General features: G+C 73.9%; 51 protein-coding genes (2 of these 51 running past the window's edge). 22 read left to right on the forward strand and 29 right to left on the reverse strand.

What is annotated here, in order from left to right:
* The 3 genes from ACIRST_RS11910 to ACIRST_RS11920 all read right to left on the reverse strand — a co-directional run.
* Positions 1-588 carry the 5' portion of an urea transporter gene (locus ACIRST_RS11910; protein ID WP_402801967.1) on the reverse strand. Its footprint begins 384 nt before the window's first position, so only the first 588 of its 972 coding nucleotides appear in the window; its start codon is at positions 586-588; its stop codon lies beyond the left edge, outside the window.
* Between the two features lie 210 nt (positions 589-798).
* The gene (locus ACIRST_RS11915) at positions 799-1,578 is read right to left on the reverse strand and encodes an alpha/beta hydrolase (RefSeq protein ID WP_402801970.1); all 780 of its coding nucleotides are present in this window, start codon (positions 1,576-1,578) and stop codon (positions 799-801) included.
* A gap of 203 nt (positions 1,579-1,781) precedes the next feature.
* On the reverse strand, positions 1,782-2,540 hold the full coding sequence (locus tag ACIRST_RS11920; protein ID WP_402801973.1) for an alpha/beta fold hydrolase: 759 nt from the start codon (positions 2,538-2,540) through the stop codon (positions 1,782-1,784).
* 380 nt (positions 2,541-2,920) lie between these two features.
* Here ACIRST_RS11920 and ACIRST_RS11925 point away from each other — a divergent pair, with 380 nt between their 5' ends.
* On the forward strand, positions 2,921-3,454 hold the full coding sequence (locus ACIRST_RS11925) for a SigE family RNA polymerase sigma factor (RefSeq protein ID WP_350519135.1): 534 nt from the start codon (positions 2,921-2,923) through the stop codon (positions 3,452-3,454).
* On the forward strand, positions 3,451-4,353 hold the full coding sequence (locus ACIRST_RS11930) for a hypothetical protein (protein ID WP_402801975.1): 903 nt from the start codon (positions 3,451-3,453) through the stop codon (positions 4,351-4,353). Before ACIRST_RS11925 ends, ACIRST_RS11930 begins: the two co-directional genes overlap by 4 nt.
* A 123-nt stretch (positions 4,354-4,476) precedes the next feature.
* Here ACIRST_RS11930 and ACIRST_RS11935 read toward each other — a convergent pair whose 3' ends face one another.
* Entirely contained in the window at positions 4,477-5,694 is a 1,218-nt protein-coding gene (locus ACIRST_RS11935) for a glycosyltransferase (RefSeq protein WP_402801977.1), read from the reverse strand.
* A gap of 210 nt (positions 5,695-5,904) precedes the next feature.
* Between ACIRST_RS11935 and ACIRST_RS11940 the strand changes: the two genes are divergently transcribed.
* A complete protein-coding gene (locus ACIRST_RS11940; RefSeq protein ID WP_402801980.1) occupies positions 5,905-6,717 on the forward strand; it encodes a nucleotidyltransferase domain-containing protein in 813 nt (270 codons plus the stop codon).
* Between the two features lie 151 nt (positions 6,718-6,868).
* Here ACIRST_RS11940 and ACIRST_RS11945 read toward each other — a convergent pair whose 3' ends face one another.
* Positions 6,869-7,354 (reverse strand): YbaK/EbsC family protein, encoded by a 486-nt coding sequence (locus ACIRST_RS11945; protein WP_402801983.1) that lies wholly within the window; start codon positions 7,352-7,354, stop codon positions 6,869-6,871.
* Between the two features lie 156 nt (positions 7,355-7,510).
* Positions 7,511-9,307, reverse strand: coding sequence for a 2-isopropylmalate synthase (locus tag ACIRST_RS11950; protein ID WP_402801986.1), 1,797 nt, complete (start codon positions 9,305-9,307; stop codon positions 7,511-7,513).
* A 180-nt stretch (positions 9,308-9,487) separates the two neighbouring features.
* Here ACIRST_RS11950 and ACIRST_RS11955 point away from each other — a divergent pair, with 180 nt between their 5' ends.
* The 6 genes from ACIRST_RS11955 (at position 9,488) to ACIRST_RS11980 (ending at position 16,307) form a co-directional block, all read left to right on the forward strand.
* A complete protein-coding gene (locus ACIRST_RS11955) occupies positions 9,488-10,171 on the forward strand; it encodes a FadR/GntR family transcriptional regulator (protein WP_402801988.1) in 684 nt (227 codons plus the stop codon).
* Positions 10,172-10,429: 258 nt separating this feature from the next.
* Positions 10,430-13,471, forward strand: a complete 3,042-nt coding sequence (locus tag ACIRST_RS11960) for a nitrate- and nitrite sensing domain-containing protein (RefSeq protein WP_402801990.1) — start codon at positions 10,430-10,432, stop codon at positions 13,469-13,471.
* Positions 13,471-13,935 (forward strand): roadblock/LC7 domain-containing protein, encoded by a 465-nt coding sequence (locus ACIRST_RS11965; RefSeq protein ID WP_402801992.1) that lies wholly within the window; start codon positions 13,471-13,473, stop codon positions 13,933-13,935. The genes ACIRST_RS11960 and ACIRST_RS11965 overlap by 1 nt, the downstream gene beginning before the upstream one ends.
* A 122-nt stretch (positions 13,936-14,057) precedes the next feature.
* The gene (locus tag ACIRST_RS11970; protein WP_350519283.1) at positions 14,058-14,423 is read left to right on the forward strand and encodes a DUF742 domain-containing protein; all 366 of its coding nucleotides are present in this window, start codon (positions 14,058-14,060) and stop codon (positions 14,421-14,423) included.
* A gap of 2 nt (positions 14,424-14,425) precedes the next feature.
* A complete protein-coding gene (locus ACIRST_RS11975; RefSeq protein WP_402801995.1) occupies positions 14,426-15,031 on the forward strand; it encodes a GTP-binding protein in 606 nt (201 codons plus the stop codon).
* A gap of 142 nt (positions 15,032-15,173) precedes the next feature.
* A complete protein-coding gene (locus tag ACIRST_RS11980; protein WP_402801998.1) occupies positions 15,174-16,307 on the forward strand; it encodes an FAD-dependent monooxygenase in 1,134 nt (377 codons plus the stop codon).
* Position 16,308: 1 nt separating this feature from the next.
* Here ACIRST_RS11980 and ACIRST_RS11985 read toward each other — a convergent pair whose 3' ends face one another.
* The 3 genes from ACIRST_RS11985 to ACIRST_RS11995 all read right to left on the reverse strand — a co-directional run bounded on the left by ACIRST_RS11985 (position 16,309) and on the right by ACIRST_RS11995 (position 18,148).
* Complete coding sequence (locus tag ACIRST_RS11985; protein WP_402802000.1) at positions 16,309-17,106, reverse strand: hypothetical protein; 798 nt, start codon at positions 17,104-17,106, stop codon at positions 16,309-16,311.
* Positions 17,103-17,501, reverse strand: coding sequence for a hypothetical protein (locus ACIRST_RS11990; protein WP_402802002.1), 399 nt, complete (start codon positions 17,499-17,501; stop codon positions 17,103-17,105). Before ACIRST_RS11990 ends, ACIRST_RS11985 begins: the two co-directional genes overlap by 4 nt.
* Before the next feature lie 239 nt (positions 17,502-17,740).
* The gene (locus tag ACIRST_RS11995) at positions 17,741-18,148 is read right to left on the reverse strand and encodes a VOC family protein (RefSeq protein WP_402802005.1); all 408 of its coding nucleotides are present in this window, start codon (positions 18,146-18,148) and stop codon (positions 17,741-17,743) included.
* A gap of 208 nt (positions 18,149-18,356) precedes the next feature.
* Between ACIRST_RS11995 and ACIRST_RS12000 the strand changes: the two genes are divergently transcribed.
* The gene (locus ACIRST_RS12000; protein ID WP_402802007.1) at positions 18,357-18,824 is read left to right on the forward strand and encodes a nuclear transport factor 2 family protein; all 468 of its coding nucleotides are present in this window, start codon (positions 18,357-18,359) and stop codon (positions 18,822-18,824) included.
* A gap of 7 nt (positions 18,825-18,831) precedes the next feature.
* On the opposite strand, the gene ACIRST_RS12005 is transcribed toward ACIRST_RS12000, so the two are convergent.
* The 8 genes from ACIRST_RS12005 to ACIRST_RS12040 all read right to left on the reverse strand — a co-directional run bounded on the left by ACIRST_RS12005 (position 18,832) and on the right by ACIRST_RS12040 (position 30,042).
* Positions 18,832-19,605 (reverse strand): serine hydrolase, encoded by a 774-nt coding sequence (locus ACIRST_RS12005; protein ID WP_350519150.1) that lies wholly within the window; start codon positions 19,603-19,605, stop codon positions 18,832-18,834.
* A gap of 342 nt (positions 19,606-19,947) precedes the next feature.
* Positions 19,948-20,718, reverse strand: coding sequence for an HAD family hydrolase (locus ACIRST_RS12010; protein WP_402802010.1), 771 nt, complete (start codon positions 20,716-20,718; stop codon positions 19,948-19,950).
* Between the two features lie 71 nt (positions 20,719-20,789).
* Positions 20,790-21,488, reverse strand: coding sequence for a DUF1707 domain-containing protein (locus ACIRST_RS12015; RefSeq protein ID WP_402802013.1), 699 nt, complete (start codon positions 21,486-21,488; stop codon positions 20,790-20,792).
* 136 nt (positions 21,489-21,624) lie between these two features.
* A complete protein-coding gene (locus tag ACIRST_RS12020) occupies positions 21,625-22,047 on the reverse strand; it encodes a hypothetical protein (protein WP_350519153.1) in 423 nt (140 codons plus the stop codon).
* 124 nt (positions 22,048-22,171) lie between these two features.
* The gene (locus tag ACIRST_RS12025) at positions 22,172-23,602 is read right to left on the reverse strand and encodes a hypothetical protein (protein WP_402802015.1); all 1,431 of its coding nucleotides are present in this window, start codon (positions 23,600-23,602) and stop codon (positions 22,172-22,174) included.
* A 258-nt stretch (positions 23,603-23,860) separates the two neighbouring features.
* Entirely contained in the window at positions 23,861-25,426 is a 1,566-nt protein-coding gene (locus ACIRST_RS12030) for a hypothetical protein (RefSeq protein ID WP_402802017.1), read from the reverse strand.
* Between the two features lie 78 nt (positions 25,427-25,504).
* Positions 25,505-26,512, reverse strand: a complete 1,008-nt coding sequence (locus ACIRST_RS12035) for a leucyl/phenylalanyl-tRNA--protein transferase (protein WP_402802020.1) — start codon at positions 26,510-26,512, stop codon at positions 25,505-25,507.
* Entirely contained in the window at positions 26,509-30,042 is a 3,534-nt protein-coding gene (locus ACIRST_RS12040; protein WP_402802022.1) for an amino acid adenylation domain-containing protein, read from the reverse strand. The genes ACIRST_RS12035 and ACIRST_RS12040 overlap by 4 nt, the downstream gene beginning before the upstream one ends.
* 326 nt (positions 30,043-30,368) lie before the next feature.
* Between ACIRST_RS12040 and ACIRST_RS12045 the strand changes: the two genes are divergently transcribed.
* Together ACIRST_RS12045 and ACIRST_RS12050 are read left to right on the forward strand one after the other, a co-directional pair.
* Positions 30,369-33,536, forward strand: a complete 3,168-nt coding sequence (locus ACIRST_RS12045; RefSeq protein WP_402802025.1) for a putative bifunctional diguanylate cyclase/phosphodiesterase — start codon at positions 30,369-30,371, stop codon at positions 33,534-33,536.
* 352 nt (positions 33,537-33,888) lie between these two features.
* Complete coding sequence (locus ACIRST_RS12050) at positions 33,889-34,125, forward strand: helix-turn-helix transcriptional regulator (protein WP_350519159.1); 237 nt, start codon at positions 33,889-33,891, stop codon at positions 34,123-34,125.
* A gap of 139 nt (positions 34,126-34,264) precedes the next feature.
* Here ACIRST_RS12050 and ACIRST_RS12055 read toward each other — a convergent pair whose 3' ends face one another.
* Together ACIRST_RS12055 and ACIRST_RS12060 are read right to left on the reverse strand one after the other, a co-directional pair.
* Complete coding sequence (locus tag ACIRST_RS12055) at positions 34,265-35,263, reverse strand: ScbA/BarX family gamma-butyrolactone biosynthesis protein (protein WP_350519160.1); 999 nt, start codon at positions 35,261-35,263, stop codon at positions 34,265-34,267.
* Positions 35,264-35,505: 242 nt separating this feature from the next.
* Positions 35,506-37,317 carry a CocE/NonD family hydrolase C-terminal non-catalytic domain-containing protein gene (locus ACIRST_RS12060; protein ID WP_350519161.1) on the reverse strand — a complete coding sequence of 604 codons (1,812 nt, stop codon included), beginning with the start codon at positions 37,315-37,317 and terminating at the stop codon, positions 35,506-35,508.
* A 345-nt stretch (positions 37,318-37,662) separates the two neighbouring features.
* Between ACIRST_RS12060 and ACIRST_RS12065 the strand changes: the two genes are divergently transcribed.
* The gene (locus ACIRST_RS12065) at positions 37,663-38,190 is read left to right on the forward strand and encodes a peptidylprolyl isomerase (protein WP_402802029.1); all 528 of its coding nucleotides are present in this window, start codon (positions 37,663-37,665) and stop codon (positions 38,188-38,190) included.
* Between the two features lie 66 nt (positions 38,191-38,256).
* On the opposite strand, the gene ACIRST_RS12070 is transcribed toward ACIRST_RS12065, so the two are convergent.
* On the reverse strand, positions 38,257-38,985 hold the full coding sequence (locus ACIRST_RS12070) for a hypothetical protein (protein ID WP_402802031.1): 729 nt from the start codon (positions 38,983-38,985) through the stop codon (positions 38,257-38,259).
* Between the two features lie 490 nt (positions 38,986-39,475).
* Between ACIRST_RS12070 and ACIRST_RS12075 the strand changes: the two genes are divergently transcribed.
* Both ACIRST_RS12075 and ACIRST_RS12080 read left to right on the forward strand, forming a co-directional pair.
* Positions 39,476-40,435, forward strand: a complete 960-nt coding sequence (locus tag ACIRST_RS12075) for a phosphatidylinositol-specific phospholipase C (protein ID WP_402802032.1) — start codon at positions 39,476-39,478, stop codon at positions 40,433-40,435.
* 154 nt (positions 40,436-40,589) lie between these two features.
* The gene (locus ACIRST_RS12080; RefSeq protein ID WP_402802033.1) at positions 40,590-41,882 is read left to right on the forward strand and encodes an alpha/beta hydrolase family protein; all 1,293 of its coding nucleotides are present in this window, start codon (positions 40,590-40,592) and stop codon (positions 41,880-41,882) included.
* A 109-nt stretch (positions 41,883-41,991) separates the two neighbouring features.
* Here the strand turns inward: ACIRST_RS12080 and ACIRST_RS12085 are convergent, their stop codons facing one another.
* On the reverse strand, positions 41,992-42,285 hold the full coding sequence (locus tag ACIRST_RS12085) for a winged helix-turn-helix transcriptional regulator (protein ID WP_402802035.1): 294 nt from the start codon (positions 42,283-42,285) through the stop codon (positions 41,992-41,994).
* 138 nt (positions 42,286-42,423) lie between these two features.
* Here ACIRST_RS12085 and ACIRST_RS12090 point away from each other — a divergent pair, with 138 nt between their 5' ends.
* Positions 42,424-42,822, forward strand: a complete 399-nt coding sequence (locus ACIRST_RS12090) for a DUF4440 domain-containing protein (protein WP_350519167.1) — start codon at positions 42,424-42,426, stop codon at positions 42,820-42,822.
* A 131-nt stretch (positions 42,823-42,953) separates the two neighbouring features.
* On the opposite strand, the gene ACIRST_RS12095 is transcribed toward ACIRST_RS12090, so the two are convergent.
* From ACIRST_RS12095 to ACIRST_RS12110, 4 genes are all read right to left on the reverse strand, one after another.
* Entirely contained in the window at positions 42,954-43,217 is a 264-nt protein-coding gene (locus tag ACIRST_RS12095; protein ID WP_402802036.1) for a hypothetical protein, read from the reverse strand.
* Positions 43,218-43,387: 170 nt separating this feature from the next.
* A complete protein-coding gene (locus ACIRST_RS12100; RefSeq protein WP_402802037.1) occupies positions 43,388-44,134 on the reverse strand; it encodes a hypothetical protein in 747 nt (248 codons plus the stop codon).
* Positions 44,135-44,358: 224 nt separating this feature from the next.
* On the reverse strand, positions 44,359-44,898 hold the full coding sequence (locus ACIRST_RS12105) for a PadR family transcriptional regulator (RefSeq protein WP_402802038.1): 540 nt from the start codon (positions 44,896-44,898) through the stop codon (positions 44,359-44,361).
* 213 nt (positions 44,899-45,111) lie between these two features.
* Positions 45,112-47,154 carry an FAD-dependent oxidoreductase gene (locus ACIRST_RS12110; protein ID WP_402802040.1) on the reverse strand — a complete coding sequence of 681 codons (2,043 nt, stop codon included), beginning with the start codon at positions 47,152-47,154 and terminating at the stop codon, positions 45,112-45,114.
* Positions 47,155-47,371: 217 nt separating this feature from the next.
* Between ACIRST_RS12110 and ACIRST_RS12115 the strand changes: the two genes are divergently transcribed.
* Positions 47,372-48,622, forward strand: coding sequence for an FAD-dependent monooxygenase (locus tag ACIRST_RS12115; RefSeq protein ID WP_402802043.1), 1,251 nt, complete (start codon positions 47,372-47,374; stop codon positions 48,620-48,622).
* 75 nt (positions 48,623-48,697) lie between these two features.
* Here ACIRST_RS12115 and ACIRST_RS12120 read toward each other — a convergent pair whose 3' ends face one another.
* Positions 48,698-49,273: a TerD family protein gene (locus ACIRST_RS12120; RefSeq protein ID WP_350519172.1), complete on the reverse strand. Its 576-nt coding sequence runs from the start codon at positions 49,271-49,273 to the stop codon at positions 48,698-48,700.
* 500 nt (positions 49,274-49,773) lie between these two features.
* On the opposite strand from ACIRST_RS12120, the gene ACIRST_RS12125 reads away from it, so the two are divergent.
* From ACIRST_RS12125 to ACIRST_RS12135, 3 genes are read left to right on the forward strand one after another with little or no spacing between them, the layout of a single operon-like run.
* A complete protein-coding gene (locus ACIRST_RS12125; RefSeq protein WP_350519173.1) occupies positions 49,774-50,067 on the forward strand; it encodes a hypothetical protein in 294 nt (97 codons plus the stop codon).
* A 58-nt stretch (positions 50,068-50,125) separates the two neighbouring features.
* Positions 50,126-50,563, forward strand: a complete 438-nt coding sequence (locus ACIRST_RS12130; protein ID WP_402802046.1) for a MarR family winged helix-turn-helix transcriptional regulator — start codon at positions 50,126-50,128, stop codon at positions 50,561-50,563.
* Positions 50,560-51,081, forward strand: coding sequence for a hypothetical protein (locus tag ACIRST_RS12135; protein ID WP_402802049.1), 522 nt, complete (start codon positions 50,560-50,562; stop codon positions 51,079-51,081). The genes ACIRST_RS12130 and ACIRST_RS12135 overlap by 4 nt, the downstream gene beginning before the upstream one ends.
* On the opposite strand, the gene ACIRST_RS12140 is transcribed toward ACIRST_RS12135, so the two are convergent.
* The gene (locus tag ACIRST_RS12140) at positions 51,069-52,625 is read right to left on the reverse strand and encodes a glycerol-3-phosphate dehydrogenase/oxidase (RefSeq protein ID WP_402802051.1); all 1,557 of its coding nucleotides are present in this window, start codon (positions 52,623-52,625) and stop codon (positions 51,069-51,071) included. The genes ACIRST_RS12135 and ACIRST_RS12140 overlap by 13 nt on opposite strands.
* Positions 52,622-53,344, reverse strand: coding sequence for a TetR/AcrR family transcriptional regulator (locus ACIRST_RS12145; protein ID WP_402802053.1), 723 nt, complete (start codon positions 53,342-53,344; stop codon positions 52,622-52,624). The genes ACIRST_RS12140 and ACIRST_RS12145 overlap by 4 nt, the downstream gene beginning before the upstream one ends.
* A 74-nt stretch (positions 53,345-53,418) precedes the next feature.
* On the opposite strand from ACIRST_RS12145, the gene ACIRST_RS12150 reads away from it, so the two are divergent.
* Both ACIRST_RS12150 and ACIRST_RS12155 read left to right on the forward strand, forming a co-directional pair.
* On the forward strand, positions 53,419-54,987 hold the full coding sequence (locus ACIRST_RS12150) for an FAD-binding oxidoreductase (RefSeq protein WP_402802055.1): 1,569 nt from the start codon (positions 53,419-53,421) through the stop codon (positions 54,985-54,987).
* A gap of 14 nt (positions 54,988-55,001) precedes the next feature.
* The gene (locus tag ACIRST_RS12155; protein ID WP_350519179.1) at positions 55,002-55,928 is read left to right on the forward strand and encodes a diacylglycerol kinase; all 927 of its coding nucleotides are present in this window, start codon (positions 55,002-55,004) and stop codon (positions 55,926-55,928) included.
* Between the two features lie 66 nt (positions 55,929-55,994).
* Here ACIRST_RS12155 and ACIRST_RS12160 read toward each other — a convergent pair whose 3' ends face one another.
* Positions 55,995-56,782, reverse strand: the 3' portion of a protein-coding gene (locus tag ACIRST_RS12160) for a DUF6891 domain-containing protein (protein WP_402802058.1). It continues 133 nt past the right edge of the window; only the last 788 of its 921 coding nucleotides appear in the window; the start codon falls outside the window, past its right edge; its stop codon occupies positions 55,995-55,997.

Consider the following 56,782-nt stretch of genomic DNA (forward strand, 5'->3'; position numbering starts at 1 on the left):
GAAGAAGATCTGACCGATGTTCGCGAAGAAGCCGCGCCAGAGCTCGTCCCAACCCAGCCCGGTCTCCCCGACGGCGGCCGCGGGCAGGGCGGCGGGCGCCTCGGCGCCGCGCCACAGCCGCCGGAACCCGGGGGCAGCGACCGTGAGGCCCGTCGCGACCAGGCAGAACGGCGCGGTCAGCGCCGGGAGCCGCCACGCCTCCAGGACCGTCCCGAGCCCCGCCGTGACCACCACGGCGACGGCCGAGCCGAGCACCGCCACCGCGACCGTCGCCGGGTGCCCGGCCCCGAGGAGGACGGCGCAACCCAGCGCCACCAGGCACCCGTTGTACCCGTGCAGCCCGGCCCGGACGGCGCGCCGGTCGAGCCCCAGCCCGTACGCGACGGCGGTCGAGACGGCGGTGCCGAGCAGACCGTAGAGCCCGAACTGCGGGCCGGCCGCGAACAGTGCGGCCACGAAGAGGAGTCCGCACACGGCGGACGGCATGAAATCGACCTGAGCGACGCCGCGCAGGACTTCGGCGACCAACCTGACGGATATCGGACGAGCCGGCGCGACCGCGCTCTCCCCACCCTCGTACTGACCCATGCTTCGCACCAATTCCCGGTACGGCCGGTGGGTTTGGAGACAGCCCCCGGCGATTCCTCCGGAACCGTACTCCTACGGATTGCGAAGTCGGTCACATACGGGCCGTTACGTCAAATCGACGAAGCGTGACCACAGGGCCGTTGAACTGCAACATTTTGTTGAAGAAGGCGGGGGTCGGCGTCCCCGGAGGGGGGAATTCTTTGCGAAGTTTTACTCAGGGATGCCCAAATGCCGGACCAGGAACCCCTCCGAGGCCTCCACCTCGAAGTCCGGCACCTCCAGATGGCCGCCGGGATTGGCGTGCAGCGTCTTCTCGCGCGAGCCGAACGCGCCGAACAGCGCCAGCGCCCCCTCCCGCGGGACCAGCTCGTCGTCCCACTGCAGGACGAACTCCAGCGGCACACCCACCCGCTCCGCCGCCTCGGTCTGCGCCGTGTGCCCCGTCAGCCCGAACACCGCGGCGGTGATGCGGGGTTCGGCCGCCGCGAGCGGGATCCCGACCACGCTCCCCAGCGACAGCCCCCAGAACCCGACCGGCCCGTACGGGGCGTCCGGGGCGTCGGGCCTGCCCGGCGTGTCCGGGCCGTGCAGGGCGTCCGGCCCCTGTAGGGCGTCCAGCACGGCCACCCACTCCGGCACCGCCCGCTCCGCGAGGGCCGCCGTGTGCCGCGCCACCCACGCGCTGATCGGCCGCCGGGCCGCCAGCAACTCCCCGATCTCCGTGACGAACCGCTCGTCCTGCGCGCTACGCGGCCGCTCCCCGTGCCCCGGCGCGTCCAGCGCCACCGCGGCGTAGCCGTACCGCACGACGCACCGCCGGGCCCGCTCCTCGACCGTCCGGCTGCTCCCGCCGCCACCGTGCCCCAGCAGCACCAGCGGCCGCCCGCCGAGCGGCGGTCCGGCCGGCTGCCAGAGCACACCGGGCACGCCGTCGAGGGTGAAGCCGCGTTCCGAGACGCCGTCCGTGTCGATCTCCGAGGTGAAGTCCACCCCGCCATCATGGCCCCCGACACGCGTTCGAGTCCGGTCAATGCCCCAGTCCGCCACCGCACGGACCCCACCGCCGGACGGCGAACGGCGGGTACGGCAGCGGACAGCGGCGGACGGCAGCGAACAGCGGGGAGGGGGACGTCGGATCCGCCGACGTCCCCCTCCCCCGCGTCCCCGTGCTCGCGCTCGGTGCGGACCGGCCGCTACCGGACCGCCGCGTGCTCCTTCAGGAAGTCCAGCAGCAGCGCGGTGGTCTCCTCCGGGCGCTCCAGGCTCGGCAGGTGACCGGCCCACGGCAGCTCCAGGTGCCGGGCGTTCGGCAGGACGGCCGCGAGGGTCTCGGCGATCTCCCGGAAGTCCGGCAGGTCGTGCGCGCCACCGACGGCCAGGGCCGGGACGGTGACCGACGAAAGGTCGACCTCCTCCTTGTCCGGGCCGACCGTCGCCTCCATCTGCACGTCGAACGCGTGCCGCTGCATCAGCCGGACGCCCTCACGCACCTCCGCGGTCGCCTCCGGGCCCAGCCAGGTGTCGACGTTCAGCGCGACGGCGCCGTCGATGTCACCGGCCTCGATCAGCTCCTCCTCGCGGTCGCCGAACGCCCGCAGGGTCTCGCTGGGCTCGTGCCCGGGCATACCCGCCGCCAGCAGCGCCAGCGCGGTGACGGCCTGCGGCCGCAGCGCGGCCACCGTCAGGGCGATCCGCCCGCCGTGCGAGGCGCCGACCAGCGCGGCGGACTCGATGCCCAGGTGGTCCAGGAGCGCCAGGACGTCCCGGGAGTCGCTGTACGGGACCTCCGAGAGCGGCGACTCGCCGAACCCGTGGAAGTCCGCCCGCACCACCCGGTACCCGGCGTCGAGCAGCGGCTGCCACTGCGCGTCCCACATCCGTCGGTCGCACACCGAGGAGTGCAGCAGCACCACGGCGGGCCCACTGCCTGCTACGTCATGAGAAATGATCATCGGGCGGATGCTAACCGCCCAACCGCCGGTTCCCCAAGCGACTTCCGCAGCTCACGACGAACCCGGCCGCACGAATCCGCCGGATCCCCCCAGATCCCCCGGGCCCAGGTGCGGGCCACCGCTCCGCCCACCCTCCCGCCCCACCGATCCCCACCGCACCCACCGCCCGTGCCCCTGGATGAGGGGCCCGCGCCGGAGTAAGCGTTTCCGGCCGCGCCCGCATCCACCGCCTCCCCCGGCCCCCACTCCGCCGCCCTCCCGCCCCACCGATCCCCACCGATCCCCACCGCACCCACCGCCCGTGACACCGGACGAGGGGGCCCGCGTCGGAGTAAGCGTTTCCGGCCGCCCGTGGGCTCCGGGTGGGTGAGGAGGTGCTCATGGGAGAAACGAAGAGCGGGCGGGACGACGAGTTCCAGACGTTCATCGTCGCGGTCTGGCCGCGGCTGGTCCGCACCGCGTACCTGCTGGCCGGCGAGCAGTACGCGGCGGAGGACCTGGTGCAGTCCGCCGCGGAGAAGGCCTGCGCGGCCTGGTCGAAGGTGCGGCGGGCGGACGATCCGTACGCCTACGTGCGGCGGATCCTGGTCAACCAGCACGCCCGCCGCTGGCGGCGCCGCCCGCCGGAGCTGCTGGTGGACGCCGTGCCGGACACGGCCGGTCCGGAGGACGGGTTCGCCCGGTCCGACCAGCGCGGGCCGCTGCTGACGGCGCTGGCGGCCCTGCCGCCGCGCCAGCGGGAGGCGGTGGTGCTGCGGCACTGGGAGGACCTCAGCGACAGCCAGACCGCGGCCGCCATGGGGTGCTCGGTGGGCGCGGTGCGCAGCCACGCGGCGAAGGGCATCGCGCGGCTGCGGCAGGCCACCGAGCTGGTGGCGTTGAAGGACACGACACACATCGGAGGAACGGTATGAGCAGGGACGTGACCGCCGACAAGGACCCGTGGATCGGGCTCGGCATGGCCGAGGCGGCGGCGGGCGCGAAGGTCGGCCCGGTACCGGTGGCGGACATCCTGGCGGGCGGCCGCCGCCTGCGGCACCGCCGCCGCGCGGTGGTCGGGGCGGTGGCGCTGGCCTCGGTGCTGGCGCTGACGGGCGGGGCGCTGGCGGAGCTGCGCCCGGATCCGGCGGCCGGCCGGCTCGCCCCGGCCGGGTCCGGCGCGGCATCCGCCGCGCCGACGCCCGCCCCGACGGCCGCCACGGCCGGACCCGCGGTGCGCGACCCGTTCACGCCGGTCCGGGTCCGGATCGGGCAGGGCGTCTCCAACGGCAGGACCTGGGAGCTCTGGCAGGCCCTCTGGCCGGTGGCGCCGAAGGAGCGGGCGTACGAGCAGGCGCTCGCGGTGTGGCAGGAGCGCGCCCCCTTCGACCCGGCCGTCTCCAAGCCGACGGAGGACTTCGTCGCCCACTACTGGGACCCGGACGCCGACGTCGTCAACACCTACCTGGTCGTGGACGGGGTGCGCCTGCAGCACGACTCGGAGGGCACCACGCCGTCCCCGGGCAAGCTCGATTCGCGCGCCGCGACCGACGTCGGCGGCGGCCTGGTCGGCCGCAGCACCAAGGACGGCATCGTGCCCCCCGTGGACGTGGTGCTGATCTCCGTCGGCCCCGACGTCGGCCGGGTGGTGGTGACCTGGACGGACGGCACGACCACCGAGCCCCAGCCGGTCACCGTCGGCGACTCCCCCACCCGACGCCTGGCGGTCGCCCGTCCGGGCACGATGCGGGCGAAGTCGTGGCAGTTCTTCGACAGGAACGGCAAGCAGCTCCCGAACAACGACGCCAAGTACCTCACCGAGGCGTCGTTCTGACCGTCCGGAGGACCACGGGAGCCGGTCTCCCGGCGGAGTGACGCTCGGGGGGCCGGTGCGGACGGGGGCGGCCCGGTGGGGGCGGGGCGTGCACGGGCTCGGCCTGCCCCGGACCGGCCGCCGTCAGCCCGCCGCGGCTTCCAGCAGCAGCTTCGCCGCCGACGCCGCCCCGTCCGTGCGGATGTCGCCCGCGAGGGCCGCGGCCCGGCGGGCGGTCTCCGGGGTGAGGGCCTGCCGGAGGGCGGCGGACAGGGTGTCGGTCGTCGGGGTCGGCCCGTCGTGGGCGACGCCGATGCCCAACTCGGCGACCCGCGCGGCCCAGTAGGGCTGGTCGACGATCTGCGGAACGAGGACCTGGGGCACACCGGCCCGGGCGGCCGTGGTGGTGGTGCCCGCGCCGCCGTGGTGGACGACGGCGGCGACCCGGCGGAACAGCACCTGCTGGTTGACCTCGCCGACGGCGAAGCAGTCGTCCGCGCCGTCGGCCTCGGCCAGTCGGGCCCAGCCGCGCCCGAGCAGGACCCGGCGGCCCTGGGCGCGGACGGCGTCGACGGCCACCCGGGCGGCGCCCGCCGCGTCGCGCAGCGGCATGCTGCCGAAGCCGACGTACACCGGCGCCTCACCGGCCGTCAGGAAGGCCTCCAGGTCCGCGGACAGCGGGCGGTCGTCCGGCAGGATCCACGCGCCGGTCTGCACCACGTCGCGGTCGGCCGGGAGCCGCCACGGGTCGAGCGTCGGGTCGGTGGCCAGCCAGGGGCGGTCGGTGAGGACGTGGTCGCGGACGTTGTCGACGACCGGCAGCCCGACGGCCGCCCGGTGGGTGTTGACCGGTTCGCCGAACAGCGCGTTCATCGCGCCGATGTTGAGCTCCCACAGCTCCCGGTTGTCGGTCACCCCCGCCGGGTACGGCTGCATCGGGTACTCGAACGGCCGGTGGTGCGGGGAGGGCAGCATGGTCGGCTGCAGGGCGACGCACACGAAGTGGGCGCCCAGTTGCTCGGCCGCCGCCTGCGCGCCGGCCACGGCCGGGAACAGCCCGGTCGCCACCACCACGCCGCCCGGTTCGGCCGCTGCGAGCACCGCCCCGTGGAACTGCTCGACCAGCCGGGCCGCCCGCGCGGGGATCTCCGACGGCGCCGGCGGCGGCCCGCTCACCAGCGAGCGCACCGCCTGCCCGACCGGCACCAGGTCGACCCCGGCCTCGGCCAGTCGCGCCGCGAACTCCGCGTCCGGCGGGGCGCACACCCGCACCTCGGCGCCCGATGCCTTCAACTGCAGCGCCAGCCCCGCCAGCGGCTCGACGTCCCCGCGCGACCCGTACGTCGACAACACCACTCGCACGTCGTGACTCTCCTGTGATTCGCCGTTCCTGCCCTTGAGTCGGTGATTCTGCGGCACCACCGGGGCCTTGCGGCAAGGCCCCCCGTGCGCTATACGTTGAGAGTGGCGAGGAGTGAGTGCACCTCCTCGGCCCCCCTTCCCCTCCCCCTCTTCCGGGCCTCGCGGCCGCGCAGGCGCGCAGCCCTTCTGACGGGCTGTCAAACTCTGTCCATGCGAACGATCATCGAGGGCATGGCCGAGCAACTGACCAGCGTGCCGGGCGTGGTGGGCGTGATGCTCGGGGGCAGCCGGGCGCGGGGGGAACACGACGCGGGCTCGGACTGGGATCTGGGCGTGTACTACCGGGGCCGGGGCGACGGACTCGACCTGGCGGCGCTGCGCGCGCTGGCCGGGCCCGGAACGGAGGTGGCCGGACCGGGCGGGTGGGGTCCGTGGGTGAACGGCGGTGCGTGGCTGCGGGTCGACGGGGTCGCCGTGGACTGGATCCTGCGGGACCTGGACCGTGTCGAGCGGGTGTGGGCGGACTGCTGCGAGGGGCGCTACGAGGTGGGGGTGCAGGCGGGGCATCCGCTCGGGTTCTGGTCGCCCTGCTACGCCGGCGAGGTGGCCTGCGGGCAGGTGCTCGCCGATCCCACCGGCGAGTTGACGAGGCTGAAGCACTTGACCGCGGTCTATCCCGAGCCGCTCCGCACGGCCCTGACGGGGGCGGCCTGGGAGGCCGGGTTCCTGCTGGACCTCGCCGCGAAGGGCGCCTCCCGCGCGGACACCCTGTACGTCTCGCTCTGCCTGTCCCGGGCGTTCGGCGTCCTGGTGCAGGCGCTCCACGCCCATGACCGCCGCTGGTGCCTCAACGAGAAGGGCGCCCTGGCCGTCGCCGACCGACTTCCCGCGGCGCCCCGGGACTTCGGCCGACGGACCCGCACTCTCCTGGCCGCGCCCGGCGGGTCGCCGGACGACCTGGCGGCGACGGTCGCGCGGGCGCGGGAGCTGACCCGGGAGGCCGTCGCCGCGCTCGACCGCTGAGCCCGCCCCGGGCTCCCGGCCGGGCGGCGGGGGCCCCGGCCGGCATTCTCTGCCCGCCCCTGGGCTCGTCCCGCCCGAGCTCGGCCGCTCAACGCGACACGCCTCGGTCGGAGGGCAGCCCGCCGCGCGGCGACGGGCTGCCCTCCCCGGATCAGTCGGGCGTGACGGGTGACGCGGTGCCGGCCGTCACCCGTAGCAGTTCCTCGTACGACATCGGAACCACCGTGTGCGGGTGCCCGGCGGCCGCCCACAGCACCTCGTACTGCTGGAGCGCGGTGTCGACCACCGTGCGCAGCGGGGCCGGGTGGCCGGTCGGGGCGACCCCGCCGATGGCCTGGCCGGTGGCCTCGCGGACCCGGCCGGCGCTCGCCCGGACGATCTCGCCCGAGCCCAACCGGGCGGCCAGGTAGGCGGTGTCGACCCGGTGGGCCCCGCTGGTCATCACCAGCAGCGGCGCGCCGTCGCACAGGAACACCAGACTGTTCGCGATGGCCCCGACCTCGCAGCCGAGGGCCGTCGCGGCCTCCGCCGCCGTACGGGCGGAGTCCGGCAGGACGACGATCTCACCGGCGATGCCGGCCGCTGCCAGCGCCTCGGCGACCGCCTGGCTTCGAGTGGGAAGAGAAGGGGACGTCATCGGCCCATCATGCCTCTCGCTCATGATCGATGCTCATGACGTGCGCTCATGACGTGCGCTCATGACGTGCGCCGCGCTGAGCCCCATGAGTTCCTCTCATGACTCCGCGCCATGATTTCCCCTCATGGCCCCCGGCCTCGATCCCATGAGTTCCGCTCATGACCTCACCTCATGAGCCCCACTCATGTCCTCCCCCGCCTCGACGCCAGGGCCGAAACCGGAACCGGCGCCAGGACCGGAGCCGGAGCCGCAACCGGCCCCCGCCCGACCGGCCGCGCTCAGGACCGCCCGTACGCCCGCGGTGAGGACGGAGGTGTCCCGGCCTACTCCCCAGACGACCGGGCCGCCGGCTCCGCCGATCCGCGCCTGGACGTAGGCGACGGCGTCCGGCCCGGAGCGCACCGCGTGCTCGCTGAAGGAGAGGATCTCCGCCCCCACCGCGTTCGCGACCGCGTCCAGCGGCCCGGCGCCGGTGCCCCGCCGTCCGTCGACCTCGGCCCAGTCGTCGCCGACCCGCCAGGACCGCGAGGATCCCTCGTCGAGGTACTCCGTCCGGAACAGCCCGTACAGTTCCTCGCCTGTCATCTCCCTCCCGCTGTCGTCCGTCGCCCGCTGCACGACCCGCGCGAACTCGATCTGCAGCCGCCGGGGCAGCTCCAGCCCCTCGCCGGCCTGCAGCAGGTAGGCGATCCCGCCCTTGCCGGACTGGCTGTTGACCCGGATCACCGCCTCGTAGTCCCGGCCGAGGTCGGCCGGGTCGATCGGCAGGTAGGGCACCGACCAGGGTGCTTCCCGTTCGGTGACGCCCAGCTCGGCGGCGGTCCTGGCGTGCTGCGCGAAGCCCTTCCTGATGGCGTCCTGGTGGGTGCCGGAGAAGGCGGTGTGCACCAGGTCCCCGGCGTAGGGGTGCCGCTCGTGGACGGGCAGCCGGTTGCAGTGTTCGACGGTGCGCCGGATCCCGTCGATGTCGGACAGGTCGAGCATCGGGTCGACGCCCTGGGTGTGCAGGTTGAGCGCCAGGGCGATCAGGTCGACGTTGCCGGTGCGCTCGCCGTTGCCGAACAGGCAGCCCTCGATCCGCTGCGCGCCGGCCAGGACGGCGAGTTCGGCGCAGGCGACGCCGGTGCCCCGGTCGTTGTGCGGGTGGACGGAGAGGATCACCGAGTCGCGCCGCTCCAGGTGGCGGTCCATGTACTCGATCTGGTCGGCGTAGACGTTCGGGGTGGCGATCTCGACCGTCGCCGGCAGGTTGTGGACGACCGGGCGGTCCGGGCACGCGTCCCACAGCCGGGTCAGCCCGTTGCACACCTCCAGGGCGTAGTCGGGCTCGGTCAGATTGAACACCTCGGGCGAGAACTGGAACCGCAGGCCGTCCCGGCCGTCTCCCAGCCGGGCCATGTGCGTGGCGGCCTCGGTGATGAGTGCCCGCAGCTGTGCCCGTTCCTTGCCGAGGACGACGTCCCGCCACAGCGGCGCGGTCGCGGTGTAGAGGTGGACGACGACGCGCGGCAGGCCGGCGACGGCTTCGAAGGTGCGCTCGATCAGGTCGGCCCGGGCGGCGGTGAAGACGACGACCGTGACGTCCTCGGGGACGGCGCCGGGGGTGGTGGCCAGCTGCCGGACGAAGTCGAAGTCGGTCCGGCTGGCGGAGGGGTAGCCGACCTCGATCTCCTTGAAGCCCATGGCCAGGAAGAGGTCGAACATGCGCTGCTTGCGTGCCGGGTCCATCGGTTCGGCGAGCGCCTGGTTGCCGTCCCGCAGGTCGACGGGCACCCACAGCGGAGCCCGTTCGATGCGCCGGCCGGGCCAGCGCCGCAGCAGGGCGGGGACGTGGACCCGCTGGTGGGCGGGGAGGTAGCGGTGGGAGGGCATGGCGCCGCCGCGTTGCGGGTTCCAGGCGGGGGCGTCGGCCGGGGCGGGCCCGGCGGGGGCGTGCAGGGTCGGGAAGATCATGCGAGTTCCTCATGACGCGTACCGGTGACCGGCAGGTCGGCGCCCCGCAGCGGGGTGCCGGTCCGGTCACGCCCCGCTGCGGCCACCAAGAAGAAGGCCCCCCAGGGGCGGGATCCACGGCTGCATGCCGGGTAGGGTAACCATGACAGAAGTCCTCAGACAACCTGACAGGTGAGCCCGATGACCCCGCTCCGCCCCTCCCCCCTCGCCGAACAGGCCGCCGCGCGGATCGAGGAGCAGATCCGGACCGGCCGGTGGCCGGTCGGCGGGAAGCTGCCGGGCGAGGTTGCGCTGGCCAAGGAGCTGGGCGTCGGCCGCTCGACGGTGCGGGAGGCGCTGCGCACGCTCGCCGCGGCCGCGATGGTGCAGAGCCGCCAGGGCTCCGGGGTGTTCGTCACCGCCGACCGCCCTACCGGGGACTGGTCCGCCCGGCTGCGCCGCGCCGAGCTGGCGCACGTCTACGAGGTGCGGACGATGGTCGAGGTGCAGGCCGCCCGCCTCGCGGCCACCCGCCGCACGGAGGCGGACCTCGCCGCCCTCGACGCCGCCCTGGCGGCCCGCCGGGCGGCTGGCGCGGCCGACGACACCGCCTTCGTGGACGCCGACATCGCCCTGCACACGGCCGTCGTGGCGGCTGCCCACAACCCCGTCCTGGACGACCTCTTCGCCCAGTTCGCCCCGGTCCTGCGGGAGCAACTGGTGGCCCTGGTCGGCCTGTTCGACATCCGGGCCGAGGATCCGAACCAGGGCTACGACGCGCACGCGGCCCTCGTCCGCGCCGTCCGCGACGGCTCGCCGGAGGCCGCCGGGCGGGTCCTGGCGGCCGAGTTGGAGGCCACCCGCTCCCGCCTCCTGGCGGGCTGAGCGCCGCACCCGGGCCGTGGTGAGCCTCCCATAGCAGGCCCCCGGGGCGGCGTCACACAGTTTTCACACGTTGGCCATCCACCGGCCGCGCGGCTCGTTGACACTGTGTCAAGCAAGTCCGGGACAGCCTGCTCCGCATACAGACAGTCAACGGCTGGATGACATTGTGCCCACAGCGTGTGCAAGCACCGCTCAGGCAGCGAACGGGCTTTCACTCCAATCACACGGTATGACTAATATCGCTTCGTCAAAAAGCCCGTGCCCGGACGGCCCGCCCCTCACCGGCCGGCCGCCAGCCCCAAGGAGTCTGCTCTGCGCGCGCGTGCGAATCGGCGGCCCCCGACGCCGAAGGGCCCCCGCAGGCGTCCACGCCTGTCCCTGCGGGCGGCGCTGCTCGTCCTGGCCGTCGTCCCCAGCCTCGCCCTCGTCCTCCTCTGGGCGGTCACCAGCGGCGAGACCGTCTTCGACTTCCAACGGCTGGCCGACCAGGGCCTCCTGGCCAAGAAGGCCGGCCAGCCGTCGAACATCGTCTACTACAACCTCCAGGAGGAACGCCGGCTCAGCGCCGAGGCGCTCGCCCGCCCCGGCGCCGGCACCGACCAGCTGCGCCGCCAGCGGCAGGCGACCGACGACGCCGTGCGCCAGTTCCAGGTCCTGTCCGGCGAGACCGCCGACAGCGCCCCCGAGGAGGTGCGCACCGCCGTCGCCGAGGCCCGCCAGGCCATGGGCAAGTTGGCCGAGCAGCGCGCCGCCGTGGACCGCGGCGCCATCGACCAGCAGACCGTCTACGCCTACTACACCGACCTGATCGCGGTGGACCTCCGGCTGTTCACCGCGCTCAGCCACGTCGACACCGGCGAGGTCACCTGGATCTCCAAGACCCTCGTCAACGCCTTCTGGGCGAAGGAGATGCTCGCCCGCGAGGACGCCATCCTGGCCCGCGGCTGGCCCGCCGGCCGCCTCAGCACCGCCGACTACCAGGCGGTCCAGCAGGCCATCGGCGCGCAGGACCACCTGCTCACCGTCCAGGTCGTCCCGTACGTCCCGGACGCCGAGGCACCTGCCTGGCACGACCTGATGAACAGCCCGGCCTGGCAGGCCAAGGCCGCCGTCGAGCAGCAGCTCACCAGGCCCACCGCCGCCGACTCCAACGGCACCGTCAAGCTGCCGGCCGCCCAGGACCAGTGGCGCCAGGCCGTCGACCAGCTCAACCCGCCGCTGGTCAAGGCGATCGAGACCCGCACCAGCGGCGTCGTCGACGTCGGCAAGGGAGCGATCCTGGGCCTGCTGACCCGGGTCGTGCTCACCACCGTCATCGGCCTGATCACGGTCGTCGCGGTGGTCATCGCCTCCTGGCGGATCAGCCGATCGCTGCGTCGCCGCATCGAGGAACTGCACAGCCAGGCCGAGGAGATGCAGCGCACCCTGCCCGAGGTGGTCGAACGCCTCGGCCGCGGCGAACAGGTGGACGTCGAGGCCGAGACCCGCACCATCAGCGCCGGCCCACACGGCAACGGCACCGACGAGCTGGCCCGCCTCGGCCAGGCGCTCAACCTGGCCCGCTCCTCCGCCCTGCAGGCCGCCGTCGGCCAGGCCGAGCAGCACCGCGGCTTCGAGCGGCTGCTCCAGCGCATCGCCCGCCGCACCCAGCTGCTGATCGGCCGCCAGCTGCGCAAGCTGGACGAGCTGGAGCGCAAGCACGAGGACCCGGAGGTCCTGGAGGGCCTGTTCGACCTCGACCACCTGACCGCCCGTCTGCGCCGCTACGAGGAGAACCTCGTGATCATGGCCGGCGGGCAGCCGCAGCGGCGCTGGCGCAAGCCCGTCCCGCTGCTGGACGTGCTGCGCGCCGCGCAGGGCGAGGTGCAGGACTACCGCCGGATCGTGCTCGACGTCGAGGGCCACCCGTGGCTGTCCGAGCGGGCCGTCGGCCCGGTCGCCCACGTGCTCGCCGAACTGATGGAGAACGCCACCACCTTCTCCAAGCCGCCCACGCCGGTCGAGGTCCGGGCCGCGATGGTCGGCCGCGGCCTCGCGATCGAGATCGAGGACCGCGGCCTCGGCATGGACCCGGAGCAGTACGACGCGGCCAACGAGCTGATGAGCCGCCCGCCGCGCACCGACGTGCTGGCCCGGGCCGACGACATCCGCCTCGGCTTCCACGTGGTGGCCCGGCTCGCCGCGCTGCACGGACTGAGGATCGAGTTCCGCCCGTCGGCCTTCGGCGGCACCCGGGTGGTCGTGCTCGTCCCGGACGAGCTGGTCATCGAGGGCGACACCGGGCTGCCGGACGGCGCCGTGGGCACGCCCGCCGAGCCGATCCCGCTGGTCCGGCGCTCGCGCCGGGCGGTGCGCTCGGCCTCCAACGAGGCACCCGCCCAGGCCCCGGCCGGGCCGCCGGTCGCGCCGGTGGAGGCTTTCGGGCCGGGCGACTTCGCGCCGCAGGCGGCGCCGGTGCCGCTGCCGGTGCCCGGGCGGGCGCCGGTGGCCCAGGTGCTGCCGACGCCGGAGGTGCCGGCGGCGCAGGGAGAGGAGCCGGTGCAGGGAGTGGAGCCGGTGCAGGGAATGGAGCCGGTGCAGGACTGGCCGCAGGAGGTGCCGCAGGCGCCGGTCCAGGAGCCCCCGCACCTGCCGGCACCGCTCCAGGAGACCCACCCCGCTCTCCCGCAGGACCGGCCGCACACCCCCGTGCAGCACCCCGCCCAGCCGACCGGGCGGCACCCCCGCCGGGCCGAGCAGCCGATCGAGCACAGCTCCCCGGCCGAGCCGACCACCGCCCACGAGACCCCGGCCTACCCGGACATCGCCTACGCCCTGGTCACCGAGGCCGAGGCCCCGTACGCCGACGAGCAGTACCGCCCGGCCGACCACTACCGGCTGGCCGAGCGCCGCGGCACCCGCGAGTACCCCACCTCGGTGCCGTACAGCCCCGCCGAGGGCGGGCAGCCCCCGCTGCCGCAGCGCGTCCGGCAGGCCAGTCTGGCCGCCGAGCTGCGGGTGCCGCCGACCCACCCGCAGTGGGTCGAGCGCCCGGCCGAGGGCTCCGCACCGCAGCCCGCGGGCCCGTTCCAGCGCTCCGACCGCCCGGTGCGGCGATCGGGTGCGGCGATCGGCGCCTTCCAGCGCCAGTCCCGTGCCGCCCGGGCGCAGGACAGCGGCGAGCACCGGCTGCCCGCCGTCCACGTCCCGTCGGCTCCCCCCGCCCCCGCCGGCCCCCCGGCTCCCGCGCCCGCGCCCGGCCCCTCCCCCTGGGCCGTGCCCGCCGCGGACCCCCGAACCACACGAACGGATGACCAGTGATGAACCGCACGATCGCCACCCACCAGGACCTGGACTGGCTGCTGGACGGACTCGTCGACTCCGTACCCGGGACCAGGAACGCCGTCCTGCTCTCCGACGACGGCCTCGTGGTCAGCCACTCCCGCACCATCGAGCGGGCCGACGCCGAGCGCCTGGCCGCCGTCGCCACCGGCCAGCAGAGCCTGGCCCGCGGCGTCGGGGTGCTCTTCGACGGCGGGCCGGTGCACCAGGTGATCGTCGAGCTCGCCGAGTGCTGGCTGTTCGTCATCGCCGCCGCCCAGGGCACCCACCTGGCCGTGGTCGCCTCCCAGGAGGTGGACGCCGAGGTGATGTCCGTCGCGATGCACACCCTGGTGCAGCAGGTCGGCCAGAAGCTCACCACCCCGGCCCGCACCGACAACCCCTCCGGCGCCCCCGCCGCGCCCGCCGGGTTCGACGTCTTCGCCGCCCGGAACCGGGGCTGACGCGGGTGGGCCCGGCCGGGAACGACGCCTGGGGGGACGGCCGCGACGACGGTCGGCGGCGCGACGCGCCGCCGCACTGGAGCGAGCTGGAGGACGAGGACGCGGAGGACGGGACGGGCACCATGGTGCGCCCGTACACCATCACCCGCGGCCGGACCGCGCCCGAACGGGACGACCTCACCCTGATCACCGTGCTCACCACGGTCGGGGAGGAGGCCGCCGCGGCCCCGGCGCGGGGCAGCCGCACCGGTGCCCGCGGCCTCCAGCCCGAGCACCGCATGATCCTCGAACGCTGCCGGCGCCCGGCAGCCGTCGCCGAGGTGGCGGCCGGCCTGGACCTCCCGGTCTCGGTCACCAAGATCCTGCTGGGCGACCTGGTCGCCCAGGGCCTGCTGAAGGCCCGGGCGCCGCTCTCGGTGGCCCGCGCCGCCGGGGGCGTGGACCTCGGCCTGCTCACGGCCGTACGCGAAGGACTCCGGAGACTCTGAACATGGCAACACCCCGCTCCGCCACCGGCGGGCCCACCACCGCCGCCACCGCCCCCGCCGCCGTCAAGATCCTCATCGCGGGCGGCTTCGGCGTCGGCAAGACCACCCTGGTTGGCTCGGTCAGCGAGGTCACCCCGCTGCGCACCGAGGAGTACCTGACCCGGGCCAGCATCGGCGTCGACGACCTGTCCGGCGTCGACCAGAAGGACACCACCACCGTCGCCCTGGACTTCGGCCGGATCACCGTCAGCCCCGAGCTGGTCCTCTACCTGTTCGGCACGCCCGGCCAGGAGCGGTTCTGGTTCATGTGGAACGACCTGGTCAACGGGGCGCTCGGCGGGATCGTCATCGCCGACACCCGCCGGCTGGACACCAGCTTCGCCTCCATCGACTTCTTCGAGAGCCGGGGCATCCCGTTCGTGGTCGCGATCAACTGCTTCCACAACACCAACACCCGCACCCCCGACGAGATCCGGGCCGCGCTCGACCTCGACCCGCAGGTCCCGATGCTGCTCGGCGACGTCCGCGAGCGCGCCTTCGGCCGGGACCTGCTGCTCGCCCTGGTCGACCACCTGATGGAACTCGCCGCCGCCTCCCCCTCCGGCTGATCCCCCCTCCCCGACCCGACCCGCGCGACACGACCCGACCTGGCCCGGCCCCGACCTGGCCCCACCCGGACATCCCCGGCCCGGGCCACTTCCCAGCCTCACCCGTCCCCCGGTTGAACCGCACTTCTCTGGGAGCACCACCATGACCACACCCCTGCGCGTCCTCGTCCACGGCGGCGGCATCGGCGGCCTGACACTCGCCACCGCCCTCGCCCGACGCGGCCACCACGTCGACGTCGCCGAGCTGCGCGAGCAGCCGGAGGCGCTCGGCGTCGGCATCATCCAGCCCTCCAACGCGCTGCACGTGATGCGTGAGATCGGCGTCCTGGACGAATGCCTGGCCGTCGGCTTCGCCTGGGAGGTGCTGACCATCTGCGACCCGGCCGGCGCCACCCTCGCCACGATCCCGCAGCCCCGGATGGGCGACGCCCCCTCCAACAACGGCATCCCGCGCCCCGCGCTCGCCCGCGTCCTCGCCGACGCGGCCGCCGGGGCCGGCGCCACCGTCCGCTTCGGCACCACCATCGCCTCGATCGCGGACGACGGCGACGGCGTCGACGTCGCCCTCACCGACGGCCACACCGGCCGCTACGACCTGGTCGTCGGCTTCGACGGCATCGGCTCCCCGCTGCGCCGGCACCTGTACGGCGAGGCGTACGCGCCCGAGTACACCGGCTTCGCCAACTGGCGCGTCACGCTGCCGCGATCGCCCGAGGTGCAGGGCGTGGTGATGTCCTCCGGCAACCTCGACGCGAAGGCGCTGCTCACCCCGATCAGCGCGGAACTGATGTACCTGGGCTCGGTGTTCGCCGAGGCCGAGGACTTCCGCCCGGACCCGGAGCACGCCCACGAGCAGCTGCGCGAGCGCCTGGCGGGCTTCGGCGGCCCGATCGCCGAAGCCCTCGCGCAGGTCACCGACCCGGCCGCGGTGGTCCACTCGCGGATCTCCCAGGTCACCGTCGAGGAGCCCTGGCACGTCGGCCGGATCGTGCTGGCGGGCGACGCCGCCCACGCCTCCACCCCGCACCTGGCCCAGGGCGCCGCGATGGCCGTCGAGGACGCCCTGGTGCTCGCCCAGAGCCTGGACGCGGCGGACGACGTCCCGTCCGCGCTCACCGCGTGGGAGGCCAGGCGCCGCCCGCGCGCGATGTGGGTGCAGGCCCTGTCCCGGGCGATCCTCAAGCAGGAGACCGGCACCCCGACCACGGCCGAGGAGGACGAGCTGCTGAAGGTCGGCATCCCGGGCGCGGCGCACGTCCTCGTCCAGCCGTACTGAGTCAGTCGGGGGAGTCCGGCGCCATGGCCGGCTCCCCCGAAGGCTCGGCTACCACGACGAACACGCCCGAGCCCGGCCGGTCCTCCTGCGACGCCCGGCGCATCCGCTCGGCCCACCCCGGCGGCCACCGGGTGTCGGCGTCCCACCGGACGCCTTCGAGCCGGACGTGGTCCAGCGCCCCCATCGCCCGCAGGTCCGCCCCGAGGAACTCGTCGGCCACCGACGCCAGGAGGGCGGCCCCCCGGGCGAACTCCCGCACCGTTGCCCGCGCCCGGTCCGCCACCGGCTCGAACCACAGGTCGTTGACGACGCCCCAGGGAACGCCGCGGCGCCGGAGGATCTCCTGCGCGTCGAGCGTGAAGCGCTCCAGCAGGGCGGCGCCCTCCCCCGCGGGAAGGTCCGGATCGAGGATCCGTCGCAGCATCGTGCGGGCGTGCAGACCGAAGTCCACGACCCGCTCGTCCCCTCCCGCGACCGCCGGACCGATCAGCAACGTCGCCTCGTTCACCAGCAGCCGGACCGACGCAAGGACGTCGCAGAGCAGTCCGCGGTGCGCCAGGCGCTGCGCCGGTGTCCGCAGGATCCACCGGTCCGCGAGGTCCGCCAGCGTCGGCGCCTGCGGACGCTCCTTCCTCGGACGGGCCTGCGGCGGCGCCGAAGCCAGCGGGCCCAACGGCAGGTTGAACAGCGAGGCCCGCAGCCGCCGGCCCAGCGAGTAGCCCTGCCACCGCCGTTCGGGCACGCCGACGCCCCGGCCGGCCAGCGCGGCCAGACAGCGTGTCGTCAGCGAGCCGATCACGGGGTCCTCCGCTCCACGGCCTTCTGCGGTTCCTGACCGTCGGCGCCGGCGGCGGGCCGCTCCGGCTCCTCGCTCTCCGTGAGCCCGTGCCCGAAGAGCAACGGCAGCCGTTGCAGGAACTCCATCCCCGCGTAGCCGGTCGCCACGATCGGCAGGACCCCGTTCACCTGACCGTGCACCAGCAGACCGGCCCCGGCCCCGATCAGCCCGCGCAGCGCGGCCGCCAGCGGATCCGCCACCGGATCGAAGTACCTCTTGAACGGCGGGAGTCTGCGGCCCGCCGCCCGTGCCGCGTGCCGCTTGCGCTGCCAGGTCAGCACGCGTTGGAAGCCGATGCACAACTCCGCGATCAGCCCGCCGACTGCTCCCCATCCGGCCGCCGACACCAGGTCCACTCGCCGCCCCTCCACGCATCGTGGTCGCCGGCCCATGAGTCTCGCAGATCGTCCACGGATTCGACGGAGGGTTTACCGGTTATCGGTTGCCGGTTCACCGTTACCGGTTTGCCGGCTACCGGTCTACCAGTAACCGGCTTACCGAACCCGCGGGCTATCCGGTGGCGTCGGGACCGGACCCGCGATGGCCCGGGACGACGGAGTGGGAAGTCGGGCCGGCCGACTTCCCACTCCGTTCGTCAGCCGTCGCCGCGGCCCGCCCGGCCGCGTTCGCGCAGCGAGATGCGGTTGCCGTCCGGGTCCACGGCCTCGATGCGCAGGCCGAACCCGTACTCCTCCGGCTCGTCCGCGTCGAAGACCACACCGCGCTCGCAGAAGACCTCGAAGTCCGCCCGCAGATCGTCCGATTCGAGGATGACCGGACCGGGCGCGCCACTCGGCCCCACCTCCACCGGCCGGCCCGCTGCCGCGGTGAGCGCCCACAGGACGATCTCCACCGGGCTGCCGGGGGCGCCGACGGTGAGGAACCGTCCGCCCGGAGCCGGGAAGTCGATGCGCTTCTCCAGGCCCAGTTGCTCCGTGTAGAACCTCAGCGCGCGGTCCTGGTCGGTGACGTAGAGCGTGACGTACATGACGGTGGCCAGCATCGCGCCGTCCTTCCGTGTGTCGGTGTGTGTTGCTTCACCGACGGATCCCGGGCGGCAAGTGTGACTGGCGGAACGGTTCTCCCACCGGTGGTCGACAGTCGGATGACCGATGTGCCCGGTGTCCTGTGCACGGGAGGGTGGTCCCACTCGCCGACACCACCCGCTCGTGCCACCCGCTCGTGCCACCCGTCCCGCCCGAGGAGGACCGATGTCCGCACCCACCGACCCGTCCACCGATCCGGCGGCGAGCCACCGCGCCGTCGAGAACCTGATCGCCCGCTACGCCGAACTCGTCGACAACGGCGACTTCGCGGGCCTGGGTGCCCTCCTCGCCGACGCCGCCTTCACCGGCAGCGGCGCACCGGTGCGCGGGAGCGAGGCGATCGAGCGGCTGTTCCGGGACACCCTCATCGTCCACGCCGACGGCACCCCGCGCACCCACCACGTCACCACCAACACCGCCGTCGAGGTGGACGAACCGGCGGGCACGGCGGTCGCGCGTTCGTACGTCACCGTGCTGCAGGCCCTGCCCGACTTCCCGCTGCAGACCATCGCAGCCGGCCGCTACCACGACCGGTTCGAACGCCGGGACGGCCGGTGGCGGTTCACGGAGCGCCGGGTCCGCATCACCCTGGTCGGCGACATGAGCCGCCACCTGCGCCGGGCCACGGCATGACCGTTCGTCATGCTCCGCGCGGGGATGAGCGGATCTCATGGCGCCGACGCCACACCGCCGCCGAGATCCGTGCCAGCAGGCGGGCAGCCGGGTCGGCCCGGTCGGCACCGTTGGCGAGCGGGCCGGTGTAGCAGACGGCGAGCAGGTAGGGCGGGCAGTCGTAGGGGTGGACGAGGCCGACGCAGTGGCGGGCCCCGGGGATCCAGCCGTTCTTGAAGGCGATCCGGGTGCTCGGGGGGAGGCCGGCCGCGAGGTCCACCCGGAAGTCGTTGTCTTCGAGGAGGGCGAGGAGTTCGGGCTCACCGGCGAGGGAGTGCAACAGCCGAACGAGGTCACGGGCGCTGACCAGGTTGTTGACGCCTGCGGCCCGCGCCGCGTAGTCCTCGATTCCGCGCGGGGTGGAGCTGCGGGTGGCTCCGGCGCGGCGCCACACCTCGGCGATGGACTGCGGGGTGGTGCGGGCCAGGCAGAGGTTGGTCGCGAGATTGGAGGAATGGGTGATCATCCGCTCGGCGAGCAGGCTGAGCGGAACGTGCGCGCCCAGCAACTCCCAGGGAAGCGGGTCGCTGTCGTACTCCGGGTCGTTGCGGAACTCGCCGCCGACAGCGGACGTGAAACGGTTCACCACCGGAACCTCGGCGCCGAGGTTCACCCCACCGCGACAGAGCGCTGCGAGCACGGCGACCTTCATCGTGCTCGCCGCGTCGTGCAGGACGTCCGGGTTGCGCACGAACACCGGCTCTGCCTCGCCCGCCCAGGGGGCCACCACCACAGACAGCATGGAGGAAGGGTAGGGGAGATTCCGCCGGACCTCCGCCGCCCTCGCGACATGAGCCGGGCTCATGGGAGAGCCGACATGAGGCGCGCTCATGAGTCCCGACATGAACCGGCCTCATGGGCAGGAGGACATGAGCCGGACTCATCGGCCGACTGACATGCGACGAACTCATACGCGGGCCGACGTCGACGGAGCCGGCCCGGTGGTCGGGTCAGCGGCCCGGGTCCTCGCGCGGTGGTCGACCGTGGCCTGGGGGCAGAGCCGGCCGTCCTCGTCCAGGAGGTGTGACGGGAGTGCACCGCGGGAAGACCCGGCGGGAGCGCGCCCAGCGGCCCCCGGCGGGCCTCAGTGCACGGGTGCGGCTGTCGCCAGGCGGGAGATCTCGGCGGCGACGGCCTCCGGATCGGGCGCGACGGTGACCCGGGCGACGCCGTCCAGGCCGGGGTGGGCGCCCACCCGCACCGAGTGGCGTGCGTGGCGCAGCAGGTCGAGGTCGTTGATGTCGTTGCCGAAGGCGTTGTACGCGTCGATCCCCAGCGAGGCCAGCGCCTCCCACTTCGTCGTGGCACCGGGGGCGAAGTCGACGATCGCCTCGTCGAGGTGGTGGTTGACGGTCATCCCGAGGGCGCGGCCCGCTTCGGCCAGGGCCGGCAGGTCGGTCGCGCCGACGACGAGGAACTTCACCACGGCCGGGAGGTCGGCGAGTTCGACCTTGCGGGCGAGGTTGCCCTGGTCGACGCGGCTGCGGATCGGGTGGTCGGCCGGCCCGGTGTAGGCGTAGTCCCAGGGTCCGTCGGCGAGGTACTCAGCCCGGTACCGCTCGACCTCCGCCAGCAGGTCCGCGAGTTCGCCGCCGCCGAACGCCGCCCGCGCCCGTACCCGGCCGTCCACCGAGACCAGGCTGCCGTTCCCGCCGATCAGCACGGCGGAGGGGAAGGCCCCGTCGAGGACGGGCAGGAGGTCCCGGACCGGCCGGGCGGAGGCGAAGACCAGCTGGTGGCCGGCCCGCTCGCAGGCCTCGATGGCGGCGATGATCCGGCCGTCGATGGACCGGCCGTCGAAGCAGAGCGTGCCGTCGATGTCGAAGACCGTGGTACGAGCGCTGGAAGTGATCATCGGGTGATGATATCCAGCCTGCGCCGTACACGACGGATGAGGCGAACTCATGGCCTCCGGCCCGCCATCGACTACTTGGCGCGCAAGGCGTCCACCCGCAGGTTCCCGCCGTACGTCGACCCCGTCACGGTGATCACGTGTGTCACCGTCACCCCCGGCGGCGCGTGCCGGGAGGCGTGGTCGCGGACCTTGCCGCCGAACGTCGTGATACCGCTCAGGTCCACCGCGACGCCCGGCGGCAGCAGCAGCCGCACGTTCCCGCCGTGCAGGTCGATGCGGATCGAACTGTGCCCGCCCCCGGGCAGCCGCGCCAGGGTGTAGTCCAGCCGCGCCGAACCCCCGTACACCTCCAGCTCGATGGTGCGCGGCACCACCCACGCACCCTCCCGGCGCAACCGGTGACCGGTCACCTGCCACCGCTCCGCGTCCCCGCCCGCCGTGGCCGGCACGGACGCCGGCGTCGCCGCCATCGCCGCCGGCGCCGCCGCCGCCGCGGGAAGCGAAGCGTGGTCCGGCGCGGCGAAGAGCCGGGCTGGCACCGTCGGCGGGACGAGCGGCGCGACCGGCAGGTCCTCCGTCAGCGGCGCCAGGTCCGCGAAGGTGCGCGCGGTGAGCGCGCGCTCCAGCCGCTCCTCCAGCTCCTCGGCGTCCAACCGGCCGTCCGCCGCCGCGTCCCGCAGGATCTCCACCATCCGGTCCCGGTCCGCGTGCGAGGCCCGCAGCAGACTCGGATCCCGCTCGACTCGGCCGCCCGGCTCCTCGATGCTCATGGTCACGTACCTTACGACCCGACCAGCCCGTCCCACACCCCGAGCAGGGAGCGAACTGTTCTCCTGCGCCGAGCACTTGACGGATCATTCGGAGCCGGTCAGCACCCGCGCCGACCCGACACCGGCACGGACGGGCTCAGAACGTCAGCGGCCCGTACGTGCCGTCCCGGAAGGTGATGGCGTTCGGCTCGGTGTCGAACTCCTCGCGGACGTGGCCGCCGTGGCCGGGTTCCCGGACGTGCGGCGCGATCAGGTCCAGGAGGGTGGCGAGGTCGCCCATCATGTCGTCGAGCCAGAGGTTGCGGCTGAACAGGCCCCAGGCTTCCTGCGGACCGTCGGCGGTGAATCCCCGGCCCTGGAGCCGCAGGGCGGCGAAGTCCCCTCCGGGCAGGCGGCTTTCCGGATCCGGGTCGAGCATCCGGTACTCGTGCTCCTCCGGGTCGAGCCCGGCCGGGCGCTCGTCGGCGAGGCCGAGGTGCCACCGCAGGGCGTCCAGGACCTCACCGGGGGTGTCGTCCCGCAGGAAGCAGCCGAGGACGACCTCGTAGTGGTAGCTCATGCCGCCGATTCTGCCCGACCGGTCCGACCGGACCGACAGACCCGACAGGCCCGACCGGCACGGCGGGCAGCCGGACGGCGCGACAGCAGACGGTCGGGACCGGAGCGGGGCCCTGGCGCACGACCTACGCGCCGCGCCGGAAGGCGTCCACCAGGTAGGTGCCGTCGGGCTGCCGCTGCAGGATCAGCTGTCCGACGAACAGACCCGGGCCGGTCCGCGACCACCCGTCGTCGGCCCGATAGGTGACCTCCACCGCCATGCGCACGGTCGCGCTCTGCCCCGGCTGCTGCCCGGTGAGGTGCCTGTCCGCCACCACCAGGGCCGCCGAGGCGGAGGAGACCGCCGACCAGCCTCGGCGGGCGGTCACCTCCGGCGGCCAGTCCGGGTTGTCGGGCTTCGGCCCGCCGGCGGCCTCCGCCTGTGCCTCCTGCGCCGCCCTCGGCGTCATGTACGGCCGCAGTCGGGGCAGGACGGCGCCCAGCCCGGTGTCGCCGCGCCGCACGTCGAAGCTGTTGGCGGTGACGATCCAGGCGAGGGCGACGGACTCCGGGTCCTGCGGGACCACGGTCAGCGGGGGTGCGGGCGCGCTCGGGCGTCCGGCCGGAGCGGCCCACGGGGGCGGCGAACCCGGCGACGGCGCCGATCCCTTCGGCGCCGCGGGCACCGAGGTACCCGGAACCGGCGCGCCGTCGTTGGAGCACGGGTTGCAGCGGAAGGGCGGGGGGACGTGCACGCCGTACTCGGTGACCCAGACCGTGGCGTCGCCGCGCAGGTCGGAGGGGAGGTCGGTGCGGATTCCGGTGACCCGGAACGGCCGGTCGCCGTCCTTGAGGGTCCAGGTCCGGGGCTTGCCGTCCACCGAGCCCTCGACGGTGAGGACGTACTCGTAGCTCTTGCTCGTCGCGAGGACGCCGAGTTCCACCTCCTCGGGCTTCCGGTCCTCCAGGTACAGGTACTTGTCCCTGAAGAACGGCGCGTACGAGGTCTCGCCCGTGGCCGTGCCGATCAGGGCGACCCGGTCGGCGGAGTCCAGGTCGATGCCCAGCTCCAGCGCGGCACCCAACCCCTGCGGGGGGCAGTAGGCGATGGTTCCGGCCGGCGGGTCCTGCGGCGTGCCGACGACGGTGGCCTTCAGGGACCGGATGGCGACGGTGTGTCCGCGGCCGCCGGTCGCCTCGACCACCAGGTGCGAGGTGCCCACGTCGAGGCCGCCCTGCGTGTGCAGCCAGGCCCAGGTGGCCGGGCAGCCGGAGACCGAGGCCGGCACGGCGGTCGGACCGAACGGCCGGGGCAGCATCATCGCCGCGGTCTCCGTCCGGGCCGAGTCGTAGCGGGCGGTGAGGGTCGGATCGGCGCCGTCGTCCCGGCCCAGCACCAGGTAGGTGGTGACGGCGGCGATCAGCGCCATCACCGTCGCCAGGACCACCAACGGCCCCTGCCCGGAGCCGAACAGCATCCACACCTTCCCGGCCTGGACGACGGGACCGTGGAACGTCCCGTTGTCGATCGCGTTCTCGACCTGGTACCGCTCGCCCCGTTCGCCCCGCGCGCCCATCCCCACCCCGTCAGACCGTTGCGGCCATCAGGATGCAGGTGGACGGTGCCGATGGGAAGAGCCCCACGCGACTACGCCGGGTGGGTCGGAGGGCCGTCGGCCGGTCGGCCGGCGGCCCGGCGGCAGGCGGCCCGGCGGCAGGCGGCCCGGCGGCAGGCGGCCCGGCGGCAGGCGGGCGCGCATCCCGACAACCGGCACGGAGCGAAAAGGCCCCCTGGCCGGGGACCGGCCAGGGGGCACAACCGACATGACGCTGCGTCAGCTCGCGCTGGGCTTCGGCGCCGGAAGGGTCGCGGAGCCGCCGATCAGCGGCCATTCGCGGTGGAACGGCGGCAGCGGCAGCTTGCCCTCGATGATCGGGGTGCCGAAGACCTTCAGGTGCGCGGTGAGCGCCCCGTTCAGGTCGACGCCGCCGACCAGCGACCAACTGCCCTGCACCTGCGGCGGGTTGCCGGAGGAATCGGCGATCAGCGAGCCCTCGGCCTGGGCCTTCAGGTAGGGGGCGACGGTGGTCTCCACACCGACGGTGTCGTACAGGCCGACGCTGATCTCGGCGCCGAGCGCGGCCCGCACACCGGCCTTGCCGTTGAGCCGCACGTGCACCGGGGTGACCTTGGTGTCGGCGTTGGTGACCGGGGTCCAGCCCTTGCCGCCGGTGTAGTCGGCGCGCACGGCCCAGGTGCCGGCGGCGTCCTGCTCGGCCTCCAGGTGGACCTGGCCGTCGGCGCTGACCTCCAGGTAGCAGGTCAGGCCGAGGTTGACGACCACCGGCAGGCCGGCGACGGTCAGGACGGGGCTGGCCTGCAGCTTGGCGAAGGGCACCCGGATGGGCGCCGCGCCGGTGTTGCGGGCGACGTCGCCGGTGACCTTCCACTCGGCGTGGGCGCCCAGGTCGAAGCCGATCGACGCGGTGCGCGGGCTGCCCGCGGCGGCGCCGTGGTAGGCGAAGTGGACGGCCGGGTGGAGCTGGAGCGAGCCGGAGGCGTCCAGGCTGGCGCCCTCGGGCAGCGGCACGGGGGCCTTGACGTTCACCTCCAGGGTGCCGGAGGCGTCGGCCTTCACGCCGTTCAGGTCGGCGCCGACGGTCGCCTTGAGGTCCTTGACCAGCGGGGTGACCGTGATGCCGTGCGGGTCGACGGGCACGTTGCCGTCGGCCTCGGTGCCACCCAGCAGTTCGGCGATGGTGGCCGGACGGGTGGTCAGGTTGACGGTGTTGCCCGCACCGGGGTGGACGCCGGTGACGGCGACCAGTGCGCCCTGCGGCGCGGCGGCGGTGGGCGGGCTGGCGATCAGCTGGCCGGGCTGGACCGCGGCGGCCGCGGCCGAGGCGGCGGCGCCGGGCGCGGCGCTCGGCGAGGCCGGGGCCGCCGTGGCACCCGGGGCGGTCGGGGCGGTCGGGGCCGCCGTAGCGGTCGGGGCCGGACCGCCGGCCGCCGTCAGGACGGCCGTGCCGCCCGCCGGGTCGTACGCGGTCAGCTGCAGGCTCTTCGTCGCCGCGGTGACGGCGGCGCCGTCCTTGCCGGGGCTGCCGATCGCGGCCTGCTTGTCCCCGGCCGGGGCGGCGGTGACGGGCACCGACGCACCCGCGGTCGGACGGCCCGCGGCGGGCGAGGCCGCCTTGGCACGCGGGGTGCCGGCGGCTGGGGCCGCCGCGGCCGGGCTGCCCCCGGCGGCGGGCGTGCCGGCGTCGGCGGCGGTGGCGGCCGCGGGGGCGGCGCCGGTCTGGGAGGGGCCGGGGCTGGTCGGCCCGCACGCGGCGGCCCCGGCGAGGATGAGGGTGAGGACGGCGGGGCCCGCGGCCCTGCCTATCGAACTCTTGAACACGCGGCGCCATGTTACTGACGAGGAATAACTTTGTCGAAGACAGGCCAAACCCCCGGCCAACGCCGGTTTAACCGCAGGTCACCCGAGGCGCGACACCGGGAGCGGCTCGGCCGGCAACAACCCCGCCGGCCGCCGGCCCGCCCCGGCCCCACCAACCGCCCCGGCCCCACCAGCCTCCCCTACCCCGGCAACCGCCCCGGCCCCGGCAACCGCCCCGGGCGCCCCCGTCGCGCCGGCCAGTTCCGCGAGGTAGCGCGAGCGCGCCATCGGCTGCGCCCCCAGGCTGCGCACGTGCGGACCGTCCCACTGCACGTCGAGCAGCCGCCCGCCGACCGCGCCGAACCGGGCGCCGAGGTCGGCGACGGCGACCCGGGCGGCGTCCGGGCGGCGGTGGAACATCGAGTCGAGGCTCAGTACCGCACCGACCGCGACCCCGAACACCCCGCCGATCAACTCCTCCCCCTCCCACACCTCCCCGCTGTGGGCCGCCCCGAGCGCGTGCAGGCGCGTCAGCGCCGCCATCAACTCCTCGGTGAGCCAGGCCGGTTGACGCCGCTCGGCGCAGTTTTCCAGCACCCGGCCGAAGGCCCGGTCCGCGCTCGTCCACCACGCCGACCGGTTGCGCAGCCGCCGGGCCAGCCTGCTCCCGATCCGTACGCCGTCGGCGGCGATCACCGGCCGGGGGTCGGGCGACCACCACGCCAGCGCGTACGGGTCCTCCCCGCCCGGCAGCAGCGGCACCTGCCCTGCCTCGACGGCGTCCCCGTACACCGCCTCGTTGTACGCGCTCGCGTACACGTCCGCCGCCGGCAGCGGGAACAGCCCGCGCCGGTACGCCGCCATCAGCTCCCCCGGCCCGAGGGTGCCGCCGAACGCCACCGGGCCGTCGCCGGGGGCGAGTTCGGCGCCGAGGGCATCGAAGGCCGAGGCCCGGTCGAGGACAGCGGCCGCGTCGAGAACGGAGGCCGGGTCGAGAGCGGAGACCGGGTCGCGGGCGGGGGCCGAACCAAAAGCAGGCGCCGAACCGGGGACGGCGGCCGGAACGGGGGCGTCGCCGCCGCCGGCCGGCTCGTGGACGCCGCTCACCGGGCCGCCCCCAGGAACCCCTCCCGTTCCAGCTCGGTCAGGTAGTGGTCGATCAACACCTCGTCCACGGAGGGCAGTTCGATTCCGCTCCCGGTCAGCGCGGCGTCCGTGTTCGCCCGGTCGAAGAGCGGGAACGTCGGCCGGAAGTACATCTCGCTGATCGACAGCTCCGATCCCGGCGCGCGGTCCACGAAGAGCGGGACGAACGGCGCGATCGGGTGCGTCGGCCTCCCGGCCGCGAACCGGACCAGCCCCTGCACCCAGTCCCCGTACGACAGCTGGTTGATCCGGTGGCCGCGCGCCCGCAGCCGGTCCGCCAGGTCGGCGAGGATCCCCGGCTGCGGGGAGGTGAGGTGGTAGACCTCGCCGTCGGCGGGTGCGTGGGCGGCGATGTGGGCGATGGCGAGGCTGAAGCGGTCGGCCGGCACGAAGTCGAGGAGTAGCCGCACGTCCGGGCACGTGCCGCTGTCCGCCAGGTACTTGATCAGCGCGCACAGCTCGGTGCCGGTGTTCATCACGCCGTTCGCGAGGTCCCCGGTGACGTCGTTGGTGCGCAGCACGGTGACCGGCAGCCCGGCCGCGGCCGCGTTGTGCAGCAGTTGTTCGGCCACCCACTTGCTCTCGACGTAGCCGACGCCGATCCGTTCGGGGTAGGCGAGCGGGGTCCGCTCGGTGACCTTGTCGACGCCCGCGGCGCCGAAGCCGGCGAGCACGGCGAGGGTGGAGAGGTAGTGCACGGGTATGCCCCGGCTGTGCCCGGCGAGCCGGACGACCTCCCGGGTGCCGCCGACGTTGGCGTCGCGCAGCTGGTGGTACGGGTAGAGGAAGTTGACCTGCCCGCCGAGGTGGTGGATCGTGTCCAGGTTGCCCGCCATCCACTTGAACTGACGGTCCGTCAGGCCGATCCGGGGTTCGGTGAGGTCGCCCACCAGCGGCACCACCCGGCTGTCGGCGAGGTCGTGCCGCAGGAAGTGCTGCTGGGTGGCTCGTAGCCGCTCCAGTGCGTGCTCCTCGTCGGGTGCCCGGACCAGGCAGTGGATCCGGGCCCGGGTGGTGGCGAGCAGCGCGTGCAGCATGTGCGCGCCGCAGAAGCCGGTGGCGCCGGTGAGCAGGATCTCGGCGGGTTCCGCCCGGGAGGGCGCGGGGCTCCAGGACTGCCCGACGGGGTCAGTGAGCCGGGCCTCCTCGAACCAGTCGACCGCGGTTTCGCCGCGGACCGCGTAGGCGCCGGGGCCGGTTTCGGTGCGGGCCCCGGCGGCCGTGCCGGGCCCGGCGCCCGCGCGCGCCTCCTGCAGCGCCTTCGCGAAGGCCCGTAGCACGGGCTCGCGCAGCAGCGCCCGGGTGAGCGCCCGCACCCGGCCGACGTCGATGCCGAACATGATCCGGGCGCGCGCCAGCATCTCCATGGCCAGCAGCGAGGTGCCGCCGAGGGCGAAGAAGTCACCGTCCGGGCCGACGGTCTCGACGCCGAGCAGTTCCGCCCACAGGTGCCCGACCGCCTCCTCGACCGCGCCGCCACCGGCCGGTCCGTCGGCGGCGGCCGGTCCGGCACTCCCGCCCGGCTCCCCGCTCCCGCCCGGCTCCCCGTTCCCGGCCGGCTCCTCGTTCCCGGCGGATCCCGCGCTCGTGTTCGCGCCCCCGCCCGCCGCCCGGGACGCCGTCCGCACCGGGGCGTGCGGCAGCCGGCGCCGGTCGATCTTCCCGGCGGGGGTGAGCGGCATCGCCTCCAGCGGCACGAACTCGGCCGGCACCAGGTACTCCGGCAGCCGTTCGGCCAGGAACGCCCGGATCCCCTCGGCGGCGTCGTCCGCCCCGGCCGCGAGCGTGTAGTACGCGGTGAGCACCCGGCTGCCGTCCGCCGCCGACCCGTCCGCCGCGACCCGGGCCTGCCGGACGTCGGGGTGCGCGGCCAGCACCGCCTCGATCTCCGCCGGGTCGACCCGATGGCCGCGCACCTTCACCTGGTCGTCGAAGCGGCCGAGGATCTCCAACTGCCCGTCCGCCCGCCAGCGCCCGGCGTCGCCGGTGCGGTACATCCGCTCGCCGGGCAGCGGCGCGTAGGGGTCGGGCAGGAAGGACTCCGCGGTGAGCCCGGCCTGCCGCCAGTAGCCCCGGGCGAGGCCGGGCCCGCCGAGGTGGATCTGCCCCTTCTCGCCGGGCCGGACCGGGCGCAGCTGCGCGTCCAGCACGTGCACCCGCACGCCCGGCAGCGGCCGCCCGATCGGCACCGGGGCGGCGGCCGGGCTCCCGCCCGCTCCGCCGCCGTCCAGCAGCTCCGTCGTGACCTCGCAGAGCGTGGAGGTGACGGCCGCCTCGGTGACCCCGTACGCGTTGAGCAGCTGCACGCCCGGCAGCCGCTCCAGGCCGCTGCGGCAGTCGCCGGTGTGCACGACGTCCCCGCCGACCAGCACCAGGCGCAGCCCGTCGGGGCCGGGACCGCCGGGTGGGAGCAGGTCGAGCACGTGGTGCCAGTAGGCGGGGGTGAAGTCGGCGACGGCGAGGCCGAGCCCGGGCAGCCGGCCGACCAGTTCGGTGGGCGCCCAGGTGCCGCCGCCCCCGCTCCCGCCGCCCAGGACGACCGTGGCGCCGGCCAGCAGCGTGCCCAGCAGCTGTTCCAGTGCGGTGTCGGAGCCCAGCGCGGCCAGTTGCAGGACGCGTTCGCCGGGCGACAGCCGGTAGGCGTGGACGATCCGGTCGAGGGTGAACACCAGCGCACGGTGGGTGACCGGAACGCCTTTGGGGCGGCCGGTCGTGCCGGAGGTGTAGATCAGGTACGCCAGGTCGTCCGGCCCGGCGCCGTCGTCCAGCCGGTACTCTCCGGGGCCGGCCCCCTCGCCCGGCCGGAACTCCGCCGGGGTGGCCCCCTCGCCCGGCCGGGACTCCCCGGGCCGGGCGCCCTCGCCCGGCCGGGACTCCGCTCGCGCGGACCGGTCCCCGGGCTCGCCCCCTCCGGGGCCGCTCCGGTCGTCCACCCGCACCACCGCGACCCCGGGGAAGCTGTGACCGTCGGTGACCACCACCCGCGCTCCGGAGTCCTCGACCAGTCCCGCCAGCCGCTGTTCCGGGTGCGCCGGGTCCAGCGGCAGGAAGGCCCCGCCCGCCTTGAGCACGCCCAGCCAGGCGGTCACCAGCTCGCCCCCGCGCTCCAGGCAGACCGGGACGACCTGCTCGGGCCCGGTCCCGTGCGCCCGCAGCCGGGCTGCCAACCGGTCGCTGCGCAGGTCGAGTTCGCGGTAACTCAGCGTGGCGTCCTCGGCGATCACCGCGAGTGCCTGCGGGTCGTGCGCCGCCCGCGTGCGGAACAGTCCGTGCACCGTGTCGGCGAACCCGGCCGAGGCCCGGCGGGGGCTCGCGGGGCCGGCGAACCCCAGCCCGGCCGGCCGCCACTCCCGCTCCACCCAGGCCCGGCAGTCGGCCCGCGCGGCCGGCCCGTACACCTGCCGCCACCCGGCCGGAACGGTCAAGTCCGCGGGCCAGAGCGCGTACTGACCGTTGTCGTTGCGGACCACGGCGTGATGTCCGGAGCTCACATCCGTTGGTACGCCCTGTGCGCTGTCTGCTGCGTCATCCACCGGCTTGACCTCGTGCTGTGGCGGCAGAATGCTTGGGAGTGCGACATTTCCGACTATACGCACTCACGGCACATTGAGAACGTCCGGTCGCACACCGACCGGGCGCCGCACACGCGCGCGAGGAAGCGGCCGCCCCGAACACGGCCGCACGCCCGCCCCGGGCACCGGCCTCGCGCGGAGTCCCCGTCCGGAGACCCCGGTGACACCCGGAGCCCCCGGATCCCGCCCTCGCCCGAACTCCCCCGTCCGACCGGCGGGGTGACGTCGCGGAGGAGGTAGCCTCGTTGACACGCCGGCGACAACGCCTGATGGTCTGTTACCTGCTCTGGATGGTGCTGTTCACCGGCATCTACTACGCCAATCCCAGCCAGCGGATCATCTGGTGGACGGGCATCGGCCTCGGTGGCGTCGCCGCCATCGTGCTCGGCGTCCGCCTCAACCGCCCCGCGCACGCACGCTTCTGGTACGTGCTGGCGCTCGCCAACCTGAGTTTCACCGCGGGCGAGGTGGTGCAGGCCATCCAGCTGGACATCCTGCACCTGGCCAATCCCTTCCCCTCCATCGCGGACGGCTTCTACCTCGCCGAGTACGTGCTGTACGCGATCGGCCTGCTCGGCTTCATCCGATGGCGCACGGCCCGTCAGGACCGCGCCGGGCTGCTCGACGCGCTGATCCTCACGATCGGCCTGGCGCTGCTCTCCTGGATCTACCTGATCGTCCCGTACACCCAGAACCCCGACCTCACGTGGTTCCAACGGGCCGTCTCGATCGCCTACCCCCTCGGCGACGTGGTCGTCCTCGCCCTGCTGCTGCGCCTGCTGACCCCGCGCGGCGGCAGCTCCCGCTCCCTGCAGCTGCTCGCCGTCGGCACCGTCGGCCTGCTCGTCTCCGACGTGCTGTACGGGCTGATCCAGCTGCACGGCACCTGGCGCATCGGCACGCCCGTCGAACTCGGCTGGGCCGCCTACTACACCGCGTGGGGCGCGGCCGCGCTGCACCCGTCGATGGTCGAGCTGACCAAGCCCGTCCCCACCCAGGAACCGGACCTGAGCACCGCCCGGCTGGTGCTGCTCACCCTCGCCTCGCTGATCGCCCCGGCGATCCTGATCATCGAGGCGCTGGCCGGGAACACCGACAACGCGGGCGTGATCGGCGCCTTCTCCGCGGTGCTGTACCTGCTCGTACTGGCCCGCCTCGCGGTCGTGGTGTCCGCCCGCAGACAGGCCATCGCCCGCGAGCGGGCGCTGCGCGAGGCGGGCGGGCGGCTGACCGCCGCCGTCAGCGTGGAGGAGGTCGCGGACGCCGTCCAGTCCGCCGCCTCCGCCCTGATGCCCGCCGAACCGGGGCACGTCGCCCTGCTCGCCGTCGCCGAGGCGGGCGTGCTGCACGTCCGGCACGCCGAGCGCGGCACGGCCCGGCACCGGCTGGGCACGGCCTCCGACTCCGACCAGGTGCTGGCCCTCGCCGCCTACCGCGAGAGCCGGCTGCTGCCCGTCGAGTCCGTCGACCTGCCCGCCAGCGAGCTGACCGGGCACCTCGACGGCATGTCGTACGCCCTGATCTGCCCGCTCACCCTCGCCGAGCGCCCCTTCGGCGACCCGCTGATCGGCGCGCTCATCGTGACCGGCACCGAGCAGGAGCTGGCCAGCCTCTGGAGCTCGCTGGAGATCCTCGCCGCGCAGGCCGCCCTCGCCGTCGAGCGGGTCGTGCTGAGCAAGGAGGTCAACCGCCGCAACAGCGAGCTCTACTTCCGCACACTCGTCCAGAACGCCAGCGACGTCATCCTGATCCTCGACGCCGACGGCGGCGTGCGCTACGCCTCCCCCTCCGCGACGGCCGTGCTCGGCAACTCCGCGCTGGAGGGCGCCCAGCTCACCGACCTCGTCCCGCCCGAGGACAGCCGGGCGGTCGGCAAGGCGCTCTCCCGGATGCGCGACACCCCGTCCCCGTCCGCCGGCGAGCAGCCCCGCGAGCACTGGCGGCTGCTGCGCCAGGACCGCACCCCGATCGAGGCCGAGGTGCGCTTCAACGACCTGCGCGCGGACCCGACCGTCGGCGCCCTGGTGCTCACCCTGCGCGACGTCACCGAGCAGCGGCAGATGGAGCGCGAGCTGACCCACCGGGCGTTCCACGACTCCCTCACCGGCCTCGCCAACCGCGTGCTGTTCCAGGACCGGGTCGGCCACGCGCTGTCGCGCGGCGAACGCAGCGGGTCCGTCACCGGGGTGCTCTTCATCGACCTGGACGACTTCAAGGTGGTCAACGACACCCAGGGGCACGCGGTCGGCGACGAACTGCTGGTCGCGGTCTCGCTGCGGATCTCCACCGCGCTGCGCTCCTCCGACACCGCGGCCCGGCTCGGTGGCGACGAGTTCGCGGTACTGGTGGAGGACGCGCTGGCGCCGGCCGACGTGGACACCATCGCGGCCGGCGTGCTGGGGGTCTTCAACGAGCCGTTCAAGCTCAAGGCGGGCGCGGTCCGGGTCAGCGCCAGCATCGGCGTGGCGACCACCGAGGACAGCGTCGACTCCGCCGAACTCCTCACCCACGCCGACCTCGCGCTCTACTCGGCCAAGGCGGCCGGCCGCCGCCAGTGGTGCCACTACCGGCCGGCCCTGCAGGCGGGGCTGGTGGAACGGCACGAGCTGAACGAGCACCTCGATTCCGCGATCGCGGAATCGGCGTTCCAGCTGTACTACCAGCCGATCGTCGACCTGCGCACCGGCGACCTGGTGGCCTTCGAGGCCCTGGTCCGCTGGCCGCACCACCGACGCGGCATGGTGCTGCCCGACGAGTTCATCGCCCTCGCCGAGGAGAGCGGCCAGATCGTCCCGCTCGGCGCCTGGGTCCTGGAACGCGCCGCCCAGGAGGCCGCCGCCTGGCACGCCGCGAGCTCCACCACCCGCACCGCGGGAGGCCGTCCCCCGCTGCGCGTCAACGTCAACGTCTCCGCCCGGCAGTTCCGCGACGCCGGCTTCGTCGACGTCGTCCGCCAGGCCATCGCCACCTCCGGCATCGACCCGCACACCCTCGTCCTGGAGCTCACCGAATCCGTCCTGATGCGCCGCGACGACCGCATCCACGCCGACATGGCCACGTTGTCCGGCCTCGGCGTCGGCATCGCCATCGACGACTTCGGCACCGGCTACTCCTCCCTCTCCTACCTCCGCGAGTTCCCGATCTCCCTCCTCAAGATCGACAAGTCCTTCATCGACGGCCTCGGCCACTCCCGGCAGCAGTACGCCCTGGTCGAGGGCATCGCCCGGATCGCCGACACCCTCGGCGTCCAGGTCATCGCCGAGGGCATCGAGCACCCCGAACAGCGCGACCTGCTCGCCGCCATGGGCTGCCCGCTCGGCCAGGGCTACCTCTTCGCCCACCCCATGGACTCCCCGCACGCTCGCTCCCTCGTGCGCAGCACCGCCCTGCGGGCCGACGTGACGGGCGGGTGAGCGCCGGCGGCGGTAGGCGTGCGGGGCGGGTGCGGGCCGAGTCCGGGTGCGGGTACGGGTGCCTGCCGGCGATAGGCGTGCGGGTGCGCGAGCCCGTCGGCGACGGGCGTGCGTGGGCCCGCCGGCGACGGGCGTGCGTGAGCCCGTCGTTGGCCCGCGTGCGTGAGCCCGCCGGTGGTCCGCGCGCGTGGGCCCGCCCGCGATGCGCGCGTGCTCGCCGGCGGTCCGCGCGTGAGCCCGCGAGCGATCCGCAACCAAGCGGCGGTCAAGGAAACTTGACCTCCGCTTGCCCCACAGGCTTTCCGACCGCGTGCCAGACTGTGCGGCCCCCACTCGCCGACGAGGAGTTTCGGTGGACCACGCGCGCCCCCTGATCGAGGACTTCCCCGCCCACCCCGACGGCGACCCGGCCGCCGTGCTGGCCGACGCCGTCCGCGAGCGCCGCACCGCCCTGGGCCTCTCCGTCCCCGACCTCGCCGAGCGCTCCGGCCTCTCCGAGCGTCAGGTCCGCGCCGTGGAACTCGGCCACGCCATGCCCACCCTGCCGCTGCTGACGGCCCTCTCCGCGGGGCTCAGGCCGACCCCCTGAACTCACGTCAGGGGGTCGGGCGGATCAGGACGGGGGCCCACTGGCCGACGCGCTGCGCACGTGGTTCGGCGAACCGCGGCCCGGAGCGTGAGGAGGGGCGATGCCGGTCCTCAGTTGCCGGCCGCGCGCTGGCCTCACCCTAGGCGAAACGATTCTGCAGGTCGCCGAAGTCCTGACCGGTCCGGGTCAGGTGCACCCGGGCGCGGGCGATCTGCTCGTGCTCCTGCACCATGGCGATCTCGAACGCGACGGTGTCCGCCGCGGGCGGGTCGACGACCCGCACCACGCAGTCGGTCGGCAGCTCGAACTCGCCGAAGCGCGTGAACTCCGTCTGCACCCTGGAGAGCAGCAGGCCGCGCGGCGACCACCCGAACAGCTCATGAGCCGCGTACATGGCCGACTGCCGGAACCCCTCGAAGATCACCGCGCCCGGGATGTGGTCCAGCGGGTGGTCGAAGAACGCCGGGTTGTCCTGGTCGACCACGACCCGGGTGCGGACCTCGCGGTCGCCCACCTCCGCCCCGGCGAGCACGACGTTCTGCACGACGGTGCGGCCGACGGTGACCGCGGCGACCCGGCCGCCGGTCCGGTGCGGCCGGGCCGGGGCGAGGTCGAGCGCGGCGCGGCCGCTGCGGCGTATCCGGTCCCAGGCCGCGACCGGCATCCACTGCGCGAAGGTGCGCATCGACGCGGCCTCCCGACCGTCGACCGACATGACCAGGTCGAGGGTGCTGCCGGTGACGACGCCGCCCCGCTGCTTCAGCCCGGCCACCCGGACACGGAGCTCGGCGTGCCCGGGGCGGGCACCGATGACCAGCGCCGCCGGGTCGGTGACCTCCAGCTCCCCGCTGATGAAGACGAACTTGTTGTCGAGCGGCGCACCGAGGAAGGTGTGGTCGACGTAGATCGACGCCTGACGGAAGACCTCGATGAGCAGCATCGAGTCGTACGTGGCGGGCGCGCTGCCGTGGTCGCTGTAGTAGCTGTGGACGCGCGGCAGCTGCGCGGCGACGAGGAACTCCTCGCCGGAGACCTGCACGGAGTCGGTGAGGAAGACCTCACAGATGGCGGCCCGGTGGACCGTGCCGCGCGGGACGGTGTTCGAGTAGGTCAGAGCACGATCAAGGATTACGGACATGGCTGAGCTTCCCCCTAGCACTCCTGCGTGTGCGTACCCCTCCGATCCGAGGTGCGGGCGTGAGCGTACCTCCGTTCCCCGCGAAGCTACTACTGTCGCACTGGCCACGCGGGGGCGATCACGTGCACGGAGCGCCCGAATGCTCCTTATTACGGGGATTGCCCAGGTCAGCAGCCCGGCGGCGGACACGGCAAGGGCCCGCCGCGGGCGCGACGGGCCGTTCGCACGAGGTGCGGCCGGGATCAGCCGAGCGGCAGCTCCAGGACGGCCTCCTCCCCGCGCGGCGAGGAGACGGTGGTCGTGCTGTCCTTCGTGCCGGAGAAGGCGTACAGCTTGTCGCAGCTGTTGACCACCAGGGCGAGGCGGTGGCCGTCCGGCAGGTCGTAGGCGGCGGGCTGGAGCGTCCAGCCGACCGTCCGGTCCTCGGCGGGCGCCAGGTCGGCGGCGGTGTACGGCTCGTGGGTGATGATGCGCGCCGTGCCGTCGGGGGCGACGTCGAAGAGGTACGCCACCAGCGTGGCCGGCCCCTCGGTGTTGCGGACGGTGAGCCGCACCTTCGCGGCGCCCCGGATCCGGCGCGCCACACCACCGGTCCCGGTCAGCGCCTCGGTGGACCACATCAGAAGCCGAGGCCGCTCGAACCCGTCCGGGTCGTAGGACTTGGGGTTGCCGAACCACTCCTTCTGACCGGTCTTCATGATGTCGTCCATCGCGGTGGCGGCCGTCTCGTGGCCGGCCGTGAAGTCCCGGCTCCAGCCGGAGGACTGCTTGTCGGACAGCTCGCCGTCACCGCCGTCGGCGGCCCCGGTGAGGTACCAGGAGTCGGTACCGGTGGTGACGTCGCCCCAGGACGGGCTCTGCTCACGACGAGCCGGCACGGTGATCCGGTCGAGCTGGCCGACCACCTTGGTGGTCTCGTAGGTGAACATGACCTGGTTGTTCACCTCCCGCCAGGTCGGCACCTCGTTCGCGGCGTCGAGCAGGTAGTGGTCCAGCCAGGCGTTGGCCTCCTGCATCGGCTCCTTCAGCCCGGGGAACGGCACACCGCCGATCAGGCCGGCCAGGCCCGGGCCCTCGGGGGCGCCGTGGTCACCGATCCACATGTTCAGGTGCTTGGGCACGGTGAGCTTCTCGAACGTCCGGATCGTCTGACCGGCCGGGAACAGGCTCTCGTGCCAGGTGTTCGAGATGAACGTCGGGATGCCCCGCGCGTTGGTGATGTCGACGTACGACTCCGGGGCGCGCTCCGTGCCCCAGGCGACGACGGCGTCGAGGTTCACCCCGTCCTCGAAGTCCTTGAGGATCTTCCGGGACTCCTCGTCGAACTTCTCCTCCAACGTGCCGCCGGTGAAGGCGATCAGCGCGTCCACGGCCGCGGTGTGGCGGGTCCCGTTGTCGTACAGCGCGGTGGCCAGGTTGCCCCAGGTGCTCAGCGCGACCACGACGTCGACGCGGTCGGCCTCGTCGTGCGCGGCCACCAGCTGGCTGATCCCCGAGCCGTACGACTCGCCGAGGAAGCCGATCCTGCTCGGCGCGAAGTACGGCTGCGCGTAGTCGAGCACCTTCGAGCCGTCGAGCCAGTCCTTGGGCCCGGCGACGTCGATGTGCCCCTCCGAGGTGGAGATCCACCCCGGGAGGCCGATGCCCCGCGGGGTGTACGCCAGGACGTGGTAGCCGCGCGCCGCCAGCGAGAGGTAGGCGTACATGAACGGCAGCCAGCCGTACGGGTTCCAGCCCGCGGGAACGACCACGAGCGGACGCGGTTCGTCCCCGTTCAGCTTGATGGTGAACGCCGACAGCTGCGTCCCGCGCTCACCGTCGATGCGCAGGACGTCGAAGGTGGCGCGACCACGGACCCTCGACGCCAAGTCCGCCAGCTCGGACGGAAGTGCCGCCCCCGCCTCGCCCCGGACCGCCGCGAGCAGGGCCTGCGCCACGGCGAGCACCGCCGGGCTCGGGTTGAGACCGGCGCCCGCCCAGATGCCGTTGGTGGCGATGTCGTTGAGTGTCGCGTCAGTGACCGAAGCGCTGGAGTCGCCGCTGGCAGAGGTCATACGAACCACCCTTGTCATGAGGTAGGAGCACGCCCTGTCGGGCGCCGTCCTGCATCCTGGTCACAAGGCGCCGGAGAGCGGCTGACGACACATCAGATACAACCCGTACGAGTGAACTTGAGCCCACGCTTCCCGGATTCGACACCGCCGTCGAATCCGACACCGCCGATGCCACCTGAAGCCCGGCACACTCACACCCAGCGCGTGCAGGGACGAGGAGTGGGCCGATTTCCCACTCCTTCTGCCGCGTCACTCATGCGGGTGAGATGCCGTGTTGCCGCCCCGGATTGGTTCGTCCCGGCCGGAAGACTGACCGCGCCAGTAGGACGCACCGAAGGACTTGCCATGGCAGAAGAGCTGTACGCGACGCTGAAGAGCAACCAGGGCGACATCGTGATCCGGCTGCTGCCGAACCACGCCCCGAAGACCGTCAAGAACTTCGTGGAACTCGCCACCGGCGAACGGCAGTGGATCGACCCGAACACCGGCCGGCCGAGCAACGCGAAGCTGTACGACGGCACGGTCTTCCACCGGGTCATCGAGGGCTTCATGATCCAGGGCGGTGACCCCCTGGGCAACGGCACCGGCGGGCCCGGGTACGAGTTCGCCGACGAGTTCCACCCGGACCTTGCGTTCACCAAGCCCTACCTGCTGGCCATGGCCAACGCCGGGCCCGGCACCAACGGCTCCCAGTTCTTCATCACCGTCGGGCCGACGGCCTGGCTCACCGGTAAGCACACCATCTTCGGCGAGGTCGCCGACGAGGCGAGCCGGCGGGTCGTCGACGCCATCGCCACGACGGAGACCGACCCGCGCAACGACCGGCCGGTCAAGGACCTCGTCATCGAGTCGGTCGTCATCGAGACCCGCTGACCCGCACGGGCCCGCCCGCCCCTCGGAGTGGGAAGTCGGTCCCGCCGACTTCCCACTCCCACCCCACTACGGCTGGTCAGCGGCCGGCTGCGCGAGCGCCAGCCCGGTCCACCGTTCCCGCTCCTCCGCGTGACTGCCGGTCGCCGTCGCCCGCGCGACTTCCGCAGCCCCGTCGACCCCCTCAGCCTCATCGGCCGCCGGCTCACCGCCACGGAACAGCAGCGCCAGCGGCCAGACCGGCGCACCCGACACCTCCCCGTCGAAGGCGTGCCAGTCCCACGCCCCGTCGAAGCGCCAGGCCCGCCCGTCCCGGTCGGCGACCTCGTCACCCGGTTCGAGGAACGCGTACGGGCGGAAGAGCAGTTCGATGCCGATCGGCTCACCACCGGCCGGATCGAACGCGTAGCCCTGATCCTCCAAGCCGGGTTCGTACACCTCACCCTGCCGCAGCACCTCGACGTAGCACGCGGGCCGCGGCAGCAGGCCGGTGACCAGCGGCGGATCGTAGTACTCCACCGACTGGACGTGCACCACGGTCGGGGGCATCCCCACCCGGCACGTGTCACCCGGCCTGAGCTCCGTCTCCGCCGGCTCCGTCCGGAAGACCTCCCACTCCCGGGCGGCGGGCAGCGGCATCGCACGGTCACCGTTCCAGCAGATGCCCTCGGCCTGCGGGTCCGCCGCCAACCACGGGCACCGCACCGAGACGTGGTAGCGGGAGACCGCGGTGACCGTCGTCTCGGTGAAGTCGCACTCCAGCCGCAGCACGTCACCCGGTCGATAGTCATGAATCACGGGCGGCATTCTGCCCGCCCCCACCGACAGCGGCCGACAGCGGTTGCCGGCCGTCACTGCGCCGACCAGGCCCCCTCCCGCTCACTACGTACGAGGAGGCGGAGTAGTACGAGCTCCCCGGCAGCGACGTCGGCGCATCCCCGCCCGAGCCTCTCGTCGAGTCCGCCCTCGACTCGGCGAACGTCCGTTGGAAGGTCCCGTCGAGTCGGCGATCCCCACCACCGCCTGCCCGGCGCCACCCACCCGGGCGCCGGCTCCGACCGCGACTTCGACGCCTTCCCCCGGAATCCGTGCCCAACCCACGCTCACAGCACGCGACTTGCCGACCGGCGTGACAGCAGTTCGTCAGACGGCGATCCGGGTAGGACAGACGGAACGGAGACCGAACCGCACCGCTCCCCGGACGGTGAACCCGCCGACGCCGGGGCCGCGTTCGGGCTGAAGGCACCGTGCACCTCCCAGCCGACCGGAACGCCGAAGGAGCCACCTCATGGGCATCGCACGTCGTGATCTTCTCAAGTGGGGCGCGGGAGCCGGCGGAGCGGCCGTCCTGGGCAGCGGGCTCGCCCTGCCGCCGTCCACCGCCCGGGCCGCCGTCCGGACCACCCCGCGCGGGCTGCCGACGGACAGCTGGATGGGCCGCCTGAACGGGAGCCTCTCCCTGCTCGACCTCACCATCCCCGGCACCCACGACTCGTGCTGCGAGAACCCGGCCTACGGCACGGAGTGGTCGCACACCCAGAACTGGGGCATCCCACAGCAGTTGGAAGAAGGCGTCCGCTTCCTCGACATCCGCTGCAACGGCCTGCAGGGAGCGCCCGACGAGTTGGGGATCTACCACTCCGACGCCTACCAGCACCTCCGGTTGCAGGACGTGCTCGACCGCTGCCGCACCTTCCTCCAGGCACACCCCGGCGAGACCATCGTGATGCGCCTGCGCAACGAGCGGGCGGGCGGACAGGCCCTCGGTGACGACGAGTTCATGCGGCGGGTCAACCACTACTTCGACGCGTTCGGCTACCGGAGCCTGTTCCACTTCTACGGCTGGCCGACGCTCGACGCCGCCCGCGGCAAGGTCGTCCTGCTCGCGGACTTCGCCAATCCCTGGGGCCTGATCAACTGGTCCAGCGGCCAGAACGAGTACTTCGACACCCAGGACGCCTGGCAGATCGGCGGCCTCGACCCGCTGGGCACGAAGGGCCGGTACATCGTCGCCCAGTTCGACAAGGCCTTCGGCAACCCGAGCTACCCGAGGATGTTCGTCAACTTCCTCAGCTACGCCGGTGGTTACTGGCCCAAGACCAGCTCGCAGAGCATCATGGACCGCTCCGTCTACCCGTACCTGAACGCCCGCACCCAGCAGCGCGCCCGCTTCGGCATCGTGCCGATGGACTTCCCGGACTTCCACGTCAACGTGCTGCAGATGCTGATCGACAAGAACGTCGTCTAGCGGTCCAGCTCCCTCCTCCTCGCCCCCGGCCGGGGCCACCGCCGCGCGGTGCACATCAGCCCCGAGGCGTAAACCCGTGGGCCAGTTCCGGGTGACGGTAGATCAGTCGGCAGGCCAATGCCGCCCGCCCGCCCCGCGTGACAGCGTTCGGGGCATGGACTCCACGCCGTTCGCAAGCCCCACCGGACCCACCGGAAGCTCCGCCGGCCCCATTGGCGGAGCTTCCGGAAGCTCTGCCGGACCGACCCGCCGCCGCATCCTGGGCACCGCGCTGGCGATGGGCGCCGCCGCGCCGATCGGTCTCGCCGGCACCGCCTGGGGCGCCCCGGGCCGATCCGCGGGCGCCACCGGCACGGGCCCCGCCGCGCCCTCACGGCTCACCCTGCCCGCGCCCACCGGACCCTGCCCGGTGGGCACGGTGCCGCTCCACCTGCGCGACACCGCCCGCCCGGACCCGATCGCCGGGCCGGGCCGCTTCCGCGAACTGATGGCCACCGTCTGGTACCCGGCCCGGAGCGCCGACGCCGACGCGTACCCGCTCGCCCCCTGGATGACCGCGGGCGCCCTGAAGGCCTTCCTCGACGATGCCGGCTTCCCGCTCGACCTCTCCCTCGCCCCGCTCACGTCCGGCCACCAGGGCGCGCCCGTCCACCGGACCGGCCACCGGCTGCCCGTCGTCGTCTTCTCGCACGGCTCGGGAAGCCACCGCGCCGACCACACGGTCATCTGCCAGGAGCTCGCCAGCCACGGCTACGCCGTCGTCACCGTCGACCACACGCACGACGGGTTCACCGAGTTCCCCGACGGCACCGTCCTCACGCCGGACGACCGCGTCGCGGCATACCCCAGGGACTACGCCGCCGACCTGCGCTTCCTGCTCGACCGCGTCGACGACCTCGGCGCCGGCCGCAACCCCGACGTCGACCGCCGCACCCTGCCGGCCGGCCTGCTCGGCGGCCTCGACCCCAACACCGTCGGCGCGTTCGGCTGGTCGAAGGGCGGCACCGCCACCGCCCTCGCCATGGCCGCCGACCGGCGCATCCGCGCCGGGCTCGCCCTCGACGGGCCGATGATCTCCAACCCGCCCCCGAGTGCCGACCTCGACCGGCCCTTCATGCTGATGACCGCCGTCTGGGCCCGGGCCGGTAACCCCGCCGCCGAGACCTTCTGGGGCCACCTGCGCGGCTGGCGCCTCGACGTCCAGGCCACCGGCGCCGTCCACGGCTCGTACGGCGACAACATGACGCTGATCCCGCAGGCCGGCAAGCTCCTCGGCATGACCGAGGAGCAGATCCAGTCCCAGGTCGGCACACTCGACCCCGACCGCGGCATCCTCATCCAGCAGGCCTACCCCCTCGCCTTCTTCGACCTCCACCTGCGCCACCGCGGCCGCCACCTGCTCGACGGGCCGTCGAAGGCCTTCCCGGAGGTCGTCTTCCACCCGTAGGGCCCGGTACGGCGGCGGGCGGCCGAAACCCGGACGCGGGGGACGGAACGGGGTGCAGCGGGAGGGTGGGAGCGACGGCACTGTCATGACAGGGGTCCGGCCGCCCCGCTCACCTGCGTGCGTCCACCAGTCGCGCACCCGTGCGGTACAGCTCGACCAGCAGCGGGCGGAGCGCCCGCCCGGCGGGCGTCAACCGGTACGAGGTCCGCACCGGGAAGCCCGCCAACCGTTCGCTGACCGCCAACTCCCGCTCGACCAGGGCCTGCAGGCGCTCGGCGAGCACCTTCGAGCTGATCTCCGGAAGCCGCGCCCGCAGCTCCCCGTACGAGGCGGGGCCGTGCATCAGCTCCCTCAGTACCAGCGTCGTCCACCGGCCCGCCACCGCGGCCAGCGCCACCTCCACCGGACAGTCCGTCTCGGGCCGCGCGGTACGGCCGCGCTCATCCGGTACCAACTCCCCGTCCCAGTCGCGGCCTTCGACCCGTCCGTCACCGTCACTTCCCGTTTGGTGACCTACGGCGCACCCGTCTTCACTGCTCACATGACTCACCCCACCAGCCTCCCCGTGAGCACCGACCCGGCACAACACCCGGCCGTCTTCGCCGCTGCCTTCAACTCCGGTGACCCTGCCCTCCTCGCGCAGGTCTACGAACCCGGCGCCGTCTTCGTCCCGTCCCCGGGGAGCGCGACCACCGGAGCCGAACTCCACCGCGCCAACGCGGAGTTCCTCACCCTCGGGCTGCCGATCACCGTCCGCCCCCGGCACACCTACGTCGCCGACGACATCGCCCTGCTCATCGTCGACTGGGAGATCACCGGCACCGCCCCGGACGGCACCGCCGTCCACCTCACCGGCACCGCCACCGACGTCGCCCGGCGTGACGCCTCCGGCCACTGGCGCTACGTGATCGACAACCCGTTCGGCACGGCGGGGCCCTGAGCGCGGGATCAGCCGGCCCGCTCCTTCGGGTTGACCGTGCAGAAGCAGACCAGGCCGGCCCGCCGGCCGAAGGAGAAACCGCCCTGGTAGTGGTCCCCGGTGACCGCCCGGTCGAACAACGCGCTGTGCAGTCAGTCCCTGGGCTCACCCAGCTCGGCCGCGAGCGCCGACGGGACGCGGCAGCCGATGCGCTCCTCCTTCCAGGTGCCGGTCGACGTGACGGCCGCCGGCTTCGCCGGATCGACCTCGGCGAAGCCGTCCACCATCACATCGGTCGGCCCCGGAACCGCCGGGCGGGGATCGGGGCTCCCCGGGGTGGCACCGATCCACCGCGCCGCCGGCAGCTCGCCCAGCTCCGGGAAGCGGCGCTGCAACGGGTCGGCGTCCTGCCGCACTGGAAGTACTTCTCGCACCTCAGGGCGCCGTCCGCGGAGGACAGCCGGACGAACACGCCGTACCCGGCGTCCTCGACCGAACCGTGCCGCCAGGTGCCGGCGAACGGCGCCGCCGCCGAGGATCCGGCCTTGGTCCTGGCCCTGGCCTTGGCCCCGGTTCTGACCTTGGTTCAGACCCGCATGTTCTGGGTGGCGGTGGCGGTCGTGGTGGCGACGGCGGTGGGCGGTGTGGTGCTGCCGGCGGTGGTGCCGAGCGTGCGCTCGACCTTGGAGACGGCGGTGCGGTACTGCATCGAGGCCGTCTGCGCGTCAGCTCCGTCACGCTGGAAATAGCCGAAGGCCATGGCGACCGTACCGAAGCGCTCGATGCCGACGAAGGCGTTGAGTTGGACACCGGCCAGGGTGCCGTCGAGGCGGACCGCCGGGGCATCCTGCCGGTCGCCGAGCGTGACCGGGGTGACGGTGAAGGTCACGGTGTCCTCGGTGCCGGCGTTGAAGGTGATGGTGTGACAGCTCCGGAGGGCGTCGGCCGCCGAGTTGAAGTCCGAGGTGAGCTGGTCGGACGCCTCTGCGGCAAGGGCCTCGGTGACCATCGGGTTGCCGTCCGGGCCGTCGAGTTCGGTCTCGGCGCGCGAGTTCGCGAGGCCGGGCTGGGTGGCGTGCATGTTGATCAGGGCGCTGAGCGCGTCACAGCCGCTGACCGGACTCGGGTTCTCACCCGGACTGGGGCTCTCGGTGGCGGGCACCTCGGTGAAGTCGGGACCGAGGTCGGCCGCGGTGAGCAGGGCCGACTTCAGCTGATCGGCGGAGGGCAGGTCCTGGGCGGGCGCGGCCGACGCCAGCTGCGTCGGGCCGAGTGCGACCGCCGCGACGACGGCTGCGGCGATGACGGCGTGGAGCGGCCTGGGAAGAGACATGCGGGCCCCCGGTCGAGAGTTCGGGCAGGGACAGGCAACCAGTGTCCCACCGGGGGTCGGGAGCGGCGCGCGGGGAGGGCATCGCCGCAGGTCAGGACGGGCGCGAGCGCGGGAACGGCGCTGCGCCGGCCTCAGCCGGGGGCGGTCAGGGCGCCGTCCGGGTACGGTCCGGGACCGGCTCGGGCACGGTTCGGGCTTGCTACGGGACCGGCTCGGGCGAGGCTTCAGACGCGGTTCGGGGAGAGGGATTCGAGGGTCTCGGCGAGCCACTCCACCCAGAAGGTCTCCAGCCCGATCCCGGCCCGCAGCACCGCGTGCTGGAGCCGGTTCTCGCCGTTCTCCTTCTCAGTCGGGAAGTCGCGCCGTTCGATCTCCAGGTAGTCGGCCAACTGCGCGCGGTGAAGCGCCAGGTGGCGTTCCAGCTCGGCCGCCAGACCGTCCGTGCCGACCACCGCCGCGGCCCGGAGACGCAGCAGCAGCGGCTCCCGGACGGCGCGCGGCGGGGCGCCCTCGGCCGTCCAGCGGACCAGTTCGGCACGGCCCTCCGGCAGGACCTCGTACTCCTTCTTCTGCCCGCGCACCGGCCCGTCCGGCTGGAGGGCCCGGATGTGACCGGAGGCCTCCAGCCGGCCCAGCTCGCGGTAGATCTGCTGGTGGGTGGCGGGCCAGAAGAAGCCGATCGACTTGTCGAACCGCCTGGTCAGCTCCAGCCCCGAGGACGGCTTCTCCAGCAGGGCGGTGAGGATGGCGTGCGGCAGCGACATGCCGACGATCCTAGAGGCGCATGAGCAGGTCGGATGGCCAGGCCATGAGCGGACCTCATGAAGCCAGGCCATGAGCGGGTCTCATGGGGCGGAGTCATGAGCAGCTCTCATGGCCGCACGCATGAGCAGGCCTCATGGCCGATCCCATGAGCAGACCGCAAGGCCGCGCGCATGAGCAGGTCTCATGCGCGCGACCCCGTGGAGTGCAGCCGCTCAGAGTGAGGCGGCCAGCTCGGTGCCCTGCTTGATGGCCCGCTTGGCGTCCAGCTCGGCGGCGACGTCGGCGCCGCCGATCAGGTGCACCGCCAGGCCGCGCTCGCGCAGCGCCTCGTACAGGTCGCGGCGCGGCTCCTGCCCGGTGCAGAGCACCACGGTGTCGACGGGCAGCAGCTGGCGCTCGCCGTCCACGGTGATGTGCAGGCCGGCGTCGTCGATCAGGTCGTACGTCACGCCGGGGACCATCACGACGCCGCGGTGCTTGAGCTCGGTGCGGTGGATCCAGCCGGTGGTCTTGCCGAGCCCGGCGCCGACCTTGGTGGTCTTGCGCTGCAGCAGGTGGACGCTGCGCGGGGGCTTGGGACGCTCGGGGGCGCGCAGGCCGCCGCGCTCGCGGTACTCCGCGTCGATGCCCCACTTGGCCTGGAACACCGGCGGGTTGAGGCTGGCCTGGTCGCCCTGATCGGTGAGGAACTCGGCCACGTCGAAGCCGATGCCGCCCGCACCGAGGATGGCGACCCGCTCGCCGACGGGCGCGCCGTCGCGCAGCACGTCGAGGTAGCCGACCACGCTGGGGTGGTCGATCCCGGGGATGTCGGCGGGGGTCCGCGGGGTGACGCCGGTGGCGATGACGAGTTCGTCGTAGCCTTCCTCGGCCAGTTGCCCGGCGGTGGCGGTGGTCCCGAGGCGCAGCGTGACGTCCAGCTCGGCGAGGCGGGTGCGGTAGTAGCGCAGGGTCTCCTCGAACTCCTCCTTGCCGGGGATGCGCCGGGCCACGTCGAGCTGTCCGCCGACCGCCTCGGCGGCGTCGTAGAGCGTGACGTCGTGGCCGCGCTCGGCGGCGGAGACGGCGAAGGCGAGGCCGGCCGGACCGGCGCCGACCACGCCGACGCGCTTGCGCACCCTGGTCGGCGCGAGGACGAGTTCGGTCTCGTGGCAGGCGCGCGGATTGACCAGGCAGGAGGTGATCTGGAGGTTGAAGGTGTGGTCCAGGCAGGCCTGGTTGCAGCCGATGCAGGTGTTGATGGCGTCGGCGCGGTCGTCGCGCGCCTTGGCGACGAAGTCGGCGTCGGCGAGCAGCGGGCGGGCCATCGAGACCAGGTCGGCGTTGCCCTCGGCGAGCAGGCGCTCGGCGATCTCGGGGGTGTTGATGCGGTTGGTGGTGACCAGCGGGATGCCGACCTTGCCCATGACCTTCTTCGTCACCCAGGCGAAGGCGCCGCGCGGCACCGAGGTGGCGATGGTCGGGATGCGGGCCTCGTGCCAGCCGATGCCGGTGTTGATGATGCTCGCCCCGGCGGCCTCGACGGCCTGCGCGAGCTTCACGACCTCGTCCAGGGTGGAGCCGCCCGGTACCAGGTCGAGCATGGAGAGGCGGTAGACGATGATGAAGTCCTCGCCGACCCGCTCGCGGACCCGGCGGACGATCTCCACCGGGAAGCGCATCCGCCGCTCGTAGGAGCCGCCCCACTCGTCCTCGCGGTGGTTGGTCGCGGCGACGATGAACTCGTTGATCAGGTAGCCCTCGGAGCCCATGATCTCGACGCCGTCGTACCCGGCGCGGCGGGCGAGTTCGGCGCAGCGGGCGAAGTCCTCGACGGTCTGCTCGACCTGCTCGGCGGTGAGTTCGTTGGGGACGAAGGGGCTGATCGGGGCCTGGATCGCACTGGGGGCGACCAGGTCGCGGTGGTAGGCGTAGCGGCCGAAGTGCAGGATCTGCAGGGCGATCTTCCCGCCGGCGGCGTGCACCGCGTCGGTGACCTCGCGGTGCTTGTCGGCCTCCTCCTCTGTGGTCAGCATCGCGCCGCCTTCCCAGGGGCGTCCGGCCTCGTTGGGGGCGATGCCGCCGGTGACGATGAGGCCGACGCCGCCGCGGGCGCGTTCGGCGTAGAAGGCGGCCATCCGCTGGTAGCCGTCGGGGGCTTCTTCGAGGCCGACGTGCATCGAGCCCATGATCACGCGGTTGGGCAGGGTGGTGAAGCCGAGGTCGAGCGGGCTGAGCAGGTGCGGGTAGCGGCTGCTGCCGGGGGTGGCGCTCATCGACGTCTCCTGGGGCGCGGGCTGGGTGTCGTGGTTACCGCAGGGTAGGGGACGGGTCGAGCACTATGCAACTAGTTGCATAAAGCGGCGGCGGCGCCCCGTCCCCGAAGCGACAGAACGCCGGGCGGACGGTGGGGCGCCCGCGTATCGTCGTGTCGCGGACGTCGTGGAAGTCGCGGACGTCCCGGACGTCGCAGGCTCGGGAGAGGGGGCAGCCGTGCGCGGTGGCTCGGTGGCCGTGGTCGGGGGCAGCATCGCCGGGAGCGCGTTCGCCGGGGCGGCCGCCCGGCTGGGCGCGGAACGGGTCGTGGTGCTGGAACGCAGCCCGGGCCGACTGGAGGACCGCGGTGTGGGCATCTGCACCCACAACGACCGCTTCGACGAGCTGGTCCGCGCCGGGCACCTCGCCGCGGACACCCGCCGCCACCGCCTCACCGTCCGCCGCTGGACCACCCGCGGACCGGCCGGCGAGGGCGACGGCCCGCACGGGCGCGGCCGGGTGCTCTGGGACCAGCCGTTCCCCTTCCACTCCCACCACTGGGCCGTCCTGTGGCAGGCCCTGCGCGAGCGGACGCCCGAACGGGTCGAGTACCGCCTGGGCACCACCGTCACCGCGGTCGGCGGCGACGAGCAGGCCGCCTGGACCGAGGACGCCGACGGCGGCCGCCAGTCCCACGACCTGGTGATCGGCGCGGACGGCTACCGCTCGGTGGTCCGCGAGGCCGTCTGCCCGCAGGCCGCGCCCGAGTACGCCGGGTACGTGTGCTGGCGCGGCAGCTACGACAGCGCGCTGCTGGACGAGCTGCCCGGCGGGGCGGCGGTCTGGCCGGACGAGGAGTGCATCACCGTCTGCTACCACGGCGGGCAGGTCGTGATCTACCGCATCCCCGGACTGGAGCCCGGCCGCACCCAGGTCAACTGGGTCTTCTACGCGCCGACCCCGGACTGGCTGCGCCTGGACGGCCCGACCAGCATCCCGGCCGGCGCGCTCACCGACGGGCGGCTGGACGAGCTGCGACAGCTCGCCGAGCGGCACCTGCCGCCGTACTGGGCCGGGCTGGTCACCCTCACCCCGGCCGAGCGGACCTTCCTGCAGCCCGTCTACGACCTGGCGGCCCCGCGCCGCACGGCCGGACGGTTGCTGATCGGCGGGGACGCGGCCACGGTGGTCCGGCCGCACAACACCAGCGGCGCGGTGAAGGCCCTGCAGGACGCGCACGCCTTCGAGCAGGCCGGCCGGGCCGCCGGCTCCTGGTCCTCCCTGCTCGCCGCGTACGACCGCGAACGGAGCGCGGTCGGGCGGGAGTTGGTGGACCTGGGCCGGACGCTCGGCCGGGCACAGGTCACCGCGGCGCCGGACTGGTCGACGATGGACGAGCCCGCGATGACCGCGTGGTGGCAGCACCAACTCACCGGGAGCGGCGGCTTCGGCGGCCACGCGCTCGGTCGAACCGAGCCTTCCCCGTGACCGCCGAGACCGCCGACTCCACCGAAGCCGCTGGCCCCGTCGAAGCCGCCGGAACCGCCGACTCCGCTGCGAGGATCAGACGTTGACGCCGTAGTCGGTCGCGATGCCGCGCAGACCGGAGGCGTAACCCTGGCCGATGGCGCGGAACTTCCACTCGGCGCCGTTGCGGTACAGCTCACCGAAGACCATCGCGGTCTCGGTGGAGGCGTCCTCGGTCAGGTCGTAGCGCGCGACCTCCTGGCCGTTGGCCTGGTTGACGATCCGGATGAACGCGTTGCGGACCTGGCCGAAGTTCTGCAGCCGGGCGTCGGCGTCGTAGATCGACACCGGGAAGACCACCTTGGCCACGTCGGCCGGCACCCGGTCCAGGTCGACCTTGATCTGCTCGTCGTCGCCGTCGCCGCCACCGGTCAGGTTGTCACCGCTGTGCTCGACCGAACCCTCGGGGCTGCGAAGGTTGTTGAAGAACACGAAGTGCTGGTCCGAGATCACCTTGCCGAGCGCGTTGCACAACAGCGCACTGGCGTCCAGGTCGTAGTCGGCCCCGGTGGTGGTGCGAACGTCCCAGCCGAGGCCCACGATCACGGCGCTCAGACCGGGCGCCTCCTTGCTCAGCGAGACGTTGCCGCCCTTGGCCAGCGAAACTCCCACAATGCCCTCCTCGATCTCTCCCTGCGGACGAATCTACAACACTGTAGAGATCACGAGAATCCGTCTGAAGGCGGGCTCCACCCCGGGAATTCCTCAGGGGTCGTTCCAGGGCCCGACGGGAACCGATCACCCCCGCCCGAGATTCCGTCGGCGTCACACCGGCCCCTCGATCGAGATCCGCAGGGCGCCACCCTCGGCCCGGGCGCCGCCACCGGGCCCGCGCGACGGCCGGTCCGGGCCCTCGCCGCCACCCGGTGCAGCGCCAGGACGCACTCCTCGTCCGCCAGATCGTCCCCGTACTCGTACGGACGCATCCCGCACCCCTCCCCTCCGCACCCCGGAAACCGTACCGCCGGCCGGGCCGGGTCGAGCCGGGCCGGGAGCGGCCGGGGCGCCCGGGTGGTGCCGCCGACCTAGACTGACGGTGGACCGCCGGTTCCGGTTCCGGGCCCCCGGGCCCCACCCCGGCCCCGGCTGCGGCGCCCCCGCGGGAGGTACCCATGCGCCAGCGGCACAGCTTCCACGTCGATCAGGGCGGGCACTCCGTCACCGTCAACGTCCGCTCCGGCTGGATCACCGAGACCGAGCTGCTGGTGGACGGCAAGGAGTGCGCCTTCCACCGCGTCCACGGGCACGGTAGCTACCCGCTGACCCTCTCCTCCCAGCTCGCCGATGAACCGCCCCGGCCGCTCGCGGTCACCCTGGACCGCACCGGCAAGGCCGAGCACCCGCTCTCCTGCGTCCTGGCGCTCGCCGGCGCCGAGCTCCCGATGCCGGAGCGCACGGCCCGCTGAAGCCCCTCGCGGGGACCGGTTTGCCCACGGATACTACGAAACCGTATTGTCCGAATACGTGACACCCGAGAACGCAGCCGCCCCCGACCGGTCCGCCCTGCTGGCGCTCCAGCGTGCGACGCACGCCACGCTGCAGCTGCTCGCCGCCGAGCTGGTCGACCTCGACCTGACCGCCTCCGAGGTCAACGCGCTGGCCAACCTCGCCGACGGACGCGGCCGGACGGTCTCCGAGCTCGGCGCCGCCGTCGGCACCCGGCCGACCACGCTGACCGGCATCCTGGACCGGCTGGAGCGCCGCGGCCACATCACCCGCGGCGCCCGCGCCGGGGACCGCCGCTCGGTGCTGATCGAACTCACCGCCACCGGCCGGCTCACCGCCGACACCATCCGGCGAACCATGACCGACCTCGAACGCCGAGCACTCGGCGACCTCTCCCCCGCCCAGCTGGACGGCTTCCACGCCGTGCTGCAGGCCCTGACGAAGGCTCCCGCATGACGCCCTCCACCCCCGCCTATGGAACGAACGACGCGAACAGCAAGACCGGAACGACCGGCGGGACCGACACGACCGGAACGAACGGCATGAACAACACGACCGGCACGACCGGCACGACCGAACCCGACCCGTTCGGCGCATTGCTGCGCGAGGCGATGACCGGCGCCGAGCGCTTCGGCCACCGCCAGCACGTCCGGCTCACCTGGCTCGCCGTACGCCGGCACGGCGCCACCGCCGCCCTCGACCTGATCGCCGACGGCATCCGGCGCACCGCCACCGACGCAGGGGCCCCGCAGAAGTTCCACGTCACCATGACCCGGGCCTGGGTCGAGCTGGTGGCCCACCACTCGGATGACGCCACGGACTTCGAGGAGTTCGCCGCCCGCCACCCGGAGCTGCTCGACAAGGAGCTGCTCGCCCGCCACTACCGGCCCGGGACGCTCGCGGGCACGCAGGCCCGGACCACCTGGGTGGAACCGGACCTGGCGCCCATCCCGCAGGCCGGTCAGCGCTCCTGACACTCCGTCAGGATATCCTCGACCGCCTTCCGCGCCCGCTCGGCGTCCTGGGCGACCAGCCCGATCCGGGTGCGGCGGTCGAGCACGTCGGCGACGTCCAGCGCGCCCTCGTGGGTGACCGCGTACGCGATCTCGGCGCGCGTCACGTCCAGGCCCTCGGCCACCGGCGCCGACTCGCCCGCGGCCAGTACCTCGTGGGCGGCACCGCCGTGGCGGGCCAGCAGCGAGGCGGGCGCCCCCCGCGCGGGCAGCGGCCGGCTGTCCCGGTGCCCGGGGGCGCCGACCAGCGGCAACCGGGTGGTCCAGCAGGTGCGGGCGGGCAGGCCGCGCAGCCGGACGGCGGCGTCCACCGCGTCCTCGGCCATCCGGCGGTAGGTGGTGAGCTTGCCGCCGACCACGGTGACCATCCCGGACGGGGACTCCAGCACCGCGTGCTCGCGCGAGATGTCGGCGGTGCTGCCGCCCCCGGTGTCGATCAGCGGGCGCAGACCGGCGTACGCGCCGCGCACGTCCGCCCTGGTCAGAGCGGTGGCGAGGGCGGCGTTGACGGTGTCGAGGAGGAAGGTCAGCTCGGCCTCGGTGGGCTGCGGCTCGTCCGGGACCGGGCCCGGGGCGTCCTCGTCGGTCAGGCCGATCGCGACCCTGCCGAGCTGCTGCGGCAGCGCGAAGACGAAGCGGCTGGTCGAGCCGGGCACCGGCACGGTCAGCGCCGCGGTCGGGTTCCCCAGCGCCGCCGCGTCCACCAGGACGTGGGTGCCGCGGCTGGGACGCAGCGTGATCGAGGTGTCCACCTCGCCCGCCCACACGCCGGTGGCGTTGACGACCGCGCCCGCCCGGACGTCCAGCGTCTGCCCGGTCAGCGTGTCGACCAGCCGGGCGGAGGAGCCGGTCACCGCCTCGGCCCGCGCCCTGGTCAGCACGGTCGCACCGTACTGCGCGGCGGTGCGCGCCAGGGCGACCACCAGCCTGGCGTCGTCGACGAGTTGGCCGTCGTGTGCGACGAGCGCGCCGCGCAGGCCGGCGGTGCGGACGCCCGGCACCAGCTGCCGGGTGCGGGCGGCGTCGATCCGGCGCACCCGGGGCAGCAGCGTGCCCGGGGTGCCGGCGCTGACCCGCAGCGCGTCGCCGGCGTGGAAGCCGGCGCGGATCAGCGCGCCCTGCCCGGGGCGCAGCAGGTCCGGGAGCAGCGGCACCAGTTGGGGCAGTGCGCGGATCAGGTGCGGGGCGGTGCTGGTCATCAGCACGCCGCGCTCGACCGCGCTCTCCCGGGCCACCTTGATCCGGCCGGAGGCGAGGTAGCGCAGTCCGCCGTGCACCAGCTTGGAGCTCCAGCGGCTGGTGCCGAAGGCCAGGTCGCGGGACTCGACCAGCACGGTGCGCAGGCCGCGCGAGGCGGCGTCCAGGGCCACCCCCGCACCGGTGACACCGCCGCCGATCACCAGCAGGTCGATGTGCGGGTCGTCGCCGAGCGCCTCGAACTCCAGCTGGCGGCGTACGGCGTTGAGTCGGCTCGTCCCCGCGAAGGGGCCGGCGGGCGTCGTCATGGTGCGAGGTATCCGTTCAACGCTCTGGCCAGTTCGCGCCGCCAGGCCGCCTCGGGGAGCAGGGCGGCGACCATGCGGTGCGACTGGACGGTGGACTGGGCGATCAGCAGGACCATGGCGGCCAGTTCGAGCGGCTCCCCGGCCCGGATCGAGCCGTGCGCCTGGCCCTGCTCGATGCCGTTGCGCAGTGCTTCCAGCAGTCCTCGCTGGCTGGCACCGAGCCGCTCGACGACGTATTCGAGCAGGAGGTCGGAGTCGTCGGAGCGGAGCAGCGCGCCGAGCACCCGGTGGTCGCGCAGCCGGACGGAGACCTCGACGACCCGGTCCACGAAGGTCTCCCGGTCCGCCACGTCCAGCGTGGTGTCCTGCAGGGTGGCCAGGATCTCCCGGGTGAGCAGCGCGCCGATCACCGCCCGGACGTCCGGCCAGCGCCGGTAGACCGTCGGCCGGCTGACCCCGGCGCGGCGCGCGATCTCGGCCAGTTGCGTGCGGCGCATGCCGAGGTGGACCAGTAGGTCGGCGGCGGCGTCCAGGATCGCGTCGTCGGTGCTGCGGGGCTGCCCGGCTTCCGCACTGCGCGACGGCACTGCCTCCGCGCTGCGCGGCTGCACGGTTTCCGCACGGCGCGACGGCACGGCCTCCGTGCTGCCGGGCTGCGTGGTTTCCGCGCTGCGGGGCTGCTCGCCTGGGGTCGCCGACTCGGCGTTACTACTTGACATGATGTGTGAAACTGTAACGCATGGCACCTGAGACGCAAGCGGAACCGGCGGGCGCCGCGCTTCCGCTCCCCCCGATGAAGTGGAACGCCTGGGGCGACCCGGCCCTGGCCAAGGAACTGTCGGCCGACATCAAGGGGCTGCTCGCCGCCGCCCTCGGCGTCACCGGCGACGCCGACCCCGGGCCGGGCGCCGACGAGGTCGTGCTCCGCCCGTCCCGGATCTCCGCCGACGACCTCAAGGCGCTCGCCGCCGCCGTCGGCGACGACCACGTCAGCGCCGCCGACGCCGACCGCCTGCCGCGCGCCGGCGGCAAGTCCACCCCCGACCTGCTGCGCCGCCGCAGCCGCGAGCCGCAGGACGCGCCCGACGCCGTCGTGCTGCCCGGCAGCGAGCAGGAGGTCGCCGCCGTCCTCGCGGTGTGCGCCGAGCGCCGCATCGCCGTCGTCCCGTTCGGCGGCGGCACCAGCGTCGTCGGCGGCCTCGACCCCGAGCGCGGCGGCCTCCAGGCCGTCGTCTCCCTCGACCTGCGCCGCTTCGACCGGCTGCTCGACCTGGACGAGACCTCCGGCGAGGCCGTCCTCGGCGCCGGCCTCACCGGCCCCGCCGCCGAGGCCCTGCTCGCCGAGCGCGGCTGGGAACTCGGCCACTACCCGCAGAGCTTCCGCTACGCGACCATCGGCGGCTTCGCGGCCACCCGCTCCTCCGGCCAGGACTCCGCCGGGTACGGGCGCTTCGACGACATGGTGCGCGGCCTGCGGGTGGTCACCCCCGCCGGGCAGCTCGACCTCGGCCGCGCCCCCGCCTCCGCCGCCGGCCCCGACCTGCGCCAGCTCTTCCTCGGCTCCGAGGGCACCCTCGGAGTGATCACCGCCGTGCGGCTGCGCGTCCACCCGCTGCCCGCCGTCAAGGCGTACGAGGCGTGGAGCTTCCCCGACTTCGCCACCGGGACGGCGGCGCTGCGCGCCGTCGAGCAGCAGGGCACCGGCCCGACCGTGATCCGCCTCTCCGACGAGGCCGAGACGATGGTCAACCTCGCCACGACCGAGCAGATCGGCGGCGCCCCGGCGGTCACCGGCTGCCTGGCGATCACCGTCTTCGAGGGCGACGCCGAGCAGGTCGCCGCCCGGCACCACGCCACCCGCGAGACGCTGCTCGCCGCCGGCGCCACCTCGCTCGGCGAGACCGCGGCCCGGGCCTGGGAGCACGGCCGGTTCAACGCGCCCTACCTGCGCGACTCGCTGCTCAGCGCCGGCGCGCTGTGCGAGACGCTGGAGACGGCCGCCGAGTGGAGCCGGCTGCCCGGCCTGCGGGCCGCCGTCACCGAGGCGCTGACCGGCGCGCTGCCCGGTGCGCTCGTGCTCTGCCACATCTCGCACGTCTACCCGACCGGCGCCTCGCTCTACTTCACCGTCGTCGCCGCCCTCGGTGAGGACCCGCTCACCCGCTGGGGCGCCGCCAAGCGCGCCGCCGGGGACGCCATCGTCGGCGCGGGCGGCACCATCACCCACCACCACGCCGTGGGTGTCGACCACCGGCCCTGGATGACCGACGAGGTCGGCGACCTGGGCGTCCGCATCCTGCGCGCCGTCAAGGCCGAGCTCGACCCGGCGGGCATCCTCAACCCCGGCAAGCTGATCCCATGAGCGGGCCTCATGGGATGAGCGGACCTCATGGGGAGACCGGTCCGAGAACCGTCCGCCGGGTTGCCGTCCTCAGCAACCCGGCGGCGGGCGCCGGCCACGCCGGCCCCGCCGCGGAGCGGGCCGTCGCCCGCCTGCGCTCCCTCGGCATCGACGTCGAACCGCACACCGGGAGCTCCGCCGAGGACGCCCTCCGCCTCGCCCGCGAGGCGGCGGCCGGCGGCGCGGACGCGGTCGCCGTGGTCGGCGGCGACGGCATGATCAACCTCGCCCTGCAGGCCCTCGCCGGCACCGCCGTCCCGCTCGGCGTCGTCCCGGCCGGCACCGGCAACGACCACGCCCGCGCGTACGGCCTGCCGCTCGGCGCCCCCGAGGCCGCCGCCGACGTCATCGCCGCCGGCCGGGTCCGGACCGTCGACCTCGGCCGGATCACCGGGCCGGACGGCTCCGTCCGCCGGTTCGGCTCCATCCTCGCCACCGGCTTCGACTCGCTGGTCAGCGACCGCACCAACCGGCTGCGCTGGCCGCGCGGCCGGATGCGCTACAACCTCGCCATCCTCATCGAGTTCGCCAACCTGCGCCCCCTCCCGTTCCGGATCACCCTCGCCGACGGCACCGTCATCGAACGCGACCTCACCCTCGCCGCCGTCGGCAACACCCGCAGCTACGGCGGCGGCATGCTCATGTGCCCGGACGCCCTCCCGGACGACGGCCTGTTCGACGTCACCCTCGTCGACGCCATGCCCCGCCTGCGCATCGCCCGCTTCTTCCCGACCCTCTTCAAGGGCACCCACACCACCCGCCCGGAAGTCACCACCCTGCGCACCCGGTCCCTGCGCATCGACTCCCCGGGCATCACCGCCTACGCCGACGGCGAGTTCATCGCGCAGCTGCCGGTCGAGGTCACGCTGGAGAAGAACGCCCTGCACCTACTGGTGCCGTGACGCACCGGTGCTGCGGCCCGACCGACACTGCCGGCCGGGCCGTGGCACCGGCCGCGTCCGGGCCGCTCAGCCGCCCAGGCGACGGCGCCAGAGCAGGGGGCGGACCTCGATCGCATGCGACGGATCGCCGTTCCAGACCGTGGGCAGGCCGGCCTCGGTGAGGGCGGCGACCACCTCGTGGCCGACGGCGGTGGTGGTCGACGGGGAGCCGTCGAAACCGCCGTAGAGCAGGGACAGGCCGTGGCCGGAGGCGGCGGACTCGGTGCCCTGGGAGTGGAAGTAGACGAAGCCGCGGGCGTCCGGGTCACCGGCCGCACCGATCTCGGCCTCGCCGCAGGACCGGCAGCAGGTGAAATTCTCCCGCGCGGTGATGCCGCTCTCCTCCAACGCGGCGAAGGCGCGGGTGAGGCGCTCCGGGTCGCCCTCGCCGATCCAGCCGGTCTGCTCGCCGACCCGCTCCAGCCAGAGCCGGTCGGCGAGTTGCTCCGCCTGGGCGCGCGAGAGCGGACGGCGCTCGCCCGACACCAGGTACTCCTCCGCCTCCTCGGCCAGCCCGGCCCGGTCGGTGTAGCCGCAGGCGAGGGTCAGCCGCAGCCGGTCCTCCAACTCCTGCCGCTCGCCCGCGCCCAGCTCCAGCGGCGGCACGGGCTCCGGCGCCGGGCCCATGTCCAGCGGCTTCCAGTCCAGCGCGTCGCCCCAGCCCGACTCGCCGCGCGCCCAGGCCGTCATCGCCTCGGCCACCGGTTCGGGCCCGGCCAGCCGCACCTCGAAGTGCCGCCCGGCGGAGCCGTCGCGGTGCTCCAGCGTGTAGTCCTCGCCGTCGGCGTGCCACACCTGGATGTACACGTCCGGCA

The organism is Kitasatospora sp. NPDC101447 (genome assembly GCF_044767225.1).
In the GTDB taxonomy this organism is placed as follows: Bacteria; Actinomycetota; Actinomycetes; order Streptomycetales; family Streptomycetaceae; genus Kitasatospora.

Coding starts and splice junctions, on each gene's coding strand:
- ACIRST_RS11950 (WP_402801986.1), bottom strand. CDS start 9,307: ATGATCTTCCCGACCCTGCACGCCCCCGCCGGGCCCGCCCCGGCCGAC.
- ACIRST_RS11945 (WP_402801983.1), bottom strand. CDS start 7,354: ATGACGTCCCCTTCTCTTCCCACTCGAAGCCAGGCGGTCGCCGAGGCG.
- ACIRST_RS12135 (WP_402802049.1), top strand. CDS start 50,560: ATGACGCCCTCCACCCCCGCCTATGGAACGAACGACGCGAACAGCAAG.
- ACIRST_RS11995 (WP_402802005.1), bottom strand. CDS start 18,148: ATGCTGGCCACCGTCATGTACGTCACGCTCTACGTCACCGACCAGGAC.
- ACIRST_RS11975 (WP_402801995.1), top strand. CDS start 14,426: ATGGCAACACCCCGCTCCGCCACCGGCGGGCCCACCACCGCCGCCACC.
- ACIRST_RS12110 (WP_402802040.1), bottom strand. CDS start 47,154: ATGAGCGCCACCCCCGGCAGCAGCCGCTACCCGCACCTGCTCAGCCCG.
- ACIRST_RS12105 (WP_402802038.1), bottom strand. CDS start 44,898: ATGTCGCTGCCGCACGCCATCCTCACCGCCCTGCTGGAGAAGCCGTCC.
- ACIRST_RS12125 (WP_350519173.1), top strand. CDS start 49,774: ATGCGCCAGCGGCACAGCTTCCACGTCGATCAGGGCGGGCACTCCGTC.
- ACIRST_RS12015 (WP_402802013.1), bottom strand. CDS start 21,488: ATGAGCATCGAGGAGCCGGGCGGCCGAGTCGAGCGGGATCCGAGTCTG.
- ACIRST_RS12000 (WP_402802007.1), top strand. CDS start 18,357: ATGTCCGCACCCACCGACCCGTCCACCGATCCGGCGGCGAGCCACCGC.
- ACIRST_RS12155 (WP_350519179.1), top strand. CDS start 55,002: ATGAGCGGACCTCATGGGGAGACCGGTCCGAGAACCGTCCGCCGGGTT.
- ACIRST_RS12005 (WP_350519150.1), bottom strand. CDS start 19,605: ATGCTGTCTGTGGTGGTGGCCCCCTGGGCGGGCGAGGCAGAGCCGGTG.
- ACIRST_RS12080 (WP_402802033.1), top strand. CDS start 40,590: ATGGACTCCACGCCGTTCGCAAGCCCCACCGGACCCACCGGAAGCTCC.
- ACIRST_RS11980 (WP_402801998.1), top strand. CDS start 15,174: ATGACCACACCCCTGCGCGTCCTCGTCCACGGCGGCGGCATCGGCGGC.
- ACIRST_RS11940 (WP_402801980.1), top strand. CDS start 5,905: ATGCGAACGATCATCGAGGGCATGGCCGAGCAACTGACCAGCGTGCCG.
- ACIRST_RS12025 (WP_402802015.1), bottom strand. CDS start 23,602: ATGGGCGCGCGGGGCGAACGGGGCGAGCGGTACCAGGTCGAGAACGCG.
- ACIRST_RS11955 (WP_402801988.1), top strand. CDS start 9,488: ATGACCCCGCTCCGCCCCTCCCCCCTCGCCGAACAGGCCGCCGCGCGG.
- ACIRST_RS12065 (WP_402802029.1), top strand. CDS start 37,663: ATGGCAGAAGAGCTGTACGCGACGCTGAAGAGCAACCAGGGCGACATC.
- ACIRST_RS12060 (WP_350519161.1), bottom strand. CDS start 37,317: ATGACCTCTGCCAGCGGCGACTCCAGCGCTTCGGTCACTGACGCGACA.
- ACIRST_RS12020 (WP_350519153.1), bottom strand. CDS start 22,047: ATGAGCTACCACTACGAGGTCGTCCTCGGCTGCTTCCTGCGGGACGAC.
- ACIRST_RS12010 (WP_402802010.1), bottom strand. CDS start 20,718: ATGATCACTTCCAGCGCTCGTACCACGGTCTTCGACATCGACGGCACG.
- ACIRST_RS11925 (WP_350519135.1), top strand. CDS start 2,921: ATGGGAGAAACGAAGAGCGGGCGGGACGACGAGTTCCAGACGTTCATC.
- ACIRST_RS12145 (WP_402802053.1), bottom strand. CDS start 53,344: ATGTCAAGTAGTAACGCCGAGTCGGCGACCCCAGGCGAGCAGCCCCGC.
- ACIRST_RS11920 (WP_402801973.1), bottom strand. CDS start 2,540: ATGATCATTTCTCATGACGTAGCAGGCAGTGGGCCCGCCGTGGTGCTG.
- ACIRST_RS12055 (WP_350519160.1), bottom strand. CDS start 35,263: ATGTCCGTAATCCTTGATCGTGCTCTGACCTACTCGAACACCGTCCCG.
- ACIRST_RS12150 (WP_402802055.1), top strand. CDS start 53,419: ATGAAGTGGAACGCCTGGGGCGACCCGGCCCTGGCCAAGGAACTGTCG.
- ACIRST_RS11930 (WP_402801975.1), top strand. CDS start 3,451: ATGAGCAGGGACGTGACCGCCGACAAGGACCCGTGGATCGGGCTCGGC.
- ACIRST_RS12140 (WP_402802051.1), bottom strand. CDS start 52,625: ATGACGACGCCCGCCGGCCCCTTCGCGGGGACGAGCCGACTCAACGCC.
- ACIRST_RS12100 (WP_402802037.1), bottom strand. CDS start 44,134: ATGTCTCTTCCCAGGCCGCTCCACGCCGTCATCGCCGCAGCCGTCGTC.
- ACIRST_RS12075 (WP_402802032.1), top strand. CDS start 39,476: ATGGGCATCGCACGTCGTGATCTTCTCAAGTGGGGCGCGGGAGCCGGC.
- ACIRST_RS12090 (WP_350519167.1), top strand. CDS start 42,424: ATGACTCACCCCACCAGCCTCCCCGTGAGCACCGACCCGGCACAACAC.
- ACIRST_RS11965 (WP_402801992.1), top strand. CDS start 13,471: ATGAACCGCACGATCGCCACCCACCAGGACCTGGACTGGCTGCTGGAC.
- ACIRST_RS11970 (WP_350519283.1), top strand. CDS start 14,058: ATGGTGCGCCCGTACACCATCACCCGCGGCCGGACCGCGCCCGAACGG.